At 54.6% G+C, this 41,172-nt stretch carries 32 protein-coding genes (1 of these 32 running past the window's edge); 7 read left to right on the top strand and 25 right to left on the bottom strand.

Features of this window, described 5'->3' with window-relative positions:
• Window positions 1–71: 71 nt before the first annotated feature.
• The 6 genes from VJ369_RS14125 to VJ369_RS14100 all read right to left on the bottom strand — a co-directional run bounded on the left by VJ369_RS14125 (window position 72) and on the right by VJ369_RS14100 (window position 6,602).
• Window positions 72–1,436 carry an MFS transporter gene (locus VJ369_RS14125; RefSeq protein WP_324092706.1) on the bottom strand — a complete coding sequence of 455 codons (1,365 nt, stop codon included), beginning with the start codon at window positions 1,434–1,436 and terminating at the stop codon, window positions 72–74.
• Between the two features lie 323 nt (window positions 1,437–1,759).
• On the bottom strand, window positions 1,760–2,236 hold the full coding sequence (locus VJ369_RS14120) for a MaoC family dehydratase (protein WP_324092705.1): 477 nt from the start codon (window positions 2,234–2,236) through the stop codon (window positions 1,760–1,762).
• Between the two features lie 26 nt (window positions 2,237–2,262).
• A complete protein-coding gene (locus tag VJ369_RS14115; RefSeq protein ID WP_324092704.1) occupies window positions 2,263–3,129 on the bottom strand; it encodes a CoA ester lyase in 867 nt (288 codons plus the stop codon).
• The gene (locus VJ369_RS14110) at window positions 3,126–4,874 is read right to left on the bottom strand and encodes an acetyl-CoA carboxylase biotin carboxylase subunit (protein WP_324092703.1); all 1,749 of its coding nucleotides are present in this window, start codon (window positions 4,872–4,874) and stop codon (window positions 3,126–3,128) included. The genes VJ369_RS14115 and VJ369_RS14110 overlap by 4 nt, the downstream gene beginning before the upstream one ends.
• A 26-nt stretch (window positions 4,875–4,900) precedes the next feature.
• Complete coding sequence (locus VJ369_RS14105; protein ID WP_324092702.1) at window positions 4,901–5,767, bottom strand: fumarylacetoacetate hydrolase family protein; 867 nt, start codon at window positions 5,765–5,767, stop codon at window positions 4,901–4,903.
• A 205-nt stretch (window positions 5,768–5,972) separates the two neighbouring features.
• A complete protein-coding gene (locus VJ369_RS14100; RefSeq protein ID WP_324092701.1) occupies window positions 5,973–6,602 on the bottom strand; it encodes a TetR/AcrR family transcriptional regulator in 630 nt (209 codons plus the stop codon).
• Window positions 6,603–6,750: 148 nt separating this feature from the next.
• Here VJ369_RS14100 and VJ369_RS14095 point away from each other — a divergent pair, with 148 nt between their 5' ends.
• Genes VJ369_RS14095 through VJ369_RS14085 form a run of 3 tightly spaced genes read left to right on the top strand, consistent with a single transcriptional unit; the run spans window position 6,751 to window position 9,712 of the window.
• Window positions 6,751–7,857, top strand: coding sequence for an alkene reductase (locus VJ369_RS14095; RefSeq protein WP_324092700.1), 1,107 nt, complete (start codon window positions 6,751–6,753; stop codon window positions 7,855–7,857).
• 44 nt (window positions 7,858–7,901) lie between these two features.
• Complete coding sequence (locus VJ369_RS14090) at window positions 7,902–8,660, top strand: SDR family NAD(P)-dependent oxidoreductase (protein ID WP_324092699.1); 759 nt, start codon at window positions 7,902–7,904, stop codon at window positions 8,658–8,660.
• 5 nt (window positions 8,661–8,665) lie between these two features.
• Window positions 8,666–9,712 carry an MBL fold metallo-hydrolase gene (locus VJ369_RS14085; RefSeq protein WP_324092698.1) on the top strand — a complete coding sequence of 349 codons (1,047 nt, stop codon included), beginning with the start codon at window positions 8,666–8,668 and terminating at the stop codon, window positions 9,710–9,712.
• A gap of 108 nt (window positions 9,713–9,820) precedes the next feature.
• On the opposite strand, the gene VJ369_RS14080 is transcribed toward VJ369_RS14085, so the two are convergent.
• From VJ369_RS14080 to VJ369_RS14030, 11 genes are all read right to left on the bottom strand, one after another.
• Window positions 9,821–10,507, bottom strand: a complete 687-nt coding sequence (locus VJ369_RS14080) for an EthD domain-containing protein (RefSeq protein ID WP_324092697.1) — start codon at window positions 10,505–10,507, stop codon at window positions 9,821–9,823.
• Between the two features lie 18 nt (window positions 10,508–10,525).
• Window positions 10,526–12,061: a class I adenylate-forming enzyme family protein gene (locus tag VJ369_RS14075; RefSeq protein ID WP_324092696.1), complete on the bottom strand. Its 1,536-nt coding sequence runs from the start codon at window positions 12,059–12,061 to the stop codon at window positions 10,526–10,528.
• A gap of 238 nt (window positions 12,062–12,299) precedes the next feature.
• Window positions 12,300–13,334 (bottom strand): ABC transporter permease, encoded by a 1,035-nt coding sequence (locus VJ369_RS14070; RefSeq protein WP_324092695.1) that lies wholly within the window; start codon window positions 13,332–13,334, stop codon window positions 12,300–12,302.
• A gap of 2 nt (window positions 13,335–13,336) precedes the next feature.
• The gene (locus VJ369_RS14065; RefSeq protein WP_324092694.1) at window positions 13,337–15,868 is read right to left on the bottom strand and encodes an ATP-binding cassette domain-containing protein; all 2,532 of its coding nucleotides are present in this window, start codon (window positions 15,866–15,868) and stop codon (window positions 13,337–13,339) included.
• Window positions 15,865–16,959 (bottom strand): substrate-binding domain-containing protein, encoded by a 1,095-nt coding sequence (locus VJ369_RS14060; RefSeq protein ID WP_324092693.1) that lies wholly within the window; start codon window positions 16,957–16,959, stop codon window positions 15,865–15,867. Before VJ369_RS14060 ends, VJ369_RS14065 begins: the two co-directional genes overlap by 4 nt.
• A gap of 79 nt (window positions 16,960–17,038) precedes the next feature.
• Window positions 17,039–17,809: an SDR family oxidoreductase gene (locus VJ369_RS14055; protein ID WP_324092692.1), complete on the bottom strand. Its 771-nt coding sequence runs from the start codon at window positions 17,807–17,809 to the stop codon at window positions 17,039–17,041.
• A gap of 217 nt (window positions 17,810–18,026) precedes the next feature.
• Window positions 18,027–19,466 (bottom strand): aldehyde dehydrogenase family protein, encoded by a 1,440-nt coding sequence (locus VJ369_RS14050; protein ID WP_324092691.1) that lies wholly within the window; start codon window positions 19,464–19,466, stop codon window positions 18,027–18,029.
• An 18-nt stretch (window positions 19,467–19,484) separates the two neighbouring features.
• Window positions 19,485–20,540, bottom strand: a complete 1,056-nt coding sequence (locus tag VJ369_RS14045) for a zinc-dependent alcohol dehydrogenase family protein (protein WP_324092690.1) — start codon at window positions 20,538–20,540, stop codon at window positions 19,485–19,487.
• A 90-nt stretch (window positions 20,541–20,630) separates the two neighbouring features.
• The gene (locus VJ369_RS14040) at window positions 20,631–21,608 is read right to left on the bottom strand and encodes an AraC family transcriptional regulator (RefSeq protein ID WP_324092689.1); all 978 of its coding nucleotides are present in this window, start codon (window positions 21,606–21,608) and stop codon (window positions 20,631–20,633) included.
• A 208-nt stretch (window positions 21,609–21,816) separates the two neighbouring features.
• Window positions 21,817–22,137: an EthD family reductase gene (locus tag VJ369_RS14035; RefSeq protein WP_324092688.1), complete on the bottom strand. Its 321-nt coding sequence runs from the start codon at window positions 22,135–22,137 to the stop codon at window positions 21,817–21,819.
• A gap of 12 nt (window positions 22,138–22,149) precedes the next feature.
• Window positions 22,150–23,715 (bottom strand): acyl-CoA carboxylase subunit beta, encoded by a 1,566-nt coding sequence (locus tag VJ369_RS14030; RefSeq protein ID WP_324092687.1) that lies wholly within the window; start codon window positions 23,713–23,715, stop codon window positions 22,150–22,152.
• Window positions 23,716–23,842: 127 nt separating this feature from the next.
• Between VJ369_RS14030 and VJ369_RS14025 the strand changes: the two genes are divergently transcribed.
• Together VJ369_RS14025 and VJ369_RS14020 are read left to right on the top strand one after the other, a co-directional pair.
• Window positions 23,843–24,337: a MaoC/PaaZ C-terminal domain-containing protein gene (locus VJ369_RS14025; RefSeq protein ID WP_324092686.1), complete on the top strand. Its 495-nt coding sequence runs from the start codon at window positions 23,843–23,845 to the stop codon at window positions 24,335–24,337.
• A 4-nt stretch (window positions 24,338–24,341) separates the two neighbouring features.
• On the top strand, window positions 24,342–25,535 hold the full coding sequence (locus VJ369_RS14020) for an acyl-CoA dehydrogenase family protein (RefSeq protein ID WP_324092685.1): 1,194 nt from the start codon (window positions 24,342–24,344) through the stop codon (window positions 25,533–25,535).
• A gap of 221 nt (window positions 25,536–25,756) precedes the next feature.
• Here VJ369_RS14020 and VJ369_RS14015 read toward each other — a convergent pair whose 3' ends face one another.
• The gene (locus VJ369_RS14015; protein WP_324092684.1) at window positions 25,757–26,206 is read right to left on the bottom strand and encodes a cupin domain-containing protein; all 450 of its coding nucleotides are present in this window, start codon (window positions 26,204–26,206) and stop codon (window positions 25,757–25,759) included.
• 438 nt (window positions 26,207–26,644) lie between these two features.
• On the opposite strand from VJ369_RS14015, the gene VJ369_RS14010 reads away from it, so the two are divergent.
• Window positions 26,645–27,979: an amidohydrolase family protein gene (locus tag VJ369_RS14010; RefSeq protein ID WP_324092683.1), complete on the top strand. Its 1,335-nt coding sequence runs from the start codon at window positions 26,645–26,647 to the stop codon at window positions 27,977–27,979.
• Window positions 27,980–28,084: 105 nt separating this feature from the next.
• On the opposite strand, the gene VJ369_RS14005 is transcribed toward VJ369_RS14010, so the two are convergent.
• The 4 genes from VJ369_RS14005 to VJ369_RS13990 all read right to left on the bottom strand — a co-directional run bounded on the left by VJ369_RS14005 (window position 28,085) and on the right by VJ369_RS13990 (window position 32,254).
• A complete protein-coding gene (locus VJ369_RS14005; RefSeq protein WP_324092682.1) occupies window positions 28,085–29,506 on the bottom strand; it encodes an ABC transporter ATP-binding protein in 1,422 nt (473 codons plus the stop codon).
• Window positions 29,503–30,258, bottom strand: a complete 756-nt coding sequence (locus VJ369_RS14000; protein WP_324092681.1) for an energy-coupling factor transporter transmembrane component T — start codon at window positions 30,256–30,258, stop codon at window positions 29,503–29,505. Before VJ369_RS14000 ends, VJ369_RS14005 begins: the two co-directional genes overlap by 4 nt.
• 11 nt (window positions 30,259–30,269) lie before the next feature.
• A complete protein-coding gene (locus VJ369_RS13995; RefSeq protein WP_324092680.1) occupies window positions 30,270–31,076 on the bottom strand; it encodes an ECF transporter S component in 807 nt (268 codons plus the stop codon).
• A gap of 119 nt (window positions 31,077–31,195) precedes the next feature.
• Window positions 31,196–32,254, bottom strand: coding sequence for a nucleoside hydrolase (locus VJ369_RS13990; protein ID WP_324092679.1), 1,059 nt, complete (start codon window positions 32,252–32,254; stop codon window positions 31,196–31,198).
• Between the two features lie 587 nt (window positions 32,255–32,841).
• Between VJ369_RS13990 and VJ369_RS13985 the strand changes: the two genes are divergently transcribed.
• Entirely contained in the window at window positions 32,842–34,197 is a 1,356-nt protein-coding gene (locus VJ369_RS13985; RefSeq protein ID WP_324092678.1) for a DNA cytosine methyltransferase, read from the top strand.
• Window positions 34,198–34,270: 73 nt separating this feature from the next.
• On the opposite strand, the gene VJ369_RS13980 is transcribed toward VJ369_RS13985, so the two are convergent.
• The 3 genes from VJ369_RS13980 to VJ369_RS13970 all read right to left on the bottom strand — a co-directional run.
• Complete coding sequence (locus tag VJ369_RS13980; protein ID WP_324092677.1) at window positions 34,271–35,461, bottom strand: MvaI/BcnI family restriction endonuclease; 1,191 nt, start codon at window positions 35,459–35,461, stop codon at window positions 34,271–34,273.
• 333 nt (window positions 35,462–35,794) lie between these two features.
• Entirely contained in the window at window positions 35,795–41,167 is a 5,373-nt protein-coding gene (locus tag VJ369_RS13975) for a DEAD/DEAH box helicase (RefSeq protein ID WP_324092676.1), read from the bottom strand.
• A gap of 2 nt (window positions 41,168–41,169) precedes the next feature.
• Window positions 41,170–41,172: the 3' portion of a hypothetical protein gene (locus tag VJ369_RS13970; RefSeq protein WP_324092675.1), read on the bottom strand. 921 nt of this gene lie beyond the right edge of the window; 3 of the gene's 924 nt are visible here — the last part of the coding sequence; the start codon falls outside the window, past its right edge — the gene reads right to left on this strand; it ends in the stop codon at window positions 41,170–41,172.

Below are 41,172 nucleotides of genomic sequence, written 5' to 3'. Positions count from 1 at the left end.
CGGGAATCACGGTTCGTGATTCCCGGCCATAGCTATGTATTCCGAATGATTAGCTGCCTAACTGGGTCAGGCTAGTTCACCTCATGCAGCTGCTGCTTGAACCGCTCTGGCAGTGTCAGCGTAGCGATCATTGACAGCGCCACAATCGACAGGGCGATGGTCGTCAACGCTACGGTGCCGTTCTCGGTGTTCTGGAAGATCCAGGCCGCAATGAACGGAATCGGAGCACCGAAGATCAACCCGCCGAAGGTCATGCCCAGAGCCGAACCGGTGTAGCGCATGCTCGTTGGCAGCGACTCAGCGAAGAACGCGGCCTGGGTTCCGGCATTGATTTGGATCCCGCACAATGCCACGGCAATGATCGCGGTGGTGGCTACCAAGTTCATTGAGTTCATAATGGGGAACAATGTTGCCGCAGCGATGGCCTGGAGTACCAACCCGAGCAGGAAGGTCTTCTTGCGCCCAATCCGGTCGCTGGCCCATCCACCAAAGATTGCCGCAGGGATGGAGATGACATTTGCGATGAGGAGAATCCCGAAAGTGACCGAATTGTCGTAGCCCAGAATCGAGGTCAGGTAGTTCACCGCGTAGGTCACGCAGATCCAGAACAGTGCGGCCATGGCCGCACAAGCACCGATCAACCGGATAACCGTCAGCGGACGCTTGACTAGGACTGCCAAAGCACGTTCCTGCGGGATTGCTTCCGCAGCCGCCTTACGCTGATTTTCTTTGAAGGCAGGAGTTTCTTCTAGGCGGCGTCGAATAAAGACACCTACAACTAGTAGGAAGACGCCCATGAGGAACGGGATTCGCCAGCCCCATGAGTTGAAGGCTTCTTCGGAGAGGAATAGTGCCAAACCGGTGAGGGTCAGGGACGCAAAGCTCTGCGCAAGAGGTGAACCAGTGGCTAAGAATCCACCATAAAGGCCGCGCCGGCCATGCGGGGCATGCTCAACCACCAGAACTTGAGCACCGGTAGATTCTCCGCCGAGTGCGAAGCCCTGCAAGAAGCGCAGGATTACTAATAACAGCGGCGCGACGAACCCAATGGTCGCGTAGGTTGGCAGCAGACCAATGGCTACCGATGAAATGCCCATCAGGACCAAAGTGATCATCAGGACGTCTCGACGACCGATTCGGTCACCGAGCGTACCGAAGATGATTCCGCCCAATGGTCGAGCGACCATGCCAGCACCGAAGGTGGCGAACGATGCCAACACAGCGGTGTTGGCATCAAAACCTGGGAAGAATAGTATTGGGAATACGGTGGCCGACAGTGTTCCGTAGACGGCGAAGTCAAACCACTCTAAGGCGGTACCAAAGGTGCCACTGACGACGGCGCGGCGCGAGGTCTTGGGATCAAAGACGATTTCGTCATTTACTTCCGCGCCGGGAACGGTGTCGTTCGGTTGGGCTGGGTTCACCACATTGGACATGGTTTCTAACTCCTTGAAGTTCGGGAATACCTGATCTCGTCATGTTGATGACAGCGCTTCTGCCACCATCGATACAAGTTGTGAACCCGCCACTTGCGGTTGGTCCTTCTCAGATACGATGTGCCGTTTAACGAACGAGCGTTCGTACGACTAAATCTAGTGTGACAGATATCTCAGGATTTTCAATAGTTTTTCGGCAAAATTTTCAGACTTTAAAAATCTACGAAAGGCACGCTTGACCTATACTTTTAGGCGCGACAAGACGCACATTCCCGATTGGGAATGTGCGTCTTGCGTTGGAGTTCAGACTCCCGCGTAAGGTGCTAGTTGGTGGCTTCCTGCAGTTCAGCGCCTTCACGACGCTTCATCAAAGCAGTGCGGCGAACCACGCAGACCAATTCGTCTCGCTGGTTGTAGCCACGGTGTTCAATGCCGACTAGTCCGGTATCCGGCCGGGACTTGGAGACCCTGGTATCCAGTGCCTCGGTTTCGACGCGCAAGGTGTCGCCAATAAACACCGGCTTGGGGAACTCGATGTCACGGAAACCAAGATTTCCCAAGGTGGTTCCCAAGGTGGTTTCCTGCACCGGAACACCGGTGACTACACCGAGGGTAAAGACGCTATTGACGATCTGCTGTCCGTAGATCGAGTCCTTGGAGAACTCCGCATCCAGATGCAATGGCTGCACATTCATAGTCAGCGTAGTGAACAGCAAGTTGTCGGTCTCGGTCACCGTGCGGGTGACCGCGTGGCGAATGACGTCTCCAATAACAAAATCTTCAAAATACATTCCAGCCATGGCTAGTTCCTTTCAAAATCCAATATTTAGAGGCTTGCGAACGCGAGAGCTTCTCGCGCGTGGTTGGCGTGCGCCAAGTCGATATGATCTCCGCGATACATGACGGCACCGTGTCCTTGGCTTTGGCCTTCTTCAAAGGCGTCCACCAGGCCTGTGTAGTAATCCCGAATGGTGTCGGTCAGCCCGTATTCCTCGTTGGCCACCGCGGCGTGGGAAGGGTGGATGATGACCTGGCCGCTGTAACCGAGACCGCTGTTGTCCTCGGCAAAAGTGCGCATCCCCTCCAGGTTGTGCACCTCTTGCCACAGACCTAACACGATCGTGCGAATTCCGGCGGCGCGAGCCGCAACCACCACCTTGCTGCGCAGATACAAAGTTTCCAGACCCTGCGCGGTCCAACGGAAACCGACTTCACGGGAGACATCAGCGTCTTTCGCAGCCGCGGCCATCACGCCGCCAACCCGTGGGCCAGCAAGGATCTCGTCCACCTTGGAAATGGATGCTGCAGTTTCAAGGGATGGAACCAGTTCCACGGTGTTGCGGGCGATTGAGTGGTCCAGCTCTGCCGCGGTCACCAGAGCATCAAAGCGCACCACGTCATCTCGGGAGAACAGCTTGGGCAACAGGAACGCGGTCAGGTTCTGGTGGGTCACCGCGGCAATATCCTTGCCGAAGTGGACGGTATCCAATGCGTTGGGACGCACCAGAATTCCCTTGGAGCCATCGTGAGCCGCTAGGGCTTCCACCGCGTTGCTCCGAGCGAGAGCCTTGTCGGCTTCGGGAACCGAATCTTCCAGGTCAATAATGATTGCATCTGCGGCCGAATTCAGGGCTTTGTCGATCCAAGTGCGCTTGTGGCCTGGGACGAAGAGCAGTGAACGGTATGGTTTCACGCCGCCACCCCCGCGGTGACCTGAGTCAGCACGGTCTTGGCAGCCATGGAATCGCCAACCTGAACCTCGAAGTCGCCAACGATTCCATCAAATGGAGCCTTGAGCGGATTTTCCATCTTCATGGCTTCCAATACGAAGAGCACCTCACCCTTGGACACCTGGGCGCCAGGTTCTACGTTGATTTTCACGATGGTACCCTGCATTGGAGTCTTGATCGAGCCATCGCTGACTACGGCACGTTTTGCCCCGCCTGCCTTGCGGCCGGATCCAGCCTGAGCAGATCCGGGATCCTGAGCCACGGCCGCGCCGTAGCCGCCACCGCCAGTACCGTAATCGCTGAAGGTTGGGATAATGAAGTAGCGTCCGCCGAACTCAACGTTGGAGCGGTCCGCTTCCTCTTCTTCTTCGAAGCTGACCGAGTTTTCCAGCCACAGGGTGGAGAATTCGACGTTGCGGAAGTCCTCGTGGGAGAGCACCTTGATAGACGCTGGTGCAGTGGTCTCGATACCATCGACTTTCAACTCGCGCAGTGCGCCGAGCAACCGCTCGATGGCAACTTCACGGGTTGGACCGTAAGCAATGAGTTTTCCGACCAGCGAATCATAAAATGGAATGACCGTGTCACCGCTGGCATATCCACCATCAAAGCGCAGACCTTCACCCGTCGGAATAACCAGGTTGTCGATCTTTCCCGGGGCTGGGAGGAATAATCCGCCGGCAACGTCTTCGGCGTTGATGCGTGCTTCGATGGCCACGCCGGTGGCAACCAGATTTCCTTCGATGGAAAGCGGCTCACCGAAAGCCACACGAATCTGTTCTGAGATCAGGTCAACCTGATGAACCATCTCGGTGACCGGGTGTTCCACCTGAATGCGGGTATTCATTTCAAGGAAATAGAACTTGTCGTCTTCCACCATGAATTCCACGGTGCCGGCGCCCACATACCCGACGTGCTTAGCTAGTCGCACCGAGGCTTCACCCATTGCCTGCCGCATCTGGCTGGACAGTCCCGGAGCCGGGGATTCTTCGATGAGTTTCTGGTGACGACGCTGCACGGAGCAGTCGCGGTCACCGACGTAGACGGTGTTGCCGTGCTTGTCGGCGAAGACCTGCACCTCTACGTGGCGGGCACGCGTCAGATAACGCTCCAGGTAAACTTCACCGTTGCCGAATGCCGCAGTGGCCTCGCGCACCGCTGAGTCGAATGCCTCGCGGGCCTCGGACAGCGAGTTGATTCGGCGCATTCCACGTCCGCCGCCACCGGCGGAGGCCTTCACCAATACCGGGTAACCGTGCTGCTCGCCGAAGGCTTCAACGTCATCGGCAGAGTTAATGGGTCCGTCAGAGCCCGGCGCCAGTGGCACCTGCGCGTCGACAGCCACCTTGCGTGCCGCAATTTTTCCGCCCATGGTGCGGATTGCCTCGGCAGTTGGCCCGATGAATGCCAGTCCGGCAGCCTGGACCGCCTCGGCGAATTCGGCATTCTCCGAGAGAAAACCGTAACCCGGGTGGATTGCTTGGGCACCGGAGTCCAGTGCGGCTTTGATGACTGCCTGGATGTTCAAATAGTTATCTGCCGCCGGGCCATCGCCGAGGTTGACCGCTTGGTCGGCAACTCGTACATGCATTGAGTGCGTGTCTGCTTCCGAGTGGATTACGACAGACGTGATACCCAACAGTTTGCAGCTACGCGCGATTCGGGTAGCAATTTCGCCACGGTTGGCGATCAATACTTTGCTGAACATGATTCTCCTAAGTTGTCATCTCTGCTTTAGCGAGTAGCGCAGGTGTTGGTGCAGGTACCGATCGAGGTGATCGAGGTGGTTACGGTGCTGCCTTCGGTCAAGAATTCTTTGGGGCTGCGTCCGTCGCCTACGCCTCCCGGGGTTCCAGTGAGGATGATGTCTCCGGCACGAAGCGTGGTGATCTGGGAAATGTAACGGACTAATTCGGTGGGGTCGAAGACTAAATCCGCGGTTTGCGAGGATTGCTTGGTCTTTCCATCAATTACGCAATCCAGTTGCAGATCCGGGTTTAGCCCCAGCTCATCGACGGTGACTACATAGGGGCCCAACGGGGTGGTGTCATCAAAAGTTTTACCCTGAAGCCATTGCGGGGTGAAGCGCTGGAAGTCGCGTGCGGAAATATCGTTGGCCACCGTATATCCTGCGATTGCGGCCGCCGCTTCGTCACTGCTCGCCCGGGACACGGTACTTCCGAGAACGATGGTCAGTTCCGCTTCCCAGTCCACAGCCTCCGATCCGGGAGGGAGGATGATCGGATCGTTTGCTCCGATCAGCGCGTCCGGGTACTTGGCGAACAAGGTGGGGCGCTCGGGCAGCTCGCGTCCCATTTCCAGGATGTGTTCGCGGTAGTTCAACCCGACACACACAATTTTTCCCGGGGCTGGAACGACAGGAGCAAAATCTGCGGACTCGGCACTAAGCCGCGCGGTCTCTTCTCCGTCAACGAGTTCTGGCGAACCTGCCTGAAGCCAGGCACCCACGTCCGAGAATGGGTAGAGCAATAGCTCCCCTTCGGATTCACGAGCAAGCGTGTTCCCCTGCGCCGTGCGAATGGTTGCCAGCTTCATATCGATAATCCCGTTCTCTAGATCGGCCAGGCGCACAGACTGCATCCGGTCCGTTATCTGCGCGTTTCTTCATTGAGATTACGATAACACGAACGAGCGTTCGTACGCCATTGTTTTTGAGGTATTTCTTTTACCGCCTTTAACTACCTGCGCTCAGCACAACGGGGAACGGGTTATTGGGGCATAAAGTACCAATGCGCCGCAATATCTGCGGCGCATTGGTGTGGAGGAAATTCAGTTATGCACAGGGCTACTGCGAGACCGCGGCGCCAAGTGCGCGCACATCCGCATCAACCACATTGAGTTCACGCAGTGCCAGACGCGTATAAATCCGCACAATTTCACTCAATTCCAAGCGTCCGCCTGGCCGATACCAGCCAGCTACGTGGGTTGCCTGAGCCACGAAGCTATAGACGTGAATCTTTGAATCGATCACCTCGGCCAGACCTGCCTCCCCCGCTTCATCAACCAAGGCGGCAAGGAATAGCTCATACTCGGCGCGTTTTTTCACCACATCGTCACGGGCAGCCTCCGGCAGTGAGCGCAACTCCGCGTTACCGATAAATACCTGTTGGGCACGTTCGGCATGGAAGGTAATATGCCCGGCAAGCGCGGCCTGAAGCCGGTCGACCGGATCCCCTGAAGTCACCGCGGCGACACTGGCCTGCACGCGTTCGAGCAATTCATCGATCACGCTGCCCATGATTTGCTGCAGCAGATCTTCCTTGCTGGTGATGTGGTTATAAAGGCTTCCAACCTTCAAGCCAGCAGCTGATGCTACTTGGCGAAGCGTTGTCGCGTCATACCCTCGCTCGAAGAAGAGTTTCGCAGCTTCATCCCTGATTACCTGAGCACTGTTGCGCTCTGTCGTCCCAGCCATTTTCTCGCCCCTGAATATAGATTTGTTCCAGCTTAACGAATCTTTGTTGAATTTCCAGAGTCCGGTAAACCGTTGACAACAAAACACAACTCCGTAAGACTCAGAATAGCGTACAAACGTTCGTAAGTAACTAGAAGGATTGCCGACCATGTCTGATTCTCGTCTTTTCCACCCGGTTCGCCTCGGAGATCGGCACATCGAAAATCGCATCGTACTACCTCCACTGACGCGCAGCCGCGCCACCTCGGACGGCTCGGCCACCGAGTTGATGCGTGAATATTATGCTCAACGTTCGGGTGCAGGCTTGATCATTGCCGAGGGCACCGTCGTCACCCCGCAAGCCAGCGCCTATGCCAACGTTCCCGGTTTATTCACCGATGAGCAGATCAACGCGTGGCGTCCGGTAGTCGAGGCCAGTAATCGCGAAGGCAACGCGGTGTACTGCCAGTTATGGCATGTAGGACGCCAGTCCCATTCGAGTGTACAACCAGACGGTTTACCACCCCAGGCCCCATCCCCGGTAGCTATCAAGGGATTTTCCTACCGCACCCCCGAGGGACGCATCCCCTATGAAACACCCCGAGAATTAACGACCGAACAGATCAAAGAGATCGTGCAAGCGTTTGGAACCGCTGCAGCGAATGCCGCCAAGGCCGGCTTTGACGGGGTGGAGCTGCACGGTGCCAACGGATACCTCATAGAGCAATTCCTGGATGACGGAATCAATTTCCGAACCGATGAATACGGCGGTTCACTGGAAAATCGCATGCGCTTCCTCTTCGAGGTTTTGGACGCGGTCACCGAACAGCTACCAGCCAACAAGGTCGGCATTCGTTTCTCACCATCCTCGGACTGGATGGATGCTATCGATTCAGATAAGCGCACCCTGTTCTCCACCGTGATTCGCCGGCTTAACAGCTATTCCTTGGCCTATCTCCACTTGGTAGAGCCGGGCATCGCCGGGGCAACCAATGCCGCAAAATCCGATAACTCAATTCCCACCAAGGAACTTGCCGCACACTTCGATGGCACCGTCATCGTCACCGGTGGGCATGACAAAGAGTCGGCCGAAGAACTCATTAAATCCGGTGTCGCAGACTTGGTCGGCTTTGGCCGTCTGTTCATATCCAACCCAGACCTTCCCGAACGGTTCCGGCTTAACGCGCCATTAGCCGAGCTCAACTCTCATGGTCTCTATGGCGGCACAGAGCGCGGCTACACAGATTACCCGCGCTTGGATTCCCGCACCCTATAGGACTTTGCCAACCTTCCACTTTATTATTCAAAGGACGAAAACCCATGGTCAATAAATCACTCAATGTCTTAGTCACCGGCGCCGGCGGGGGCATGTGCAAGGGCATCAACGCACGACTCGCAGCACAAGGCCACCACGTCATCTGCGTGGACCTAGATTTAGAACGCAGCCAGGCTGCCGCACAAGAAGTTATTTCCAACGGTGGCACGGCCACAGCCTTCGCCGCTGATGTCACCGATGAATCTGCGATTTCGGCTCTGCGCCAGGAAATCGAACGCACGATTGGCCAAGTCCAGGTGCTGGTGAATGCGGCGGGCATCCTAGACCGCAAATATCTGGCGGACAGCGATGGTGATTCCTTCCGGCGGGCCATCGACATCAACCTGGTCGGACCGTTTTTGTTGATCAAGGAATTCGCCGGACCAATGACAGCAAACGGCTGGGGCCGTATCGTCAATATTGCCTCCATCGCCGGGACTACCGGGTACCCATATCCCAGCTACGCGGCGTCAAAGGCCGGCTTGGCCAACTTGACTCGTTCATTGTTGGAAGACTTCTGGGGAACCGGGATCACCGTCAACAATATCTGCCCCGGAGTAGTTGATACGCCTATGGTCATCGATGAAGTCCGCGCGCAGGTGCGCCGGCGCGTACCAACGCAAAACATCATTCAGCCTGAGGAAATCGGAGCAATGGTTAACTTCCTCATCTCGGATGACGCGCGGAACATCAACGGTACGGACATGCTGATCGATGGTGGGGCAACTAAGCTCTTCTCATTATTCAATAATCACGAAGGCTAGAGATCATGGGTAGTAGTCGAATCGAAATCACCGGCGTCGCGCAAAAGCAGGCGTGGATAGACAAGGTGCTTCCACCGATTGAAGAAGTACGCCCAGGCCTATTCAGCATCCCCGTGGTTTTCCCGGAAAACCCTATGCGATACACGCTCTGTTACGCCCTGATCAATGACCAGCAGTGCATAATTATCGATCCCGGGTTTGATAGCGATGAGGGCCAGGCGCAAATTGCGGCGGCGCTACGCCGAGCTGATATTGGGATGACCGAAATTACGGGCATCATCGCCACCCATTTCCACCATGACCATCTAGGCATGGCGGCTCGTCTCGCGAAAGCTTCCGGGGCTTGGATTGCCTTGGGCGAAGACGAGCGGCGCTACATCACCGACTTCACGGATGCTGAGGCGGAGGTGCAAGCCGACCGCGAACGCATGGGGGTCTGGGGAGTTCCCTACGACCGTCGTGCCGAAGGTGCAATGAGCATCGAAGGGTTGATGCTGATGAAGAATCTAGCTGACCCCGATCTCAGGCTCCAGGACGATCAGATTCTGGACGTCGCAGGACGAAAACTTAGGATCGCGGCAACTCCGGGACACACCCCCGGCCATATCTGCCTCTGGAACGATTCCGAAAGCCTTGTCCTCGCTGGAGACCACGTGCTGCCACGGATTTCCCCGAATGTTTCCTTAGAGATCCGCGGAGACACCGACCCTCTGCGCAAAAACATTCAATCGCTGAGGCGTATTGCGCAGAATAATCACTACGAGGTCGCGCCTGCTCACGAATACCGTTTCCGCGGGGTGGCAGATCGTGCCGATGACCTGCGTGAACACATTCAGTCGCGTTCGGACGAGGTGCTGCGGGTCTTGGAAGCTGGTGCTCCGTCAGTGCACGAGGTAGCGCGCAAGCTAACCTGGTCACGAGGCTGGGATTCCTTAGGGCGTCTCCAGTTCCGTCTCGCACTCAGCGAAACCGCGGCGCATATCCAGTATTTGGTGACTTCTGGAATTCATCAAGGAGTTCCAGGCCTTCCTGGCGCACACGCAAAGATCTAATAAGCCATCGTTTAGTTGCAATGGCAATAACGAGTTGTGGCCCTCTCAAAATTTGAGAGGGCCACAACTCGTTATTCTTCGTTCGGTGTCGATTTCGCTACCCAGGAATTAGGACGCAAGCTCCGGCGCAACGATGATCTCTTCACTACCCAGATAAAGGTGGGCATTGGCCACGTGGCTCAGCGCGCCTAGGGCACTGCGTACCTGAGGCAACGCCTCCTGCGCGTCCTCTAGAGAGGTGAATCCAAAGGCCAAAGCCACCTGCGGAATCCGAGGCTCATGGCGTAGTGCTTGCCGAATCAGCAAATCTTCCGCTGATTCCAGCTCATTGATGTTTATCCCCAGATGGCGGTGAAGGGATGCGCTCAATGACTCGGCCCACGCATGCACGGCATCCGAATTGTCCGTGTTTTCTGACCAATGCCCCAGCACCCAGAGCTTGTACGGCCAAGGCTCGTGCGGCTCCGCCGAGTGCACCGGACCGCCGGTCAACCCCGCGAGGAATCGCTGCTCATCAATGATCAGCCGGTCCGCAACATCCGAATCGCTGGCCGCGGAGACAACATCTGGTTCGTGGAACCATAACTCCACGATGCCGTCTATGCGAAACGGCTCCGTTGCCGACTCAGGAGACTCCGCTAAGTGCACGTGATTTTGCAGGTAGCAGGCAACACCGGGCAAGTCCCTGGCAATGTCAGCGTGCGTGGTCCGCCAATGCGAACTGAAATCTGCAAAATCAAGATCGTGTTTTTTCTCTAGATAGGTGATCCGCTTGAGCACATCAGCCCTTTCCATAACGTTGAGTCCTTTGCTTTAGCTGACCCAGCCGAGATTCGCTTTGAGTTGTGCTTTGACCAATTTTCCTGCTGCGGAACGAGGCAGTTCCTCCGCGGTGACAAAAACGATCTGTTTCGGAATTTTGTACCCTGCTAGCTGGCCTCGAAGGTGCTGGGTCAATTCCGCATAACCGGCACCGGCTCCATCCCGCAGCACAACAACTGCTCGGACTTCTTCATCCCATTTGGGATCAGGAACGCCAACTACTACTGCTTCGAGAACTGCCGGATGCAAGTACAAGGCCTGTTCGATTTCTGCCGAGTACACGTTTTCACCACCGGTTTTAATCATTTCTTTGAGCCGGTCGCGGAAGAACATAAATCCTCGTTCGTCCTTTACCGCGAGGTCTCCGGTGTGCAGCCACCCGCCACGGAAAGCATCCGCAGTAGCGTCGGGGCGGCCATAGTAGCCGGTCATCAGCGATGGGCCCTTGACACAGATTTCGCCGAGTTCTCCCGTGGGCACTTCGTTGCCGTCTAAGTCCTGCAGCTGGACCTCCGACAGCAAATATTCGGCTCCGATGGACCCATCAACCGCTGGGTCATACATATCTTCAGGTAATAGCCGGGTCACCATCGGTCCTGCTTCGGTCAGGCCGTAGCGGTAGAACAGATCTGCATTGGGCAGCTTGCTGGCAAAGAGGTCTTTATCCGGCATTCGCAATAGACCGGCACCGGTGTGAATGGCCCGCATGCTCTTGTTGAATCCGGGTGTTTCAAAAACACCGCTCTGACTCAGTCTGCGCATCATATTCGGGATGAGGAAGGTATTAGTGACACTCTCTCGTTCAACAAGGTCGACAATCAGTTCGTCATTAAACTTCTCGGCTATGACGCTCGTAGAACCCGAAATGAAGTGTGGCACAAGCCAGCAGAGCAAAGCAGCCGAGTGGAAGAACGGGGTGAGGATCAGACCTCGCTCGTTTGGCCGGGAACCCATTTGGCAGTCATACATTTCATTGATCGCGTTGGCTCCCGCCGCCCGGTGCGAAATAACCACACCCTTGGGGGTTCCAGTACTTCCACCGGTGTAAATGATGCACAGAGGGCTCTCTAAACTTGTAGGGTCTTCAAAAACTCCAGTCCCCACGCGCAGTGCATCAATACGAGAGCCTTCGACTACAAGTTTGGGCAGCACTTCCTCGGTTCGGCTGAGGATCTCTAATGCTTCCAACGCCTTCTGCTCAAACTGTGCTTCGACCAAAATGACGGCGGCTCCGGTTTCCTTAATTCCGTTAGCCAGCTCTTGGGTGGCCCAGCGCCAGTTATAGGCAACGTAGCAACCTCCGGACGTGGCAACACCGAAGAACATCTCGGCGTTGAAAAGGGTATTTGATCCCAGGACACCGACGTTTGTTCCAGCTTCAACGCCTAGGCCTTGAAGCCCTCGCGCTAACTGCCAGGTTCTTTCACCGAGCTCCGCATAGGTCAGCCGACCGTCGTAGCTCACGAGAGCCTCGCGCGTTGGGTACCTACGGGAATTTATCCGAACCCAATCTCCAATGGTGCGCAATGTCTTCTCCTAGCTTTTGGCCAATCGTTCAACCACGAGTGTGGGTTCAGATCAGAATATGAACAAGCGTTCGTTTGTTAATGACTTTAGTGTCTATTTCAGTGTGATGCAAGACAATTTCGATCATTACGTTTCAGTAAAAGTGCACGGGAAAATGGAGACCAGCGCGAGGAGCTCCCGGTCATCTGATCCCCAATTCCGCGCAGTAGTTGGGCCATCCACTTATGGCGCTCAAATGTCAGGCAGCTGCCTTGGATTTCGCTGATTTCTTGCGTTTGTTTTTGCCCCCGCGGACAGCACCGAGGATTGCCGCTACGGAAATCGCAATCGCTTGAATCAGCATCTGTGTAGCAGTAGGTGCACCCAGTGTAAGCACTAACTGAATCAGTTGAGACATAAAGAGTGCAGCGATAGCGGTGCCAATAATGGTTCCGCGCCCGCCCGTCAGCGGGGTTCCCCCGACGATGACGACAGCGATCACCGACATCAGGTACGAGTTGCCTGCCGAGGCGGTGACATTCTGCAGATAGCCGGCAAGGAAAATCCCCGCTACGCCATAACATACTGCAGCCAGCACGTAGGCGAGCACTACGTTCCGCTCTACTTTAATTCCATTAGTGATCGCGGTAGCAGGGTTAGCACCCGAAAGGACGAATTGCCGTCCGAATACGGTCTTGCTTGCAACGACTGCCAGGATGATCACTAGGAGGATACTAAGCCACAACAGAGTTGGGGCCCCGAGGATCTTGAATGAGACAAAATTGCTCAACCCATCCGGAGTTGCCGCAGTTGACCCTCCGGTGTAGAGCAATACGACACCAACCAACACGGCATTGATAGCCAGCGTTGCGACCAGCGGGGTAATCATCAGCCGGGTGACCAGCAAACTGTTCACCCAGCCGACCACAGCACACACCAATAGAACGATGACCACCATCAGGAGTGTAGGAATCTGATGTTTGACTGGCCCGGCGGCAACCAATACTGCTGCCAAGGAGATAGTGCCTCCGACAGACAGATCGATGCCTCGTTGCTGCACAACTAAGGTCTGGCCGACCGCTGCAACTGCCAAAATAGCCGCGAACGGCAACATCGCCGAAAGCGAAATAGGGCTCATGGTGCGCGGAGAAATCAGTGCACTGATAATCACTAGCGCGATAGTTGACACAAGAATCGGAAAATACGCTGGCATTTTGAACGGAGCTTTGCCAATCGCCGGCCTCTGTTGAGATGGAGAAGTAGCCAAAACACCCTCTGGGAATTCGGTAGCCATTATTATCGCGCCTCAACTTTCGCCATTTGCCGACTTCTGGAATACCCGGCAACGGCGATAATCGTCAGTCCTCCGAGAAGAAACTGCTGCCATGCCGAGTCCAACCCCACAAATGTGGTGACAGACATCGCTGTCTGAATGAGTAAGGCACCTAGGAAGGCGCCAAGGAAAGTACCGCGTCCACCCAGCAGGCTTGCGCCGCCAATCACCGCGGCACTAATGGACGAGAGGGTGTAAGTGGTGCCTGCCGAAGGATCTCCGGAGCCAAGCTGAACCATCAACGTAACGGCACCCAGCGAAGCCAATAATGCGGCACCAACATAAACAAACAGCCTCGTAAGCCGCGGAGTCAGTCCGTTTACCTGTGCGAGTGCGGAATCAGAACCGGCGGCGCGCAATGCGATGCCACCACGGGTACGGCTGATCCACCATGAGAGGATGATCGCAACCAGCGTAGCCAGAATAAACAACAACGGAATGGGACCTATAGCAGCACCCAATGGCTGGGTAATTCCTCGGCTGATGGTGCCGCCTGGCACTGGACGCAGGATCAAGGCGATCGCTTGCAGTGCCATATAGGTTACCAACGTAGCAATCATCGGATGGATCCCGCCGACGTCGCTGAGCATCCAGTTGACCACGCCCAAGACTACCGGCATTAGAAGCAACAGCGCCCAACCAAGCAACTGCATTCCCCCGCTCGTGCCATCGACCAAGAAGAAAGAAAGCACCACTACAGCCAGCCCCATATAGGGCCCCACCGAAAGATCTATTCCACCAACCAACAGCACCAGATTTTGAGCTAAGGAAGCAAAGATCAACGTTGTTGACATCATCAATAGCGTCGAGATGCTTCGTTCGCTCAGAAATAGTGGATTCACCAGTTGAGCGACTAGACCTAAGGCAATCAGCGCAATGCCGACCAAGACAACGGGAGCCATGTCCCCCGCCAGCCAGGCACTGATTCGGTGTTCGCCGCGGTTTACCTTTTCGCGAACACTCGTTGCTTTAAGCGCTGCATCGGTGATCGCGTCCTCGCGGACTTCTGCGCCGGAAAGTTCCTTGACGACGCTCCCGCGAGAAAAAACCAGAACCCGGTCACAGAGCCCCTCGAGTTCTTTCGCATCAGAGGAAAGGACTATCACCGCCATTCCTGTTTCTGCTGCACGAGCGCGAATCAGTGAGTAAATTTCGCTTCGAGCACCAACATCCACACCTTGAGTTGGCTCATCAAGCAAGAGCACTTGTGGGTTGGAAGCGAAAGCTCCGGCGAGCACCGCCTTCTGTTGATTTCCACCCGATAACGCCGCAATATCCGTTTCTAGGTGAGGAGTCCTCACATTGAACTTCTCTGCCATCTGACGGACCACGCCCGCCTCAGACCGAGCAGAAACAAAGCCTCCCACCGCGAAATGCGGAAGTACGCGAGAAGCAATGTTCTCTCGAATGCCCAGTCCGGCAAAGATTCCTTCCCTATGGCGATCAGGGGCAACATAGGCAATGCCACTGCTGGCGGCTGCAGCAGAGGACCGCAAGGAAGCACCCTTGCCGTCGACGAGGACCTCCCCCGTGCATTTGCCTATTCCGGCGAGCGCACGTAGGAATTCACGCTGCCCGTTGCCATCGATCCCAGCAAGACCGAGGATTTCACCGGCCGCCACCTGCGCCTCAACGCCGGAGAATTGTGCGCCCCGTAAGCCCTGGACAGCCAGTCGTGTCACTGAACTATCAAGACGTTCTGGCTTAGGTGGAAAGGTCGCTTCCAGCACCCTCCCCACGATCAGGTCTACGATGTCCTGCTCGTTCAAATCCTCTGCCTGATGAGTGCCCTTGGATTCACCATTACGCAGCACCGAGATTCGATGCGAAATCTCTTTAACCTCAGAAATACGATGTGAAATGTAGATGACGGACGCGCCTTCATCAACAATGCGACGAATATGTTGAAACAATATGCGCACGTCTGCGGCCGCTAGGTGCTCCGTTGGTTCATCAAGAACCAATACCTTTGGCTTCGAAGCGAAGGCACGGCAGATCTCCACGATAAATCGTTGCTCTGGTAGTAGTTGCTCTACTCGCAGCGCTGGATCAAGTTTGAAGTTTGGGTCCCAACGCGACAGAATTTCGCGAGCCCATGCGCCAAGACGAGATATGCTCGGGCGCATCAGTTGTGGTGTGCCCAAGTACAAGTTCTCCGCGACCGTCAGATCGGGAAGCAGTGCGGGCTCTTGCCTGACCATTGCCAGTCCAAGACTGCGGGCAGTATCAGGATCAAAGGGAACCAACGATTGCCCGGCAATTTCAACATTTCCCTGATCGGGTTTCACCGCACCTGAAACTACGCCCATTAAGGTGGACTTGCCGGCACCGTTCTCACCAACGATACCGTGGACTTCTCCCGCGAAGGCCTCAAGTTCAACGTTATTCAAGGCGACAACACCGGGATAGGTTTTGGTGACATTGCTAGCCTTTAGCACCGTGCCGAGCAAGATCTCCCCGGTTTCGGGACTCATCGTATGCGCTCCGGTACTCATTTGAAGATCGCTTTCAATTCTTCAACACTCAATGACGAGGTCAGGTCTACGTCTGCAGGCAGACTTGGTTCACACTTCGGGTTCTTACCAGCAGTTGTATCGATAATGGTCGGGATACGCACTACCGATGGCTCCGGGTTTTCGAGTCCTTGCGCGGCTGCTACGGCTTTGCGTAAGGCGATGCGACCGAAAGTCGTAGTTTCTTCAAGGCCTAGGAAGTCGTAGTTCTCTTCCTTCCACTGGCAACCGTTTGCGTTGCCCGTCGCGTTCGTTGCGATGGCAGGCAGTTCGAGTCCGGCTTCTTTATAGGCATCAATAACACCGGTGTCTGGCAGGCCAAAGTCTGTAATGAAGGCGTCAATGCGACCATGCTGCGCCAGTAGGCCAGACACCACTCGCTTTTTCTGACCCGCTTCCCAGTTGGTATCGATCACGGAGTCGGAAACCAGCTTCAGGTCGGGATAATCGACCATTGCTTTCTTCACTCCGTCAAAGAACTGAGCACTGGATGCTGCGCCAGGTGTGCCGCCAAGGAACCCGACGGTGCCCTTACCGATCGTCTTGTCCAGCCACTGCACCCAATCTCGACCGGACGCATCGGTATCTTCGAGCACTGCATCGGCATAATCGACGCCTACGTTGCCTCCAGCGTTAGAAATGAGCGTGACAACTCCGACTCCTGCATCATGTGCTGCACGCAATGACGGCAATTGGGCTTGCCCAAATTCTGGCTGCACAACGATCGCTTTCACACCTTGCGCTACCAAGCCATTGATGTCTGAGATCGCTTGTTGCTGATTGCCCTGGGCATCGGTGAACAGTACCTCGGTGATGTTCTCGCATTTGGCCGCCTCCTGACGCATCTCGGCAAGGGTGATACGCGTCCACGAGTTATTGCTCCCCTTGGCGTAGGCGACCTTCATTGGCTCGTCCGGGCAAAAATCTTCCATATTTCCGGTACCGAATTCGGTGGCGCCATCAAGGCTCGCTTGAGGAGCGGCGCTAGTCTCGGCAGTGCTGGCACAGCCGGTGGCGACAAGAGCCAGGCCTGCAACGGCGACTGCTGCAGCGAGCTTACGTAGATTTTTCATTTTCTTCTCCATTGAATTATTGGGTGCTGTGGTGGCAATGCTTCTCCGTGAGCTCGGCGCTCAGGCTCTGGACCACGAACTAGCTGAGGAAGCCACCGTCGATAACGAATGTTGTACCGGTAATTGAGCGTGATGCGTCGGAACCTAAGAAGAGCGCACCTTCGGCGATCTCCTGCGGGGTGTTGTATCTTCCTAGCGGAATGCCTTCAGCGATGCTTTGCGCGGCGGCTTTAGCATCTTTTAGGCCGGTAGCCTGTGTAGCAATCCCATCTTGGAGAGCCGTCTGGGTGGGCCCCGGGTTGATCGTGTTAACACGAATCTTCCGCGGGGCTAGCTCCTTGCACGCGGTGCGCATCAAGCCGATTTGTGCGTGTTTCGCTGCGACATATGGTGCCGTATTTTCATAGCCGGCCAGCCCGGCAGTACTTGAGGTGATCACAATACTTCCACCATCAGCGAGCTTCGGCGCGCCGTGCTTAAGCGTGTGAAATGCACCCATTACATGCACATCCAAAACTTTTCGGAATGACTCAGAGTCTCGCTCAATGATCGGTTTCACCTCGCAGCCGATACCGGCATTAGCGAAGATGAAGTCATAGCCGTCGAGCTTTGTTGCTCCCTGTTCAATTGCCATGCAAAGTGCTGCTTCATCTGTCACATCCGCCAGCGATGTGCTCACTCGATCTGTGCCCAACATGGTGGCCACCGAGTTGAGCTCGTGCGCGTTAAGCCCAATGATGTGAACCTGTGCGCCTTCGGCGACAAAAAGCTCCACGGCAGCTCGCCCGATGCCGGTTTCTCCGCCGGTGACGAGTACTTTCTTATCTTGCAGACGTAGCATTATGGACATACTTCCTCAGTTTCAGCACATGTGACTGTGATCACTTTTCCTCTTAGCTATTACAGTAGATTCGCCTATCGGCGAGATCCTCCGAATTCGTGCCACACGCTCTTCGAGTTGGTGACATCGTGGAGAAAGGCACTTTTGAAAATGGCAAAGCGCCACCGCAATTCTCGTCCCGACCGAGATATGCGACAGCGCTTTGCAGTTTGTGGGCCAGATTGGCCTACGCGGTTGGCATGATTCCGCGTAAGACGATGCTCTTAATCTGGGTCATTTCTTCCAGGGTGTAATGGAATCCTTCACGTCCGATACCGCTCTTTTTATAGCCGCCAAAGGCACTGAGATCCGGTCGATAGCAGTTGCCACCATTGATCGAGACCATGCCAGTCTGCATCTTCAACGCGACATCAAACGCTTTAGTGACGTTGGCACTAAAGACCGCGCCACCAAGTCCATAAGACGAGGCATTCGCAAGGCTTACGGCCTCGTCAGTTCCCGAGAATTTCAGCACCGCGAAAACAGGTCCGAAAATTTCTTCGTCTCGGGCAATTCCTACATTTTCATCAATTTCCAGAATTGTTGGCTCCATAATGGCCCCCTTTCGGGCTCCACCCAAGCGCAGCTTCGCTCCCTCAGAAATCGCCTGTTTCACCTGCTGCTCGACGCCCTGTGCCGCTCGTTCGTTGATCAATGGCCCAACCTCGGTCTGCGGATCAGTAGGATCCCCCAGCTTCTTCCCTTCGACCGCGGAAACAAGCTTGTCCATGAACTGGTCGAAGACCGCTTCGGCCACCATGATTCGTTTGGTCGCAACACAGACTTGGCCGTTGCCGTATAGCCGGCCCATCGCCGCTTGCGCCACTGCAAGATCTACATCCGCATCCTCGCACACAATAAATGCGTCATTGCCACTGAGCTCAAGGAATGCGCGGACCGAATTCCGAGCGGCAGCCTCGCCGATTGCGGTTCCAACCGCGCTGCTACCGGTAAAGCTCACCGCATCGATTCGGTCGCTGGAAGACAGTGGAGCACCCACTTCGGCGCCCCTGCCCGTGAGCACCTGGAGGGTAGCGCCTGGGACTCCCGCCTGATGCAACAGTTCAGTCAACCGGATACAGGTTAGCGAATCGTCCTCGGGCGGCTTGACGATTACCGCGTTGCCTCCGGCCAGTGCTGCCCCGACCTTCTGTGCATAGAGTTCAACGGGGAAGTTGAAGGCGAGTATCGCAGCCACCACTCCCAGTGGCTCCCGACGAGTCACCATGAGGTCGCCTTCTAGACCCGGTTGCACGTCCAAGGGGATTGCCTCGCCGAATAGCCGCTTGGTTTCTTCGGCATAGCCAGTGAAAATCCTCAGCGCCGTGTCGATTTCATTTCGTGAATGTCCAAGCACCTTGCCGCTCTCGCCGGCGAGCAAGACGGTGAGTTCTTCAATTTCCGCGTTGACCAACCCGACAAAGTCCAACAAGATTTGGGACCGACGGTGTGCAGGTACTGCTGCCCATTGGCTTGCCCCTATTCGGCTCGCTGCCAAGGCGGTTTCAACGTCCTGTGCATTGCCAGCAGGGATTGTATCGATCAGTTCTCCGGTAACAACATTGAGAACATCAATGGTCTTACCCGATGCCGAATCTGATTTTTGTCCATTAATTATCATCTGCATGATGTCATTGCTCCTTTTCTACCAGCGGTTCAGTACTGATACGCCAGCACCGCGGTACTCACCCATGGACATCAAAACGTCGCCAGCTTCTTCGATGCCTACGCGGTTGGTAATCAGCTCTCCCGGATTCAACGTTCCACTTTCAACCATGCGCATCATGTCTGGGTACCGACCTACAGGCATATTTGCCGACCCAATAATCCGCAGCTCCTGCAGAACAATGCTGTCGATGGGTAGCGGGATCATTCCGGCTTCAGCGTTGGAGGTCATACCGACCTGTAGCATTCGCCCTCGCTTACGCAACGAATTCACAGCGGCCTGGCAAGTAGCCGCGATACCCAAGGCATCTACGGCAACGTGGACGCCACCGCTAGTTAGTTCGCGGATCTGTTCCACAACGTCGCCATCCTTGGCATTAACCGTCGCCACTGCTCCAAGGCCTTTGGCTAGCGCAAGCGCTTCTTCATTGATATCCACCGCAATCACCTGGGCGCCTGAAGCCGCCGCGATATGGATTGCCGACAGGCCGACACCGCCGCAACCATGCACCGATACCCATTCGCCGGGCCTGACGGCAACCTGGTCGACTACACCGTGGAAGGCAGTCATGAAACGGCAGCCTAATCCGGCTGCGGCTTCAAAACTTACGTTCTCCGGCAGACGGATCAGGTTACGGTCGCCGTCTGGAACGTTGACGTATCGACCGTAGCCGCCCCAGTAGTTGGTGCCCGCGAAGGTGACGTGTTCGCACACGTTCTGTTGCCCGTTGAGGCAGTATTCGCATACTCCGTCGCCATGAGCGTGCGGAACAAGAACCCTGTCCCCTACCTTGTATCGATTAACATCGGAACCAACAGCCTCGATGACTCCGGCAAATTCATGTCCCATAATGTGTGGCAGTTCGAGCTTCAGCCCGATCCAGTCCCAGTCACCCATCCATAGGTGCCAGTCGCTGCGACAGATCCCATTTGCCTCGACTCGAACGATAACATCACGCGTGCTGCCCAGCGCTGGGTCCGGCATTTCAAGAACCTCTAGGTTTTTCTTGAATTCCGTGAGAACTAGAGCTTTCATTTCCGACCTTTCAAACATGTGACTGTGATCACTTCTGATCTCTTGTGTTCACACTATGGGGCTCAATGAAGCGCTAGTTTCGGTTTGGTGTCAGCTTCTCTCCAATACAGTGCCAACTGTTGTAAACCGACGGCGGTACGCACCGGGAGAGACTCCAAATTTTTCGCGAAAACGCGCATAAAAAGTTGATGCGGACGAATATCCGACAGTTCTGCCCACTCCTTCAAGGGTCAGGGACATGGCCGGGTGCGCCAAGGACTTCGCTGCGGTCGACAGCCGGACTTCCTGGAGTATCGCCGAGAAGCTCTGTTGGGTTTCATCAAACGCGCGGAAAAGTGTACGCCTAGAAACACACAGCTCACGGGCTAAAGCATCAGCAGTGAACTCCGAATCCCAATAGCGTTCCCTAATGATTCGTTCGGCAGCACTCACGAGAAGCGACGTATTTGATTCATCTATACGCGTGCCTACCGCGAGCCCCGCAATGGAGGCTATGGCTTCGAGTGCTGGGGTATACATGGTATTCAACAGACCATCGCTGGAGACCTGAGCCTGGCTAAAAGCCGCACCGAGAAATGCAAGCCATGGCATGGCTTGAGGATTTGCAGGTAACGACATTCCGCGGTGATCCCGCCTGATACCCAGTGCTTGAAGTTTTCCGAGAAACGCTTCGGAGGGCATGTGAATCACCATCTGGCCATATCCCTCACTACAACGCACTTCGTAAGGTGTATCCAAATCTAGAAATGCCACTGTACCCGGTGACAGCACCGCTTCATTGGACGCCTGCCGGGCAATACTCGTTCCCCGAAACTGCCACAGCATGATGGTGGTTCCCTCGGTTCCGAGCGATACATCCCTTTTGGTCCGCGAGGCTGTCAGCGCGGTACTTGTGAAACGGCATGCTCTGAGTTCGCCGAATGCTGAGGTGGCCATCACGCCGGAAAAGTCTCGCTCGCTGTCATCTTGAAAAGACAGGTGCGTGTGAACGTTATTCACCGCGTTCCCCCAGCCCTCCAACGAATTCTTATGCAACCTACCTTGGTTCAGCTCGGGAGCTTGGACCATGACCATAACATTCCTCCTGATCGGGAATCGGATAATGAAATAGCGTCGCTTCGCACGTTGGAAGCGCGGGCTTGGCCTACCGAGAAAGAATAGTTCAGCTCGCGGGGGTGCGAACTATGTGCATGATTATGACGGGCCAGCCATAAAACGATGTGTGTACCGATAACCAGAAAACACCCGGCAGCCGCCGGATGTTTTCTGGTGATTTTCAGTTACTACTTAGCGGTATTTCAACTTCCTCAGCGATGAACCATTGAACGTTTTCAAGGAAACCGTTCTCGTGGTCAAAGAGCGCCTCAGCCTCGGGTCCTGCGTAAGCAACCTTCACATCTTGCACCGAATCAAACCACAGTTCAGCCATACCGCTAAAGGGCCACTGTTTGCGGTGCTCTATTGCTGGATTTTGTCGATAACGACGAATCCCGGGAAGCTTGCGCACGTAGGCAGGATGCTCGATATTCCAGCCATGCAGGAATTGTTCTCGAGTTAGTCCTTCTTTTGCCTGGACGATAGCTACAATCTTGATCATCTAACCAACCTCCTAGGCTGGAGTTACTGCTTGACGGCGTTGCACCGGTACGGTCTTCCGCTTTGAATACAGACCCAGACGGCGGGTTAGATCATCACGTAGGTCGTTGGCTGGCACTACCGCTTCGACCGCGTTGGCGTTCGCAATCTTGAACACATCGATGCCCTCGGCGTATTCGGCGTGCTTTTCGGCGATGAACGCACGACGTTCTTCCGGATCTTCGATTGCGTGGATCTGGTTGTAGTAGATGCCATTGACTGCTGCGTCTGGGCCCATTAGGGCTGGACGTGCGGTCGGTAAGGCGATCACTGCATCAGGGTTCATCGGAGCACCGGACATCGCCAAGTATCCGCCGCCGTAGGCCTTGCGCACCAGAACGGTGATGCGCGGAACACGGCATTCGGAGACTGCGAAGATCATCTTCGCGCCGTGACGAATGATGCCTTGGCGTTCTACTTCGGAACCAATCATGTAGCCGGCGATATCCACCAGGAAAACGATTGGAATGCCGTAGGCATTACAGATCCAGATGAAGCGAGCTGCCTTATCCGAAGAATCGGGGAAGATCGAGCCGCCCATATGTGTTGGCTGGTTGCCGACCAAGCCAACGGGACGCCCGTTGATCCGGGCGAAACCGGTAAGCATTTCCGGGGCGAATAATTCCTTGTACGGGAACCACGAGCCTTCATCCACCAAAGATTCAACGAATTCTTCCATGTCGAAAACTTCGGCTTCGCGCAATGGAACAATTTCTTCTAGCGTACGCCCCGGGCGTGGTTCGATGGCTGGGGCAATGGGAGCTGGGGTTTCCCAGTTTGCTGGCAGGAAGGAGAGCCATACACGAATAGAATTCAGTGCTTCTTCGTCATTTTCCACAAGCACGTCGCCCAGGCCGGAGACGGTGCAGTGCATTTCCGCGCCGCCCATTTCTTCGAGGGTGACCTTTTCGCCGGTGACCATTTCGGCCAGTCGAGGAGAGCCAAGGTATGCAGTTGCATGTCCGCGCACCATGATGGTCATGTCGCACAGTGCCGGCACATAGGCCGATCCTGCTGGCGATGGGCCGAACAGCGCACAGACCTGTGGAACTCGTCCCGAGATCTGTACCTGGTTGTAGAAGATGTTGCCCCAGGCATGGCGTCCGGCGAAGCTCTCAAACTGCTCATCAATTCGCGCACCAGCAGAATCAAAGAGATAAACAAGAGGAATACCGGCAGCCAATGCCTTGTCCTGTGCGTGAGTGATCTTCTCGAAAGTGCGATTGCCCCAAGTGCCAGCCTTGACCGAGTAATCATTGGCGATGACACAAACTTCGCGGCCATCTACCCGACCGAAAGCGATGACTACAGCGTCACCCGGTAGTCCATCTTCGTAGCGAGCCAGCAGACCGTCTTCAATGTAGTTCTCATCATCGAAAAGTAAACGCAGGCGGTCACGGACCAAAAGCTTGCCTGAATCCACAATCTTCTTGCGGGTCTTTTCCGAACCACCCAGACGGGCAGTTGCAAGCTTCTCTGTCAGTTGCTCATGTACCGTGGCTTCCGCCTTCGGTGCTTCAGCGATAGTCGCTTCACTCATTTCGCGCCTCCAATGCACTTTGTGATTACTACTAGTATACGAACGTGCGTTCGTTAGTCTAGTATGAAAGAGAAATAATTCATGTAATCATGAGAAAAAGATCGCGACCCCTAAGGATGGGATGGCAATGACAAGCGAACGCAATGAAGCAGCCGGCACCAGCACCGCTTCGCCCAAGGGGCGCCCTGATCACCACTGGGATGCACTGGTCGAAGGTGACCTCATCCATAGTGCAGGCATGACGATCACCGATGCCCATCTAGTGAATTGGGCAGGTCTCACCGGAGATCTTGTCTCGCTTCACTTAGATGAAACATATGCGGCAGAGACACAATTTGGTCAACGCATTGCACACGGTCCCCTGACCTTGTCACTGGCTCTAGGACTAATGACGCAGACCGGATACTTCAGCAATGTCATCGCGTGGCTAGGCTTGGATGCGGTACGGGCGCACAATCCCGTATTCATTGGCGACACTATCCATGTCGAAGCCCGAGTAGCCACTGCACGCGAATCCAAAAAGCCCGGGGTGGGTATTTGGAGCATTGAATACACGGTTCTCAAACAGGACGACACAGAAGTCATGACTTTCAACAGCAGCTTCATGATCAAGCGGAAGTAAGCCCATGATCCAGAACCAGCTCTCCAGCCATGCAACCGACTCGATCATGGAATCGGATGATTTAGCACAGCTTCGCAACAAGGTACGTGAACTCCTTGCCGACGTGGCCACACCGGAACGTCTGAATAAATTTGATGAAGAAGAAAAATACGATGTCGAGATGTACCGAGAAATTGGACGCGCCGGGCTCATTAGCCTAGGAGCGAATCTGAACGGAGAAGGCCCGTCGCATTCGGCGCAGTCAGTAGTACTTGAGGAACTTGGCGCGGGCCCCACATCCATTGGCGTGAGCATGGTGGTCCAGTACATGGGCATGCAATTGCTGCACTCCTACGCGAATCCCGAACAGCGACAGCAATTCCTCGCGCCGCTACATACTGGTGACGCCAAAATGTCCTTCGGGTTGAGCGAACCTGGTGGCGGCACGGATGTTGCCCGCGCCATGATGACCAATGCAACCAAACTCGAAGACGGAAGCTACTCAATCTCGGGTCAGAAAAAATGGATCGGCGGTGCCATGGATGCTGACTACATCATCCTCCTTGCCCGAACCACGCCAATCACTCGCTCGGCGATTGATGGCATCACCATGTTCCTCGTTCCTCGATCAACGCCGGGTATCCACACTGAGGAAATCGATACCATGGGCATACGTGGCTTGGCACAGTGCGATGTTTACCTTGAAGACGTTCGCGTCCCTGCGGCAAATATCCTCGGTGAAGCAGACAAGGGATTCCGCCAGGTACTGAGCACCCTTAATGGAGAGCGGCTCAATGGCGCCGCGGTAGCCCTGGGCATTGCTCGCGGCGCGTTGGATTGCGCGGTTTCCTGGGCGAAGAGCCGCGAAGCCTTCGGCCGCCAGATTGGCTCCTTCCAGGCGTTGCAACATTCCCTGGTGGACTGCAGCGTGAAAATTGAATCCGCACGTCTACTGCTGCAAAAAGCGGCGACAACTTCTGATGAAGGACCAGACACGAACCAAACGTGGTCAGCCATGGCTAAGCTGGCAGCATCCGATGCCGCAGCGGCAACAACAGATGCCGGGATGCGCGTCATGGCAGGATGGGGCTTCTCCCGGCAGCTTCCAATGCAGCGTTACTTCAGGGATGCACGGCTTTACACCTTCGCCCCATTGACCGATGAGATGATCCGAAACAACATCGGCGAAAAGCATCTGGGGCTGCCGCGGTCGTTCTAGAAGCAAGAAGTGCCGTGGCCTTGTACCCATTAATCCGGGTAACAAGGCCATAGCACTTTTATACGTCCCCAGATTGTGCAGCGCAAGATTCCGGCTTCAGACCTCGTGGGACCATGGGAGGTGAATGTCGGGAATCCAAACCAAGACAGTCACGAAAACCACTCAAAACGCAGTGAAGCCGTGATGACCAGCTGGTCATCACGGCTTCACTGCGTTTTGAACTACGAGCGGTAGTCGATTTCGATATCCGCGATCTCTTGGTTTTCTAGGTTGACCACGATGTTGTCAGGGGTACGAGTAGTCATCCAGACCAGCTCTTCGGTCTTGCTGGCATTACCTTCGATATGTGGCATGAATGGCGGGACGAAGACAAAGTCCCCTTCTTCCATGTAAGTGATCTGGCTGTAGCCTTCGCCGTAGCGAATGAAGCCGCGACCCTTATGCACGTATCCGCCAGTCTGGGCTTCACCGTGATGATGCGGATCCGATACTTCACCTGGGCCGGTGTGCACCTTGCCGAACCAGATCTTGTCGGCCGCGCTGTTCTCTTTGCTGACGCCGGAAATACGGCGAGCATTTTGAGTCTGACCCGGTGCGTTCTCAAGGTCAGCAGCCCTGTTCACACGGAAAATGTCTACATTCTGGTTGATGTCAAAAACTTGCTCAGTCATGATGTTCCCTCGCTTGAAGTAGCCTGCGCCTTCACCCTTGAAGGGTGCGCGGTTGGTCTAACTCAAGTATCGTCAACTCGAAGACATCAGTCAAGACGTACGCTTGTTCGTATGTAAATAACTTGAATACTTAGCGGTCTCAACGTCGACATCACACGGAATTTATCGGGCGAATTCTAGTCTCACGGCAATAAATGGCGGCGTCGGTGTTGAGGCGCTCGTTGTCGCGGCCGTCAGAGACCTGATGAAAATTTGGGCTAGCGAATTGACCGAATATCTACCCGCGCTCGGCTCCTCGCGCCTCCTCCATTGCGGTATTCCCAGTCCCGCAAACCCGAACTAGGACCCGGCGTTAATAATGTGACTTGCACCTCAGCCCAACGTTGCCCTGCTATAGAGTTTCAGGAAAACCTCCCATGTCGAAAAGCAATCACACCCATGTGCGAACACGACCACAACGCCGGCCCGGTCCCCAACCAAGCCCTCGCACGGCGCAGCGTGATGGCTGGAGCGGCGGCGCTGGCCGGCCTGGGCGCGCTTGGCTTCGCGGCACCCGCTTCGGCCGATTCCGGCGAGCGCGGCGGACTTGCAGCGAGCTACCACGGCTCGGCTCTGAAAACAGTCCCGATCATCATCGAGGGCGGCACGCTCATCGATCCTGCCACCGGAGACACCGTTCAAGACGGCGTAGTGGTGCTGCGCGACGGCAAGGTCGAAGCCGTTGGAACCCGGGAGGCCACCCGGAAGGCGGTGAAGGACGCGGCCGGGCAGGCAACTCGCATCGATGCCACCGGCAAGTTCATCATCCCCGGGATGGTGGATGCCCACGTGCACGCCAACGGGCTCGAGGACGTCCGCCTGATCCTGCAAAGCGGGGCGACCACGGTGCGCAGCGGATCATCCACGTTCTACCAGGACATAGCGCTCGCCTCGCTGCCGAAATGGAATCCCGGGCTTTCGCCTCGCATGCATCCGGCAGGCTTGTTCGTCTCTCCCGAACAGGGCGACTCGATCCTCGCAGATCCCGAGCTGGCTCCGCTGGCCGCCTTGGAGGACAACATCCGCGACGTCAAGGATCTCGCCTATCTGACCGGGGTGAATCTGCGCCGCGGCGCAACAGTCATCAAGACGCGCGCCAATCCGCGCGCGGGCCTGGCCGAGCAAGACCCATTGGAGCTGGTCTACGACCGGGAGCAGCTATCGGCCATCGTGAAGGCGGCCCGTGGAGCCCGGGTGCTCTGCCACGCCTACAGCGCCAAGGGCATTGCCGGAGCCGTCGGCGCTGGAGTGGCCAGCATTGAGCACGGAGTCTTCGTAGATGAACAGACCATCGGCCAGATGGTCCGCCGAGGCACCGCATTCACTCCGACCCTGGCCGGGGTGGCCGGAATGGCCAACTCATCGGATCCGGTAATCGCCGAGCGCGGCCGCGAGTTCGGCCCGGTGCTGGCGCAGGCCGTGCGCGCTGCCAATGAGGCTGGAGTGCTGGTGGTCGCCGGGACCGACTCGTTCGGCACGGATGTCATGCCAATCGGAGTGGAGGCCAAGGCGTTGGAAGACGCCGGGCTCTCTGCACTGCAGGCGCTGCAATCGGTGACCACCCGTCCCGCGAAGCTGATCGGCGTCGAGCGCCAGGGCGTAGGCCAGCTACTTCGCAAGGGTGTGGCGGATGTAGTGATTCTGGGATCGAATCCGCTCGAAGGAGCACAGGCTCTGTCCAAGGTTGAGGTAGTCATTGCCCAGGGGAAGATCGTGCGCAACGAGTTGAACTGACCCGTCAAGGCCGGTCACCGCACAGCGCTGCACGTTGCCGTTGGACAACCTCCTAGCTCGATTCACTATTTTCAGGTGACTTGAGTTGGGCGTAGATTGCCGCGACTAAGAAGGCCGGGCCGTTGGCTCGGGGTTCCCGGGCATTTGATGGATCCGGTGAGTGGTGCTGTGCATGAAATCCCTGTCGTGGGTGGAGAGGAGCACCGCTCCCCCACGACTCAGCACCGAGTCGATGACTTGTTGCAGACGAATCATTCCCTCCGAATCCAAGGCCTCGGTTGGTTCATCCAAGAGGAGTACCGTCGGTTCGCGGACCAGCACGGTTGCTAGCGCTACGAGCCGGCGTGCCGACGCCGGCAATTCGTAGGGATGGGTCTCGGCAAAAGCTTCCAACCCGAGTCGCGAGAGGACTTCCGGAACACGCAGTCGTTGTGTTCCCTTCTTGGGAAGGCCAAAAGATACCTCGCGCATTACGGTGCGTTCGAAAAGCTGGTCGGAGGAATTCTGCAAGAGCATCCCGGTAGCAGTTGAAACGGCCAGCGTGCCGGCGGTGGGCCGCAGCAGCCCCGCGGCGGCTTTGAGCACCGTGGTTTTACCCGATCCATTCGCACCCGCCAGTCCGACGCATTCACCGGCCCGCACTTGCAGGTCCAGTCCGTCGAGAACAGGCCGCGCGGCACCCTCATAACCTAGTTGGACTCCGCTGAAGTCCAAGAGAACTTCCGCATTGCCAGGAATGGCACGTCGTTGGGTTGGCACAGACGCTGAGTCCTGCACAAGATTGTCTGCTGAGATCTTGGCCAGTTGCCCATTCGCTATTCTCATTAGCGAATCTGCATTGTCGGCCCACGGCGTGGCAGTCCTGCTCAAGACCACCATCGCGGTGCCGTCAGCGCGAAGCCGGGAAATCATTTCGGTGACTGCGACCGTCGCTTCGGAGTCCAACCCCGCCAGAGGCTCATCCAAGACCATGACTGAAGGCTCCGAAATAGCCAAGGCTGCCAAGGCCACGAGTCGTTCCTGTCCGCCGGACAGTTTCGCAGGATCACGTTCGAGCAGATGGTCTAAGTTCAGGTGTTTGGAAAGTCCTGCGATGCGCTGGCGCATCGCATCTCTTTGCATGCCCTCGTTCTCGAGCGAGAATACGAGTTCCTCGGCCACCGTTTCACGGATCCGTGAAAGATAGTGCCCAGCTTCCTGAGGCAGCAAACCGACGTGTTTGGCCCACCCAGCAATATTAATGCGCTGGCTTTCCAGATCGGCATATTCGATCTGTTGACCGGCCAGGTTCGTTGTTCCACTGCATTGGTCTGCGCCCTGCCGCGGCAATATTCCTGCGAACAACTCGCCAAGCGTGGACTTGCCTGAACCGGATTCCCCGACAATCACAGTCAATGAGCCCGGAGACAAAGTCATCTTTATGTCCTGCAAGGAATCAAGCTCGGCACCGGAATAGCGAAAGTGCTCAATTTTAAGGTCAAGCAGCACAGAATTACCCGTGCGTGAGTTCTTCTGATTCTCTATCATGGACTCCCCCAGAAGGGTGCCAAGATTGCTATCGGGCCCAGCACGGCGCAGAGCAGGGCAATCCACCGGACACGTTGCTGGGTGACAGAGTCTGCGACGGTTCGCAGTCTGGTGTGGGCTCCGGCGGCGGGAAATCCGCGGACTGACAGGTGAGCCGACCTGTCGTGGGCATCTTGCAGGGAGGCGAGCACCAGCGGGACCGCTCGCAACCGCACCCGTTGGAACCAACCGGAAAGACCGCGTCCAGTTCCCGCTTGGCGTAGAGCCTGTGCTTGGCCGATAGTGCGCTGCTTGTGGGCCATATGCGGCAAGAGGAACAGCGTGGCTGCCAATAGGTATCCCACCTGCGACGGTGCCGGAGACAGGTCTATGGCCGCCACCAGCTGATGTTTATCGATCAGCAAGGTGCAGAGCAGACCTGCCACCACCAGCACCGCAGTGCGCAGACCCAAAACCATGGCAGTCTCCAATCCACCTTCAGTCACCCTGAACGGCCCGGCCGCTGCAATGAGCCCGGACGTCTCTTGGGAGACGAGCCCATGGATCAAGAGTAAGGAGGCGAACGTAGGAATCAGGATGGCAGCACTCAGGACGGTCAACCGTCGCAGATGCCCTGTCCAACTGGCAACCAGCGCACAGGCAGTGAGAACTGCGCAGCTCACCCACCAGAGGCCAACGGCGGTGGTCATCGTGACGACGGCCGCCACCAGAGCCAGCAAGGTAAATGGGTGCAAGTTGATGGACTTGGGCATTGCAGGTGGACCTACTTGGTTCCGCGCTGACCCAGCACCCGGTAACGACGGATGAAATCAAAGCTTCCGCTCAAACGCTTGGGCAGGGCGTAAACCAGCAATGCTGCAATGAGGAAGACGATGGCTTTGTCCCCCGGGTCTGAGATCAAGGCCTGCTTGGTTACGGCCGAAAGCAGCGAGTCGCCCATGGAGCGGAAAGCCGCAACCACTGCGCCGGTGCCGACACCAGAAGTTCCGCCGAAGACAAAAGCCGCCACCGGAGCTGAAACCACGCCGACCAGAACACCAGCCACCACACCGGCCACTGGGGCAAGATACGGGCGGCGCAGCGCACCGAAACGAGCGGCGGTTCCCGCAAGGAAGCCGACCAATGCAGCACCAGCTGCGAAGGGCAAGACGGTGGGGGCGAACAGTGACCAGATCAGTGTGCTGAGCACACCTGTGGCTGCACCGGCCCGGCGGCCCGCCAGGAACCCTACGAGCACCGTGCCAATCGAGTCGAGGTAGAGCGGGACCATCACGGAACCAACAAATTGTCCCAAAATGATGTTCAGGGCCAGCGCTACCGGGATCAGCGTGAGAGTGGATACCGGCAAGTCCGGAAGCACCGCGGCCAAAAGCATGACGGCGGCAGCCAGGTAGGCGGCGAAGGTAACCAGTGCAACGCCCTGTCCCAGTCCTTCGGCTATGCCCGTGGGCTGGGTAATGACTAGGACTAGATAGGTGCCGATCAGGAGCAGGGCACCAGCGCTGGCCAAAAGCCTGCGGCGCAGAACTTGGGAGCTGGTTTCTTCGGGCAAAAGCAGATTCGGTGACATAGAAAAGCATTCCTCGGTACGAGTGTGGCTGTGCACCCAAGTACTACTGGGTGCGTGCGAGTGTGGGGCCTAATGTCACCTCGGCCCGGTAGACAATTCTAGCTCAGCCTGAGCTGAGTTCAGGAGTCTGTGTTCAATTTCCGCGCCAAGCTCCCCAAGCGCGTAACGAGTTCGGCAAATCCAGCCTCCGGATCATTGACGGTGACTACGTGTGCATTTGCTGGCTTGCCCCATAGCCCACGAAAATCGGCGACTGTTGTCCCGAAGAGGAGCTTAGATTCGGTTTCCACGTCCACGGTGGCGGGTCGGCTTTCATAGTCGAGGGTTCCCGCTGCTACGCCTGCGGCAAAGTAGTCATGGACGTGGGCAATGTAGCCCTGGTCGTAATGCCGGTGGAACTCGAAGTAGAACCGCAGCGCATCGGACAGATAGCGCACCAACGGATTCGAGGAGTTGCTCAAAGTTCCTTCGGGATCGCTTGCCAGCACTAGCTCGGGCTCGGCGCATCCAGCTTCAGTGGACAGCTTTGTCAGAAAGTCCGGCTGCATTTCGAAGCGTTCTGTGGTGTCCAGCGAGCAGACAATTGGCAGCTTCGAGGATTCCAACCCTTGTTCAGCGGCAGCAGTGTAGGCAGCAAAGACCTCCTTTGCTGCGTGCGGGTCCACGTGAGTGTTCCACTCCGCGGTAGGAGTGGTGTTGCCTTGGTAGTAAAAGGCGCCTCCCATGATGACTACCTTGCGCAACAACCAGGGAAGTCGAGGTTCTCGGCGTAGTGCGAGAGCAAAATTGGTGAGTGGCGCGGTGAGCAGCGCCGTGAGCTCACCAGGGTTAGCCCGGGCGGCGTCGATCCAATAATCAATAGCGTCAATGGCAGTCGACGAAGCCGGTGCAGGATCGGGCAGCGTCGCGTAGCCGACGCCTTGGGGACCGTGAGTTTCAGGTGTTGTCACCAGCGGGATTTCAAGTGGGCCACGTGCGCCTACAAGAACAGGAACATCCGGCCTTCCACAAAGGTTCAGCAGTGACCGGTTATTCGCGGCAACCTGTTCAACATCTACGTTGCCCGGTGTACTGGTAACGGCTTCTATTTGCACGTAGTCGAGGGCACAGAGGTACGTAAGCGTCAGGGCGTCATCGATACCGGTGTCGCAATCGATTAGAAGACGTACACACTTCATAAAATTCCCTTCATTCCCATCCCACTTTTCGTTCTGCCTAAGATCTCATTTACCTCAGCACATAGAACGTTTTGAGAACACCTCGGCTCTCATGAAACGCTTCCCCTGCTCTACTCTTCGCACTGCTCATCGATCACCTGAGCAACAAGTTCGTTCTTCAACCCAAATTGCCGTCAGCCCGAAACTGAAAAGTTCGGTTGCACATGTCGCTGTATTCACCGGGCTTTTCCCCTGAACTGCACCATGTCAAGGGCGGTAATTTCGCATCACCAATGCTCCCCCACCTAATGTTTCAACAGTTTGGAACACTGCAGAGCACCACTACCTTAGAGGCAATCCATGTAAAGTGGCAAAGGTTCTGAAGCCCGCTCGGAGGATTTGTGCGAAGATGCGCATTGTTACTAGTATTTCCAGCCGACTTCTCGACACTTCACCCACGTAGTAATGGTTATTTAAATCTGAGACACACTAGGTAGGGTGCAAAATTTGCATCTCAGACAACGTATCCACGGACCCTGACGTTCGCCGTTACCGATACCACGTGCAAGGTAAACTAAACTGTCGGTCTCTTACGCAAGAATGGTTATGTGTTGAAATACGTAGATTTATTTTCAGGGTGCGGCGGCTTGTCGCTCGGTATCGAAGAAGCCGGCCTAGAGCTTGTTGCCGCAGTCGAGAAGTCTGATATGGCAGCCAGAACTTTCTACCACAACTTTGTTGGCGCCGCAGATGATCTACTCAAATGGCAACGATACCTGTCTCAGTCGATAGCCGCTCAAGCAACTCAGAAGGTTATCGTAAACGAACTCGGCGAGGTTCTTCAAGACGAACAAACAATGCGGCAACTAAAAGATGAAAAACTCGATCTTGTTGTCGGTGGCCCACCCTGTCAGGGATTTTCACTTGCAGGACGCCGGGATCGCTCAGACATCAGAAATCTGCTTCCATGGCAATATCTTGAGTTCGTAGAGCGGACAAACCCCAAAGCAGTAGTTATTGAAAACGTAGTAGGTATGAATCAGCGTTTTGACGCTGAAACCGAGTCTGCATTTAGCCAGCTTAAAATCGCATTGGAAAAGACTGGCGAGGGATACGTCGTTCAGGCGGTACTAGTTAATGCCATGCACTACGGTGCTCCGCAGCATCGGCCTCGCCTAATGCTCATCGCTTTGCGTCAAGATGTCGCGGAAGCAAATAACATCAGGACCACCGCTGAGCTGTGGAAATCCGATTTTTCGGATTCCATTCAAGAAATTCCGCCGTTGGCTCCAGTGCCAACGGTATCTTCTGCGAGCTTGGAAACGGTTAAGGTTGCCGTTTCAGATCTAAAGCTTGATAGTCCGGGCCGGGCTACTGGCTACGTATCCAGACTCAACAAAAAGTTCGGTACCGTCACTCGAAAGAAAATTCCTTTGACCAAGCTCAATCATATTGAGCGAAATCATACCGAACGTACAGTCCAGCGCTTCCGCCTGTATCAGTACCTGCAAAATTGTGGGGTAAATCGTAACGTTGTTTCAATCGCTGCAGGGACCGGAGAGAACGTCAGAAGCGACATACGCGCTCGTCTTGAACAAGCCAAGTACCCTGCAATATCTCCGGATGGCACAGTGCTTGCAACCGATGCAGATGAACTTGTTCAGCTCGTCATGAGACTCAGCACCAAGAAGCATTCTCAAAAGGTTCTCGCATGGAACGAACCTGCAAGAACTGTGGTGACCCTTCCCGACGATTATGTTCACCCTTCCGAGCCTCGAATCTTTACCGTACGAGAAATGGCTCGATTCCAAGGCTTCCCTGATTCCTTCGAATTTTTGGGTAAGGAAACCACAGGTGCTCATCGGAGAAAAGTTGAAGTACCACAATACTCGCAGGTAGGAAATGCCGTTTCACCCTGGCTATCCGCAGCCGTCGGAAAGACGCTAAGCGACTTGCTCTCGTAATCACGCGAGCCTTTAACAGTAAATTCCAAAGGCCCATGTTCTATGACGCCGTAACTGTAATTTGTCGTTGATACTACTTTTCTGCGAAAACAAGATCAAAAGATATACCACCGGGGAATAGTCGTCCGAACGATTGAGGACGAATTTTGAACAACGGACCTTGTTCTGAGACTTTTCCTTTGTCCCTAGATATCAAGTGATCCATATAAATCATGCGTTCTTGAAGCATCGGAATAAACTGATCGACGACTGGCTCGGACGTGTACTCGGCTTTTAGGAAATGGATCTGTTCTCTGCCCCCATCCTTACGAGATGAACCTTGGACCCACATTGTTCGCTTGTGTTTCTCGGTGAGTTTGTCCGTCAGGCGGTTGATTCCCCAGCTTGCGACTACTGGGAAATCGTCACGATTCGAGACTTCATGCAGCAAATGGCGCGTGCCATCGACGTCGAACGCAAGACCCTGGGTATTGAATCTGCCAAATTCAACCGAGCAGTTGAGGCTTCTCACTTCTCTGCCCTTCGAATTTTGACGCTCATAACCGAAGCGGTCAAGAATCTCAGCAGAGCTCTTGAGAGGGCTGATCGACCAATCAGCAACCTTAGCGAAGAGTGTCTTCCCACGTGATACTTTGTTTCGGGCAGCCTTAATTTCAATTGCCCCCATGAAATCGGGAGCCTCCGCAGAATTGGCTTCGATACCGAGTTCTGTTTCAAGCAAATGACCAATTCCTGTAGGACCCTCGCGATAGACTTCGATGAATCCACGAGAAGAAATGTCCTTCAAGCGTTCAACGAGCTCCGTCTGAATTGCATCAAAGGCAATCGCTCCAAAGAATACCTTTGACTCAGAAATCTGGACATGCTTAACCACATCAAGCGCAGTACGAGATAGGTTAAAAACAACAACGCGGTGAGAATCATTGACCATCATTATGATGTCGTCAGGCTCAACGACTTCTCTGGCGCCATAGATGTTGAATCTAGGATCACCCTTCTTTGTCTGGGGGCGATAGACCGACATCTTGGTTTCCTTGTGAGTTCCGTCCCCACGAACGAATACCACCGGTAGGAACCTTTTGTTCTCCGTACCTTTGGGCTGAGATTCAAAGTCGTGAAACCGTTCCGAGCCCAGAAACTCCCGAACCTCATATGTCGCATCACAAATTGATTTGGACAGCATAGTGAAAGTCATATGTACGAGGCAATAGGCCCTATTCGAGTTTTTTGCTAACTCTACAAACTTGGCTTCATTTTCAGTCAAGGCTCGCATCTTTTTCCATTCTCTGTCCAATACAGACTTTCGCATCGTTTGCTATCGAATCTTCGACACAACGAGAGACCAGAAAACTTAGGCGTTCCACGCACTTGCCCCGGACCAATCAACAAGAAATTCTTCTAGTCAGGGTATCATTCTGATCTTCAAAGATCGCTTAGTAGGGACTGAAGTTTATAAAGCGCTTCGACCCTCCAGACAAAACCAATGATCACCGATTCTCTGGTTATACGTCGAAGTCAGTGTCCGTCCTCCAAAGCCAAAAGGCACAGTCCCATCGTTCGAAGGACGAACACTGCCAATAAGGGCGGTTCTTACGTACTACGCTTTCCTGTTGATATCCGACATCACGAGCGAAGGAGTTCGCTCCATGCTGAATGCATCCACCAAATGTACGCGTTCGCCCCTGCTGGTCAACACTTCATATCCCCTCTTGAGCCGTTCATTTCCAGACTCTGTGCTTGTGTCCTCGAGCGAATGATGGGGCAAGAGATAAACCGTCGGGGCAGACCTACCTGCCTTCACCTTGATGCACGGGTTGCCCTCGACCATCTCAATGGTTCCACCATAACTTGATGCCCATATCTCGGCTACTCGTTTAACGTCCCCGAGGAAATCTCCAATCTTTTTCTTTCGGATGAGCTTGAACAGGTCAACAGCTAACTTCCAATCTAACAACGGATGAAAGCGCATGTTCTGATAGTCCCGAAGACACCCGTAACACGAACCCTTACACTCAGATTTATGCGCTGCCGACTCCAGATGCTCTTCTACATACTCCTCAATCTTTATTAGGAAGTCATCAAAAATTTCCGGAGAAGCGATACGGGTAGAGAACCCTGCGCCGTTCTCGACAGTGTCGGTAATGAATGCGAAGGTCGAGGGATTACTATCAACATGCGTGGAAAGGATTCCTGCATCGAGGTCAAGAGGTTCCACGTCCAGGAACGTCGACGCCACTTTTCTCAGCAAGAATGCGAGACTGTACCACGCTGCACGCTTACCCTCTGCCAAGACATTTGAACCGTCTATCTGTTCAGCCGCCGTAGAAAGGTGGAAACTCCAAGATTCTCCCGAGAGACGAATAGCGGAGTTTCTGGCGCCAAAGAAACCGAAGTCTGACTTTTGCTGCATTCCCAGTGCGACAGATTCTTCTGTTTCTTCTCCTGTTGGCTTGTTCGTTACGAAGATACGTTCATTTGGAAAACGCTGCACAAAATTGAACTGCCGGCCTCTATTGTCGTTTATGACGAACTTTGAGGCACTACCCGAATACACTGAGAACGTAGGACGCTCATGGAGCTCTAGCTTTCCTAAATCTGCAAGTGCTCGCGCATGCATCGCCCTTGGCGTCCATGCGAAGTTGCCGTCGAAGGCACGCTTGTCTCTCATTGCGTTCGAGGCGAAATACCCCAAAGGCTCACGAAGCCGTAGAGCGTTGGCAATCCCAGACTCAGCCCCGCACTCTGGGCATATTGCGTCTTCTGCAGGCATTTGTTCAAGTATTCTCAGGTGAGAGCAACGGCGACAAACGAAAACAATTTCCTGATCGGCGAACGGATCATCAATCGTTGTTGGCATATAACCGCCTGGCACCCACGCGGCGACACCAATCGACTTATAGATCCATCCATCCTTGATGAGTTCGCTACCCGGTGCAAACGCCGATAAAGCCATCGGTCCGTCGCGCTCGATACTGCTTTCAGGCGGCCAAGGGCTACCCTTTTTCGGCTTACCAATAAACAGCTGCCTGCTCCTTGTCGGGAACCCAAACATTGGGAGAAGTCCGTTTTCTGCAAGTCGCTGACTAAAAGCAGCGTGACCTACGAATTCTGGCGCCGTAATTGATCCGACGGCTTGGTACAACTCTTCGATTGCGGTTTCCAACAATCTCGATAAATCATCTTGAAATGGCGTCAAACGGAACAAACCTGAAATTTCTTCAAGTATGTTAGTAAAGTTCCAGCGGATCCAGTCTTTTACTGCGCGTTCAACACGATGCCAATCCGCAACGTAACCGTATCGGCCATGAGGGTTATGTGTGGTGTCGAGGTCATTCTTAAGCACAAATTCGCTAACCTCTAGCGAGTTAAAAGTTAATCTTAGCAACTCTGCTGTGATTACCCGCTTGCCAATCTTTTCGCTTTCTAGCGCCAGATACGGCGCAGGGGTGGGATCCGAAACGATTAGATGTGGATTATCAAAGTAATGCTCATCGTGGCTACGAGGGCGGCAGATAGTTAGAGCCATAGCCATGTTTGCACCACGGCGTCCGGCACGGCCGACGCGCTGTTGGTAATTAAAGCGAGTGGGAGGCATATTGCCCATCACAACAACATCCAACGATCCGATGTCGACACCGGCTTCCATAGTTGTGGTCACAGAAAGTAGCTCCAGTGATTCAACGAGGGGGATCTGACGCTCGCCCAAGAAGATGTTTTGGAAACTAGCTTGGCGTCGTTGTGCTTCGCGTGCGCCAGTCTGTCCAGTCAGTTCCTCGCATCTCAGCTTAAAAACGCCTGATTCATGTGCAGCGTTCGACGCGTAGTAGTCTTCGCCACGCTTGTTCACGCTCGGCGTTTCCGAAAGCTTACTAAGACAATTCGTGCAAACGCCATAGCCAAAGAAGACATGTTGGCGTGCACAAATCGTACATACATATACTTCCTTCGGCGCAGTGTGCACATGAATTTTCTCCGGGACGAGAAGAAATTCCTTGACTGAATCACCCCAGATATCCAGGATCTGCTCTTCTATGGATTCTCGCGAAACTCCAGCTTGCTTCGCTGCTGCGTCCCAGTAGTCGCGCAAGACCGTAGGCACCTTCTTAGACCCGTTTCTCAAGTAGAAGAATCTGCGCTTCTGGGCCAGCATCCTGATACTAGCTTGTGCAACTTCATGCATCGTCGTTCTAGCGGCCGGATCTGATGAGCTATTTGCGGAGTCTAGCCATCCGAGTCCGATTGATTCAAAATCACGTCCACTGCCTGAAGAAACTGACTCAATGACAGCCCGTTCATTGCTTGTGTAAAGCAACTTCTTGAAGTCGCTGAGGTGACGTGACAAATTGATACGTTCAGTTACCGTCTCAGAAGAGGACCAATCAAATAGCTCGCTCCAGTGGTGCTTCACGGTCTCGTTACGGTTGCTTGTCTCGATTTCCGTATATTGAACGTCAGCCTTGGGACCGGCAGGATTGATCCCTAACGTAAGCAGGTCACTAGCAATCGAGTTTGAGATTTCCTGCAAAGATGCTGATCTAACGCCTTTCATAATCACAGCCAGCGCTGCATCATCTTGATTTTGGCTCCATAGCATCGCAATTTCTGGGGCTTGGGCCGACCATCTACTCATGAATTCTGTGTACCGCGGAATCAATTTCGAATCATACGTTTTATGGTATTCACGTGCGTCAGCAAACAGTCTCTCGTCAAAGGTGCCCTTTACTACGCGCCGATTCAGCAGGGCACGCACGAGGTCCTGATGATGGTTGAGCTCAATGCCAGCCGACAATTTTGCCGCATCTTGTCGACTGTCGGTAAATACAACTGTCTTTCTTTTCGCCGCTGGCAGACTACGCATGAGCGAGCTTACAAGTACCTGATTAACCTTTTCGAAACCAGTACGCATCGTCCTAATAGACGATCGCATGGTTTGCGGAGAGAGCTCAGGAAGACGACCATCTGGCGTCATAAAAATGCGCCAGTCGTCATCACAATGAGGACAGCTGATGGGGTAAGGCTGAACGCTCTCAAGATTTAAGTTTTTATTAGAGGTGCGAATATCGAAAACCCAGCCGTCTGGTGTTTCATTTGGTGTAACACCAGTCAGGCGACCAACGCCCGTGCTCAGCTTTACTGCTTTATAGCGGTACTGAACGCCTTGGCTCGTGCTCTCTTTGTCGACGTAGCTGACAGGTTGAGCCGGGCTCGGCCAGTAGACACGGTAATTGGAAGCGTTCCTGTCGGTCCCCACATTATCTGGAACATTTCTTAGATCCGGCATATCTGGCAAGAGAGTGAAATCGACGCCCCTGAATTTACCATCATGTGGAGTAGTAAATCCACCAAGCAGCGTGTAGCCGCAACCCTGACAGTAGAGTAATTCGAGTACTCGAGAACCACATTCACATGCTATTGCGGGTTTGGCATGTAGTTTGCCTATCCGACGGTCTTCAAACTGAAATTCATGCTGTATTGCGCTGCATTCTGAGTTACAACAGGCCCACATCCCTGGAACGTTTCTGAAGAACATGTGGCTTCGCAATTTTGGCAGCATTCCGGATTCATCATTCGAGATTTTCGAAATGATACACGTACCAGCTTCTTCAACGTCGCTTTCGCTAGCGTGCGGCAATAACGCCGCCCCAAGCTCCGTAGCGCTAAGCGGTATCAGCTTTGAAGAATTCTCAGCGTCGACGAATGCATTCTCAATGATTGTGCCGAGAACTTCTGGCTCTAATTCTTCTATAGATTGCAAGCTCATTTCAGCAGGCGGATTCCTGGTAGCGTCAACAGGCCGAATATCAATGTCGCCTTCAATGAATTCGAAACTCTCAACAGGAAGCCCAAAGAAATCAGAGAGAAACTGTTCGTCTCTGCCCTTGTCCAACGAAGCAGAAGCAGCAATTACCCGAAGCTGATTTGATTTCTTGTACAGTCCCAAACGGCTAATGAGGTTGCGAACTATGTAGGACACCTCGGTGCCAGCCGTGCCACGATAGCTGTGCATCTCGTCGAGCACGAGAGTGAAAACATGACTTTCGTCCTCGTTCAACCATGCGATCGTGGACTCAAATAGATGTTCTTCTTCCGCCCTACGCAGCATAATGTTTAGCATGCTGTAGTTGGTAATCAGAATATCCGGCGGACAGGAAAGCATATCCCATCTAGAAATCATTTCCGCCGAATAAGGTTTCTGGATGAAGAAACGCTCGTCGGAATCGTCACTGACCGACGCAATGAGATCACTCGAATCACTCAGAATACCGCGCAACTCTGCGACTCGCGCTGCCTTATCTGGGCTACCTAGCACCGGAGTAGCACCGGTGTAACGACCAAAGTAGAACCGTGAACCATTTCTATTCTGATCCAGCCATGCAGTGGCTTTAGGGCTGTCCAAAGCTTTTCTAAGTCTGACAAGCTGGTCATCGACGAGAGCGTTCATTGGGTACAGGATCAAAGATCGCACAGCAGCTCGTCTCGACCCGATTTTCGTTCGAGAAGGAGTGAAGCCCGCTTTGGAGTTTTTCCACCACTCGCTACCAGTTCGGTCCGATTCGCTCCATCCGCGAGACTCACGAAGCATCTGAGCAATCATCGGAAGCAAGAATGATTCAGTTTTTCCGGAACCAGTACCTGGTGTCAAAACTAAATGGCCCGGAGCGGAAGAACTACCTAATGCCCGTTCCTGATGTGAATAGAGAGTGACTCCTGCCGGAATCAGACCACAAGAGAAAAAATCAGACTCGTTCGAAGTCAACTGTGCTTGTGCAGCCGACTCCGGCATAGATCTGTTGGCCGACTTGTAGGACGGACGAAGCTCGAACAGTGGATCTCTATATATTCCGCCTTCAACGTCCAAAAGCGAACGACGCTCCAGCGTCAGCTTCTTCTCAGCTAAACCGAAGGGAGTGTCATAGTAACTGAGAATCTGATTCTTCAGATCATTATGGATTTCGATTGGATTGCTCATGGTTA

This window comes from Glutamicibacter sp. (assembly GCF_035257265.1).
Taxonomy (GTDB): Bacteria; Actinomycetota; Actinomycetes; order Actinomycetales; family Micrococcaceae; genus Glutamicibacter.
The sequence above is the reverse complement of the archived record's forward strand: the minus strand, read 5'-3'. Positions and strand labels throughout refer to the sequence as shown.

Coding starts and splice junctions, on each gene's coding strand:
- VJ369_RS14125 (WP_324092706.1), bottom strand. CDS start 1,436: ATGTCCAATGTGGTGAACCCAGCCCAACCGAACGACACCGTTCCCGGC.
- VJ369_RS14120 (WP_324092705.1), bottom strand. CDS start 2,236: ATGGCTGGAATGTATTTTGAAGATTTTGTTATTGGAGACGTCATTCGC.
- VJ369_RS14110 (WP_324092703.1), bottom strand. CDS start 4,874: ATGTTCAGCAAAGTATTGATCGCCAACCGTGGCGAAATTGCTACCCGA.
- VJ369_RS14105 (WP_324092702.1), bottom strand. CDS start 5,767: ATGCAGTCTGTGCGCCTGGCCGATCTAGAGAACGGGATTATCGATATG.
- VJ369_RS14100 (WP_324092701.1), bottom strand. CDS start 6,602: ATGGCTGGGACGACAGAGCGCAACAGTGCTCAGGTAATCAGGGATGAA.
- VJ369_RS14095 (WP_324092700.1), top strand. CDS start 6,751: ATGTCTGATTCTCGTCTTTTCCACCCGGTTCGCCTCGGAGATCGGCAC.
- VJ369_RS14090 (WP_324092699.1), top strand. CDS start 7,902: ATGGTCAATAAATCACTCAATGTCTTAGTCACCGGCGCCGGCGGGGGC.
- VJ369_RS14085 (WP_324092698.1), top strand. CDS start 8,666: ATGGGTAGTAGTCGAATCGAAATCACCGGCGTCGCGCAAAAGCAGGCG.
- VJ369_RS14080 (WP_324092697.1), bottom strand. CDS start 10,507: ATGGAAAGGGCTGATGTGCTCAAGCGGATCACCTATCTAGAGAAAAAA.
- VJ369_RS14070 (WP_324092695.1), bottom strand. CDS start 13,334: ATGGCTACCGAATTCCCAGAGGGTGTTTTGGCTACTTCTCCATCTCAA.
- VJ369_RS14065 (WP_324092694.1), bottom strand. CDS start 15,868: ATGAGTACCGGAGCGCATACGATGAGTCCCGAAACCGGGGAGATCTTG.
- VJ369_RS14060 (WP_324092693.1), bottom strand. CDS start 16,959: ATGAAAAATCTACGTAAGCTCGCTGCAGCAGTCGCCGTTGCAGGCCTG.
- VJ369_RS14055 (WP_324092692.1), bottom strand. CDS start 17,809: ATGTCCATAATGCTACGTCTGCAAGATAAGAAAGTACTCGTCACCGGC.
- VJ369_RS14050 (WP_324092691.1), bottom strand. CDS start 19,466: ATGCAGATGATAATTAATGGACAAAAATCAGATTCGGCATCGGGTAAG.
- VJ369_RS14045 (WP_324092690.1), bottom strand. CDS start 20,540: ATGAAAGCTCTAGTTCTCACGGAATTCAAGAAAAACCTAGAGGTTCTT.
- VJ369_RS14040 (WP_324092689.1), bottom strand. CDS start 21,608: ATGGTCCAAGCTCCCGAGCTGAACCAAGGTAGGTTGCATAAGAATTCG.
- VJ369_RS14035 (WP_324092688.1), bottom strand. CDS start 22,137: ATGATCAAGATTGTAGCTATCGTCCAGGCAAAAGAAGGACTAACTCGA.
- VJ369_RS14030 (WP_324092687.1), bottom strand. CDS start 23,715: ATGAGTGAAGCGACTATCGCTGAAGCACCGAAGGCGGAAGCCACGGTA.
- VJ369_RS14025 (WP_324092686.1), top strand. CDS start 23,843: ATGACAAGCGAACGCAATGAAGCAGCCGGCACCAGCACCGCTTCGCCC.
- VJ369_RS14020 (WP_324092685.1), top strand. CDS start 24,342: ATGATCCAGAACCAGCTCTCCAGCCATGCAACCGACTCGATCATGGAA.
- VJ369_RS14015 (WP_324092684.1), bottom strand. CDS start 26,206: ATGACTGAGCAAGTTTTTGACATCAACCAGAATGTAGACATTTTCCGT.
- VJ369_RS14010 (WP_324092683.1), top strand. CDS start 26,645: ATGTGCGAACACGACCACAACGCCGGCCCGGTCCCCAACCAAGCCCTC.
- VJ369_RS14005 (WP_324092682.1), bottom strand. CDS start 29,506: ATGATAGAGAATCAGAAGAACTCACGCACGGGTAATTCTGTGCTGCTT.
- VJ369_RS14000 (WP_324092681.1), bottom strand. CDS start 30,258: ATGCCCAAGTCCATCAACTTGCACCCATTTACCTTGCTGGCTCTGGTG.
- VJ369_RS13995 (WP_324092680.1), bottom strand. CDS start 31,076: ATGTCACCGAATCTGCTTTTGCCCGAAGAAACCAGCTCCCAAGTTCTG.
- VJ369_RS13990 (WP_324092679.1), bottom strand. CDS start 32,254: ATGAAGTGTGTACGTCTTCTAATCGATTGCGACACCGGTATCGATGAC.
- VJ369_RS13975 (WP_324092676.1), bottom strand. CDS start 41,167: ATGAGCAATCCAATCGAAATCCATAATGATCTGAAGAATCAGATTCTC.